This is a genomic window from Methylovirgula ligni, from assembly GCF_004135935.1.
Lineage (GTDB): Bacteria > Pseudomonadota > Alphaproteobacteria > Rhizobiales > Beijerinckiaceae > Methylovirgula > Methylovirgula ligni.
The window spans coordinates 3,024,307-3,081,595 of the sequence record NZ_CP025086.1 but is presented as its reverse complement, the minus strand read 5'-3'; the positions used below and the strand labels follow the sequence as shown (position 1 = coordinate 3,081,595).

Sequence of the window (57,289 nt, the reverse complement as noted above, 5' to 3'; positions counted from 1 at the left end):
GGACGAAGGCAAGTCACTCGCCCATATGACGCGCGAACAATGCGAAGCGTTGCACCGGCTCTGTCTCAGTGACGATCCGGAGGGCGCGCGGCTGTTAGAGGCTTATCTGGACCGCCGGTTTCCCGGATGGCGTGCGGCAGGAAACGAGGGTGCGGACACGCGGAGCCGTCGCGCGCAGGCGCGTTCCCGTCCGGGCGTAATGTCCGAGGATGAGGCTTATGAGGTCCTGGGCCTTCACAAGGGGGCGACGCGCGACGATGTCATGCGCTCGCACCGGTCCCTGATCAAGAAACTGCATCCCGACCACGGGGGGCCGACGGATCTGGCGGCTCGTGTCAACGAGGCCAAGGACGTTCTGATGCGCAGACACCACTAACTCCTACGCGGTACACACCGGTTTCCTCTAGACAAAGAGGATAAAACCGATCCCCTAATTCTTCATTGCAAAACAGCCGAAGCCGGATCTTTTCAAGCTGCGGCAGGCGGCCTCCGCGCCATCGGCATCGAGGCCGGCGAAACGTGCCCGGTAGAGCGTCGCGTCGCCTTTCTGCACTTTCTCGGTAAAAGCCTCGGCGTCGTCGAGGGCGCTGAGCTTGCGCGCCTTGACGCGGGCGAGCAGTGCGCCCGCCTTGGCTTCGTCATCGGTCGCGCCGATCTGGATGATCCAGCCGGGGTGCGCGGCGACCTCCGGGTCTGCGGCAGGCGCGTCAGTGCGCGATTGCGGCTTGACCGAGATGCCCGCTGCGGCAAGGGCGCTATCGCTGATGCCGGGCGACGTTTGCGCGGATTTCGCCGGGGCGGGACCAGTGACCCAATGCAAGGTTGAGGGCGTTGTCGTTGAAGCTTCCGGCCGCTCGGTCGAGCCGTCCAGCGCGGCGCGGTTGACGCTGCCGGTCGTCATATCGTTGTCGGTCGCGGCCGGCGTGCTGGCGATATAGGCAGGGCGCGGCCGTTCTACCGGCAAGGGTACGTCGGTGCCGTCTTGCGATGCTATGCCCAGCGCCTCGGCGCGCGCTGCCCAGGAGTCGTGGGAGGAGTCGCGCGCCCGCGTTTCTTGCACCGGCACTACGTCCTCGTGGCGGCTGGCGCGTTCGTCGGCGACTTCCGCGATCATTGGCGCGCTGCGGCGCGTCGAGGCCTCGCCGATCTCGCGGCCGATAAGCGCAGCCATGGCGCGGTCGCGGCTCGCCGCGGTTGCTCCGCCGAGCACGACGGCGACGATGGCATGGCCGCGGTAATGCACAGAGGTCAGGAGATTGAAACCGGAAGCGTTCGTATAGCCCGTCTTGATGCCGTCGAGGCCGGGAATTCGGCCGAGCAGGTGATTGTGGTTGCGGATCCGCTGACCGTGATAGGCGAACTCTTCCAGCGAAAAATAATGGAAATAGCGTGGAAAGCGCTCCTGGACGGCGCGGCCGAGGATGGCGAGATCGGCGGCGGTCGTGATCTGCGCGTCGTTGGGCAGGCCCGAGGCATCCGCATAATGCGTGTGCATCATGCCGAGCGCATGGGCTTCGCGCGTCATCATGGCGCAGAAATTTTCCTCGCTGCCGCCGATGTTCTCGGCGATGGCGACGGCGATGTCGTTGGCGGATTTGGTCACGATGGCCTTGATTGCGTCATCGACGGCGATCGTCTGACCCGGCCGCAACCCCAGCTTCGTCGGCGCCTGCGCGGCGGCGTGGCGGGAGATCGTCAGACGCGAGCTCAGATTCAGCCGGCCCCTGTCCAGCTCTTTGAACAGGAGATAGAGCGTCATCACCTTGGTAATCGAGGCCGGATGGCGCAACTCGTCCTCGTTTTGCGCATAGAGCACGCGGCCGGAATTTGAATCGACCACGATTTCGGCCAGCCGCGAGGGGGCAGCTCCATGCGCGGCGAAATGGCGCTCGTGCCGATGATGGGCGGCGAACCGGCTATGTTCCGAATGGCGCGAATGACGGGCGAGGTGCCGGTAATGATGGTGGTGGTGGGCCTGCGCCGGCGTGGCGAGCGCCGGTAGCAGCGAGGCCACGAAACCCGCGAGGATCAAGGAACGCCCACGTCCCGCCAAGTTACGCCCGAACATCACGCACCTATTCCCTCAATACGTCTATTCAAGGACTTAACCGCCACTCGCGGCGGCCCGCGGTGATTTTCCGCGTCTGGCCCAAAAGATAAAATGAGGCTAAAATACTTCGGTTACCCCGAGGTTAAGGAGAGTGTTTCAATCCCCGATCGGCGGGTCAGAACGGGATTTTTTGCTGCGCTGCAAAATTTTGTTGACTTCGATTGTGCGATGCACTATTTCAAAACGCGGGCCCGGGGCTTATTCGACGCAAAGCCTCTTTGGCATGCAATGCGCGTCAACCAAAGGAGCAGAAGAACATGGCCGCGAATTTTGAGGACTTCCAGAAGTTTGGCAAAGAGCAGCTCGAAGCTGCCAGTGCGGTAGCGTCGTCTCTTGCCAAAGGCCTGCAGACGATTGCTTCGGAAACCACCGATTATTCCAAGCGCTCGCTCGAGACAGGCTCGGCCTACCTGGAGAAGCTCGTCGGCGCGAAGTCGCTCGACACTGCGATCCAGATCCAGTCCGAATATGCCAAGGTTGCTTACGAAGGCTTTGTCGCTCAGTCGACCAAGATCGGCGAACTCTACGCCAGTCTCGCCAAGGAAGCTTTCAAGCCGGTAGAGACCGTCATCGCCAAGGTTCAGTCCGTGGCGAGCACCGTGGCGCCGAAGTAAAAGGCTCGCGCCATACATCTGGGCGGCTGGCGTTGCGCCGGCCGGCGGGTGCGTGAGTTGAGTATTGCGTACAGGCGTACGGAACACCCTACAGACCACAGAAGGCTCGACATTCGTCGAGCCTTTTTATTTGCGCGCAAGTCCGCGCAGGATGCGGCGGAAAATTGCCGAATCGATAGAAAAGCGAAATAAATTATCTTTGAGATGACACACTCGTTCTGGAAACTTCCCCGATTGTCTCTATCTTGCATAGGTCGGCAGGATTATTGCTCGCAGTGGTATTCATAGCGCAGTTTCGCCTAGGCGAGCGCCGAGAACCGGGGTTATGATTGTGTCGACCGGAGGCGCCGGTCGGAAAGGCTTCCGGCATCTCCGTGCTTTTGGCGCGACAGGAGGCTTGGGCATGCCGTTACGGGCGGCCAAAGATCAGCAAAAAAACGGTGACCCGGGACCGGGCAATGGCACCGCGGTTATCGCGCGCGCCAAACCGCAGACGCGACGTCCGAATATGTATCGCGTGCTGTTGCTTAACGACGATTACACGCCGATGGAATTCGTCGTTGTCGTTCTGCGCAAATATTTCAACAAAGGCGCCGAAGACGCGACGCGTATCATGCTCCATGTCCACCAGCATGGCGTCGGCGAATGCGGTATTTTCACTTACGAGGTTGCTGAAACGAAAGTCACCCAAGTGATGGACTATGCCAGGAAGCACCAGCATCCGCTGCAATGCATCATGGAAAAGAAATGAGAGGTTTGAGCCGCCATGCCGTCCTTCTCGCGTAATCTCGAACAGACTCTTCACCGTGCGCTGGCAGTCGCCAATGAGCGGCACCATGAATATGCGACGCTGGAGCACCTATTATTGAGTCTAACCGAGGACAGCGATGCCGCGGCGGTGCTGCGGGCGTGTTCGGTCGATCTCGATATTCTGCGCAAGAACCTGCGCGATTATATCGATCAGGAACTCGATAATCTCGTCAGCGACGGCCGCGAGGATGCCAAGCCCACGGCCGGGTTCCAGCGCGTCATCCAGCGCGCGGTGATCCATGTCCAATCGTCCGGGCGCGAGGAAGTGACCGGCGCCAATGTCCTGGTGGCGATTTTCGCCGAACGGGAAAGCCATGCCGCCTATTTCCTGCAAGAGCAGGATATGACCCGCTACGACGCGGTGAACTACATCAGCCACGGTATAGCGAAGAGGCCCGGTATGTCTGATTCCTCCAAGACACCGCGCGGAGCCGAAGATGATGACGGCCGCGACGGAAAAGACAAAGACAACGGCGAGTCGAAGAAGAAGGAAGGCGCGCTCGAGGCCTATTGCGTCAATCTCAATCGCAAGGCGAAGGAAGGGCGCATCGATCCGCTGATCGGCCGCGAGCCGGAGGTGCTTCGCACCATCCAGGTTCTCTGCCGCCGGCATAAGAACAATCCGCTGCTCGTCGGCGATCCGGGTGTCGGCAAGACGGCGATCGCCGAAGGCCTGGCGCGCAAGATCGTCAAGAACGAAGTGCCGGAAGTGCTCGCCGACGCGACCGTCTTTGCCCTCGATATGGGCACGCTGCTTGCCGGCACGCGCTATCGCGGCGATTTCGAAGAGCGGCTGAAACAGGTGATGAAGGAGATCGAGAACCACAAGAAGGCGATTCTCTTCATCGACGAGATTCACACGGTCATCGGCGCCGGCGCCACCTCCGGCGGGGCGATGGATGCGTCGAATCTACTCAAGCCCGCTCTGGCGCAGGGAACTCTGCGCTGCATCGGCTCGACGACCTACAAGGAATATCGCCAATATTTCGAGAAGGACCGCGCGCTCGTCCGCCGTTTCCAGAAGATCGACGTCAACGAGCCGTCGGTCGAGGATGCGATCGAGATCATGAAGGGGCTGAAGCCCTATTTCGAGGACTATCACAAGGTTCGCTATACCAACGAGGCGGTGAAGGCGGCGGTGGAGCTTTCCGCCCGTTACATCCATGACCGCAAGCTGCCGGACAAGGCGATCGACGTGATCGACGAGACCGGTGCGAGCCAGATGCTGGTGCCGGAGGCCAAGCGCAAGAAGACGATCGGCATCAAGGAGATCGAAACGACGATCGCGACGATGGCGCGGATTCCGCCCAAGACCGTGTCGAAGGACGATGCCGAAGTGCTCGAGCATCTGACGCAGACCCTGGAGCGGGTGGTCTATGGTCAGAACAAGGCCATCCAGGCGCTGACCTCGGCGATCAAGCTCGCCCGTGCCGGACTGCGCGACGGCGAGAAGCCGATTGGCTCCTACCTCTTCTCCGGCCCGACAGGCGTCGGTAAGACGGAGGTTGCGCGCCAGCTCGCGACTGCCCTTGGCGTGGAACTGATCCGCTTCGACATGTCCGAATATATGGAGCGGCACACGGTGTCGCGCCTGATCGGCGCACCTCCCGGCTATGTCGGCTTCGATCAGGGCGGCCTGCTGACCGATGCGATCGATCAACATCCGCATAGCGTGCTGCTGCTCGACGAGATCGAGAAAGCGCATCCGGATCTCTACAACATCCTGTTGCAGGTGATGGATCACGGCAAGCTCACCGATCACAACGGCAAGCAGATCGACTTCCGCAACGTGATCCTGATCATGACGACCAATGCCGGCGCCGCCGACATGCAGCGTGAGGCCTATGGCTTCACCCGCACCAAGCGGGAAGGCGAGGATACCGAGGCGATCAATCGCATGTTCGCGCCGGAATTCCGCAACCGGCTCGATGCGGTCGTCAACTTCGGCCATCTGCCGACCGAAGTCGTGGCCAAGGTCGTCGACAAGTTCATCATGCAGCTCGACGCCCAGCTCGCCGAGCGCAATGTGACGATCGAGCTGACCGACGAGGCGCGCAACTGGCTCGTGGAGCACGGCTATGACGAGCAGATGGGCGCGCGGCCGATGGCCCGCATCATCCAGCAGACGATCAAGACGCCGCTGGCTGATGAAGTGCTCTTCGGCCGGCTGAAGAACGGCGGTAATGTGCGCGTCGTTGTCATTGCGGCCGAGGACGGCAGCAAGACGCTTGGCTTCGTCTTCCCCGAAGGGCCGGTTCTGCCGCGCCCGGAGAAGGATATCGTCGAGGCCAGCAAGAAGCGCGTGCGGCCGGAGCCGGAAGTGCGCCGGGCCAAGGCGCGCAAGGCCAAGACGACCGACGATGACGACGACAACGGGCCGGAAGGTGAGCCCGACGAGGATCAGCCTGACGACGATGCCGCAATCGAAGGCGAGACCACGGACGAGACGAGCGCCGAGGACGAGGCCAAGCCGTCCGGCATCGTGCCCAATGTGCCGTTGCAGGGCTGAGGGCTCTTGAGGCCACGATATACAAGGGGCGGCTTCGGCCGCCCCTTTCTATTTCAGCTCTATTTTAGTGCCGCGGCGATTTTGGTTTGGATTTTCTGAAGCGCTTCGGGCGCTTCCATCTGGCTCCCCGCCGGTTTCAGCTCAACACCCTCCCAGCGCGGCAGGAGGTGAAAGTGCAGGTGAAAGATCACCTGGCCGCCGGCGCTTTCGTTCGATTGCAGCAGCGTCAAGCCTTCCGCGCCCAGACTGTTCTTCACCGCGCGGGCGACTTTCTGCACACGCTTGATGAGTTGGCCCAGCTTGTCGGCATCCGCATCGAGAAAGGTGCGCGCCGGAAATTTCGGGATGACAAGCGTATGGCCATCGATGCGCGGCATGATGTCGAGAAAGGCAAGGGCGATATCGTCCTCATAAACCTTGTAAGAGGGAATCTCGCCGCGCAGGATTTTCGCGAAGACGTTGTCGTTATCGTAGACGAGCGCCATGACCTTGATCCCTGTTACTGATGCCGCCACGATAATCACGGCGACGCGCGGCGAAAAGACTTCTCGAACGATTCGAAGCGTGATGACTTCCGCGTCAATAAAAGCCATCCGATGCTTACGCGAGCCCTGCGATGCATCGAATTTTGTTGAATAAATCGTCGTGCGACGTCGATCTTCAGCCCTTCTTGAAAGGCCCGAGGTCGGCATATTCGGCAATTTGCTCGTCAATGGCGAGCCGTTCGCGCGTTAGATAATCGTCGATTGCAGTCGCAAAACGCGGGTCAGCGATGTCATGCGCGGAATAGGTTGTAACGGCAGTATAACCACGGGCGAGCTTGTGCTCGCCTTGCGCGCCGGCTTCAACGCGCTTCAATTTGTGCGCGATGGCATAATCGATCGCCTGATAATAACAGGCCTCGAAATGCAGGAAGGGATGCTCTTCGATCGCGCCCCAATAGCGGCCATAGAGAGCATCCCGGCCGATCAGATTCAGCGCGCCGGCGATATAGCGCCCGCCGCGCTTGGCCAGGACAAGCAGGATATGCGGGCTCAATCTATTGCCGATCTCGCTGAAGAAGCGGCGGTTGAGATAGGGGTGGCCCCATTTGCGTGCGCCGGTGTCCGTGTAGAATTTGAAGAACGCATCCCAATGCGCTTCGCCGATATCGGTTCCAGTCAGCGTTTCGATGGTGATGCCATCCGCCAACGAGTCCTTGCGCTCGCGGCGGATCATCTTGCGCTTGCGTGAAGCAAGATCGGACAGAAAATTCTCGAAGCTCTCATAGCCCCGGTTGACGAAGTGGAATTGCTGGCCTGTCCGGAGCAGAAAGCCGGCCTCGCCAAGTGCGAGCCATTCGGCCTTTGTCGGAAAGGTGATGTGAATCGACGAGGCTTGCGCCTGCTCGCGCCATTTGCGCAGGCCGAGGATCAGCGCCGCTTGCGCTTCATCGCCTGCGCCGCGCGCGACAAGCAGCCGGCGTCCGGTGGCGGGCGTGAACGGCACAGCCACCTGAAGCTTGGGATAATAGTCGAGACCGGCCCGCTCATAGGCGTCGGCCCAGGCGTGGTCGAAGACATATTCGCCCATGGAATGGGACTTGAGGTAGGTCGGCGCTGCGGCGAGAAGACGCCCGGCGGAATCTTCGACCAGCACATGCGCCGGCAGCCAGCCGCTGCCGCGCCCAACCGAGCCGGATTCCTCCAGCGCTGCAAGAAAGGCGTGCGAGATAAAAGGGTTGAACCTCTCTTCTTGAGGCTCTGCTTCAGCTTGGTTGAGACTATCGGCGTCCGGATTGGCGCAGGCATCCCATTGCCGGGCGTCAATCTCCCGGATGGTCGGCGCGATGCGGATTTTGAATTGCGATGTCATTGAGTGCGGGTGTGGACTACGGGCGTGCGGCCCGTGGGTCCGGGCAGGCTTCTATTTTAGCGCGCTTCGCTTTTGCAGCAAGAAACGGCCAAAACCATGTTTTCGCGGGAGGTATCGCGCAACAGCGTCCCATTATCGTCACCTTTTGGCGCCATGCACAAAGGGTTCGGCGCGGCCAAACGCCGGAGGCGGCGTGCGGGGTTTTCAATGTTGGCCTTTTCGTGGGCACGTCGGTGCCGCACACCATTACTTTCTTTAGCCGGTTTGCTGCTCCTGAGCCTTCTCTCGGGCTGCGGTTCGACGAGCGCGATGACCAGCTTCATGGCCAACGCCGATACGCCGCGTTCGATTTTGACCTTTGTCGTTTCGACCCGCCAGGATGGTTCTGGCGGCGTCGATCATATGCGTAACGATGGTCCGGCCTATTCGCTGCAGATCTTGAGCGTGCCGCCGGATCATCACCCCGGCCAGATCGAGCGGCCTGCCTTCGGGTCCGCCGACCCGGCGCATCATTTCACTGTTGCGAGCGCGCAGGAGCTCAGCCGCGAAGATTTCCGCAATCAGCTCGCGACCAATATTTCCGGCCGCATCGGCTCCAACCGTGACGTGCTTCTCTACGTTCACGGCTTCAACACGGGCCTCGACGCCGCGCGCTTCCGTCTTGCCCAGATCGTCACGGACGGGCGCTTCGGCGGCATTCCGGTGCTCTTCACCTGGCCGGCAAGCGACAATCTCCTCGATTATGAGGCGGCGCGGGAAAGCGCCACGGCCTCGCGCGACGCACTTGCCGATCTCTTGAAAGATTTGAGCGACGTGCCCGACATCGGGCGCATTCATATCCTCGCCCATTCCATGGGGACCTGGCTGACGATGGAGGCGCTGCATGAGCGCGCCATCGCCGGCAGCCCGAGCCTCAATGGCAAGCTCGGCCTCGTCATGCTCGCGGCGCCGGATATCGATCTTTCGGTGTTCCGCTCGCAGCTCGCCGGTCTCGATGCCTCGCACTTCTCCGTGCTTGTATCCGCCGACGACCGCGCGCTGTCGCTGTCGCGGACCCTGGCAGGCGATCGCCCGCGTGTCGGTGCGCTCGACCCGCGCAAGCCCGCAGACCGCTCCGCGCTCGCGCGGCTGGGCGTGAAGGTCTACGATCTTTCCGGCAAGTCGGACGGCCTCATCGACCATGACGCCTATGCCGATATTCCGGACGTCGTCCGCTCCATCGGCATGCAGATCGGGCGTCGGCGTATCCAGGACGAGGATGTGACTGCCGTCCTCGGCGAGAGGCCTGTCAGCAATGACGTGACCGCCTCGCCCTTGCCGTCGGCTACGGCCGCGGCGCCCAGCAGCGCCAGTGCGCAAGTGCCCGCCGGCACGGTTCCCTCATCACCGTCCGCTTCGACGGCGCATTGAGGCGGTTTCGGACTTAGAGACTGTTTGAAAAGTCGGCTGGAAACAGTTCTAGCCGCCGAGATTCACTCGCATAGCTTTTATTAGTTGGCGAAAAGCTTCGGCTCTGTTCTCTCGTGGCACCTCGTTGGTATCCACGATTTTCTGAGCCCACTCAGAGACCGCCCTCGACCCAAATAGGTCGCATCGACTACCGGCGGCTGACCATCGACTACGAGCGGCTCACCCTTTCGAGTAGGGCCATGCTCCGGTTGGCGGCTATCAACATCATGCTGAACCGGATAGCGCCGAGGCCGAGTCTGCTCTAGTGAGAGAGGATTCTGGAAAATTGTAAATTATCAGCATCGCGAGCGAAATTAGGAGTAAGCGGTGCTGAGTAAGCGCGATGCAACGAAGAGATGGTCGTTTCAAATGCGGCAAATATGGAACTCTCTCAAATTTCTTTGGCAACGGACCGGCGACGTTTCATTGTTTGCGTGGCTTTTCCCTTGGCTCTGGGATTTTATTGTCAAAGCGTTTCCGTCGCTTTGGACCGGCGTTTTGACCGGTCTAGCAATTTTCGCCGCTTCGATAATTGGCATAGTTTCTCTCACACCCGTTGTGCTTTGGCTCCCTATTGCGCTGTGCTGCGGGATATTGGCGCTGGCGCTGGCTCATCTATGGCGATGGTGGCATCGCTCTGGAGTTGGAGTTCATGACAGGCCAATCGCAGAATTGAAAAATGAGGAATTACGGAATCGAGCAACGCAGTGGCTAAAGAGCAAGTTATCCAACAATGGCCTGCACGTTCGCGAAGCGAATTTATTCGGATCAATTCTCCACGACAACTATCCGACCAATGACGTCGATGTCGTGATCGAGTACAAACCTATCAGCGAGCGGCAGATAGCCGCCCATACCCGTCAGATCAGGGAGAGGGTCGCGGCAGAATTTGAGCGCACTTTTGGAAAAAGGTTACACGCGACATTCTTTTGTGCGAACGAAGGCGAGCGCCGTGAGCAGTTTTTTGCAAGGGCGGGGGAACATGAGGTCGTATTCAGCGAATCTTGAGCCGACCTTCGCTCTTCTCCCTTTTCTTCTCTCGTTCTTTCTCCTCAGGGCTCTTGTAGCTAGACATGTCGTTCAAGTTCAACGCTCCCATCAGCTTACCGATCTGCCCGATTGCAATGCCGTCCTTCTTCGCACGTTCAACTAGATCGCCATCGAACTTGCTTTCCGGCCGGGCAATGAGGATGAAATCGCCACTCCTAAGCTTCCGAGGTCTGCCGAGGTAGTCTGCTAGCCCGAAATCATAGGCGTCGCTCAGGAACACCCTTACAGTTGAGCGCCCCGCCGTTCGCTTGATCTGATAGATATATTCGTTCGCGACGTCCAATCGTGTGTACTCAGAGACACAATTGTGCTCACCCATGCGAGCTTCAAAGAAATCGATTATGGAATAATGCAATGTGCTCATAAACTGCCATCTGCTATTTCGGGCTGTGATCGGCGTAGACGATCATTTTCCACCGAACCGTCCCTTGAGACGGCGTGTGCTGATGATGGTTTTGTGGAGGAAGTGCTCTCTGCTCCTCCGCAACAACCTCGCGATGGCAGCCCATACAGCGATAAATCCCCGAATGAGGAGGAGCTGTGCCGGGGGAATATTCCTTGTCAAAAGCTGCGTCATCACTCTGCGTCAGATAGGCTCCGGATTTATAAAGTGCCATGCCGATCTCCAACCGGGCTAGGTTCAATGCTCCGCTCGCGGCAGCCATGTGGAGCGCGCATGGTAAATATGCAAGAGGCGATGATCTAAATAATCGTAAAAGTTGTACCTTATTGAAATCGCTTGTTAAGTTACCTTTTCAAACAGTCACTTAGTCCTCGCGCTCAGCCTGCCAGAGGCCGCCGCAGAACGCGGTCGGCGAGGACCAGAAGCCCTTTCCAGTGCCACCCTTCATCTTGCCGCCGACATTGGCGACCTGATCGTTTTTGCGCAGGGCGATCGAGACGGTGCCGTCGTCAAGGATGCCGCCTGCCGCGGTCGCTGCAGGGTCGCTCATCGCGATGACGCGAAAGTTCTGGACCTTGATCGTGCCGGTGTAGGAACGGGCACAGCTCCCGGTTCCATCCGTGGTCTTGATGTCGATGCGATAAGTGCCGTCGAATCCAGTCACAGCGGCTTGTTTGTGGGAGTGGCCATGATGGGCCGCCGCCACGCCGGTCAGCGGGGCGCAGAGCAGGGTGAAAACGCAGAAACGAAACCAAAAGCGGGAGATCATGTCGGCTTCCGTGGACTTTCGCGATGGGATCGGCACAAACCCGGTGCTTGCGACAGCGCCGCAAAACCGCCCTCGTACAGAGCCGTAGCTGGGTGGGTAAGCCAGAGCTTTCGCTGCGCCGCGGCGAAAATCAAGAGCGTTGCCGCACGCCAGCTATGCATCCACGGAAATCTGGGTCTGCATTAATCGTCGGTCGGGCCGCACCAGCCGGGCAGGAAGCTCGCCTCGGCGCTTTTGGCGAAGGCGAGGGCCTTTTCGATGGCGTGGGAAAAGTCCGTCTCGACGATCTTCCGCTTCAGCCGCCGTCGCAACGCATCTGCCCAGAGGAATTCGGCGAAGGGCGTCGTGTCCTTGGCGTAGCCGCCGGCCTGCCGCAATTCGCCAGCGAGCGAACGGAACGGGTCATCGACGAGATCGGTCAGCGCTTTGGGAATGTCGGCGTAGGTCTTGCGCTGCCCGTCCGCATCGAAGGGATGCATCCAGCCGCGATTGTCGAGAAAAACCCAGAAGGCTTCTTGCGGCAAGGTCCGCAGATCCGCGACGACATTGACCAGAATGTCCTTCACCTTCTCCTCGATCAATGCGAGGCCGAGATGGTGATGGTCGATGACGTAATGGCGTTCCTTCGGTCCGAGAATGACCGGGATCATATGCTTGCCGAGGAATTCCGAGCCCTTTTCGTCGGCGAGCTCTTTCCAGCGCTTGCGCTTTTCCTTTACCTCGCGATAGCCGACGGTGATCTGTGTCGGGCGCAAGTCGGTCAGGGGAACGGGTTTTAAAAGGGGTTCACGCACACTCATGATACGCCTCTCGCTGGCCCATAATGGCCGACCGCAAACTAGGCCGGAGAATGCGTGGCGTAAACCGCCCGGGCTGTGCGAAAACGCTCAGGGAATGGCGAGTCCGGCTTCAGCGCTGAGCTGGCGGAGCAGTTTTGCGCTCATCTCGCCATGTGCCGGCAGATGGTGGTCGCTTTCATACTGCACGATCGCCCGGTGGGTGGCCTCGCCGTCAATTCCGTCCGCGCGGAGCACATAGCCGAGTTTGACCAGGGCGCGCTGCACGGCAAGTACGGTGCGGTTCGGCTTTGGCGGTGCGCCGCCGTTCTGTTCCAGAATTTGCGAGATGCGGTCGGGCCGGGCCGGCGGCTCGGCCGTGGTCGCCGTGTGGTGGCGTGGCGCCGGTTGCTCATTTTTCCGGAGGAATTGCCCGAGTGGATCGGCGGGGACCGGAGCTGCGACCGGCTCTGGCGCTGGTGCAATTGCGACGGCAGGCGGCGCTGTCGGGGCCATGGTCTGCGGCGTGGGCTGCGGGGCCTCGGGAGCGGTCGCAGGTTGCTGCGGGAGTGTCGTGGCGTGGCCAAAGAATGGTGCCGGGTGGCGCGCCGTCTGCAGCTCAAGTGCGTTGACGGCTATGGCGGCGGCGATGCCGACCAGAAGAGCGCCAGCGATCCGGTTCGGATAATTGACGACATGTTTCGCGAACCGGGCGATGCGGGTCAACGTGCCGAAACGGCTGGGCTGCGGGGCGGCCTTCCTGCGGCGCGGTTCGGCGACGAGGAAATCGTTGTCGCTACGGGCGAGAGCTTCACGCAATTTTCTTCACCATCATTTCGTTGCTGAATTGGCGCGGTTCGTCGCTGCGCGAGCGGCGCGGCAAGGTCTCGATTCTGGCCGTCGCATTCTTGCTGGCCGGCAGGCGGCGGCAATCGAGCGGCAGGCGAACGCTGATGCAGGTACCCTGATCGAGTTCGCTTTCAATCGAAATCGTCCCGCCGTGCAGGCCGACGAGGCCGCGCACCACCGACAGCCCAAGACCCGTGCCTTCATAGCGACGGTCGTAGGAGGCCCCGGCCTGAAAGAACGGATTGCCGAGATTGGTAAGATCGTTGGGCGCGATGCCGATGCCGGTGTCGGCGACACTGACGACGACATTATTGCCATCGGGATGCAGCTTGACGGTGACCCGGCCGCCGCGCGGCGTGAATTTGATCGCGTTGGACAGCAGGTTGAGCAGAACCTGCTTGTAGGCCCGCTTGTCGCCGACGATCTCGTCGATCTCCTCGGGATAGGCACGGACGAGTTCGACGCCGCCTTCGCTCGCTTTGAGTTTCACCATGTCGCAGCACAGATCGATCAGCGGCGGCAGCGCGAAAGGCTCGGGCAGGATGTCGAACGCGCCGGACTGGATTTTCGACATGTCGAGGATCGAGTTGACGACCGAAAGCAGATGATGGCCGGATTTCTCGATGATCGCGGCATATTCGCGCTGCTTGGCGCTATCATCCGGCGTCAGCTCGGCATCCGCGAGAATCTCGGAGAAGCCGATGATCGCGTTAAGCGGCGTGCGCAGCTCGTGACTGACATTGGCGAGGAATTGATCCTTCCAGATACTGGCTTCATCGGCGGCGGCGCGCGCGGCGTCAAAGTCCATCTCGCGCTGCTTGGCTTGGCTCACATCGCGGAAGATCGAGATGACCCGCTCGGCATCCGCCCTGCCATCGGTCTCGAACGCAAAACGCCGCGCCCGCATTTCGATCCAGCGGAAGCTTGGCTCGTAGGCGCTTTTTCCGGAGACGCTCGCGGCCCGCAAGCGTAAGGAGGCGACGATCGTGCGCGACGACGCGGCGGCGTCGGAGATGGCCTTGAGGAAGGATGGCCGGTCGGCGACGTGAATGTGATCGAGCAGCCCGCGGCCCATCAGCTCGACGCTCGGCACGCCAAAAATCTCATAGCAATTCGTGCTGACAAATTCGGCGCCGCCATTGCGGTCCTGATGAATGATGAGATCGCCCAGCGTGTCGTAGACGGCGCGATAATGCTGGGAGCGCAAGTCCGCCGCCTGTTCGCAGCGCGTCTGCAAGGCGACGAGGCCGTGCGCCACGAGTGTCGCATAGAGAATGGCGGGCACCACCAGCAACGGGGCGTGGCCGATGGAAAAGCCGGTCGACAGCAAACCGATGTCGTCGGCGAAGGTCAGGCCGATCGCCGCCAGGACGGCGAGCCCTCCGGCCGCGAGCACGAGCTTGAGATTTTGCGAGAGAGCGCCTTCGAAGGGCGCGAGAACAAGCCAGATGAGAGCGGCTTCCCAGGGGCCGCCGCCGGCGGCGATGGTCGCCGCGGCACCGATGAAGCTGATGACGCAGATCGTCTGTGCAAGAAGCAGATTGCCGCTCCGCGAGAGCAAGAGCACGGTCGCGATCGGAACGATGCACCAGACGAAAACCAGCGCGTGCCAGATGGCGGGCGCGCCATAGACCGCCAGGAAAAGCGGTGCCAGGCACATGATCGCCAGCGAGCTTGCTAAGCGGCGGAGCAGGAAGGTCTCATGGCGCATCCGCTCGGCCTGATGAGGCAGGACTGAGAAATGAACCAGAGAGGCGATCTGCTTCTCGAGACTACCGGCGAAATTCAATCGCTGAACTCCAGCTTCCGCGCAATCAATGCGCGGTCGCTCGCGTGTTTCCATGCGGAGGCGCGATCTTCCTCAGGTCGCGAATCCTCCATGTTGCTGGAGCCAGAGTCGCAGGGGCGTCTTAAGTGAACGCTAAGCCGGGTCTCGAAATGCAATGGAAGGCCGTCGCGAGAGACACGCCGAAGGGGGCGGCAGCGCGAATTCTCCGGCTATGGTTTAGAAGCTGTTGCTGATCGGGCCGGGCGCGCCGCCGGAATAGTCAGCAAAGCGTAAACCCGGAGCCTCGAATTCTCCCGCGCATAATGGGACGATTTTTATGCGGCCGGGTTATCTTGCAGCATCGGCCGCCGGTTCTGGCAGGGGCGAATGAGACAAGCATGTTCTTCCTGATCCGTTGCGTCTTCTGGCTGTGGGTGGTGTTCAGCACCATCTTCGCGGAAGATTCGACTCACGGAACGTCAGTGCGGCAGCCAGCGCCGCCGCAAGCCAGCGCGTCGGTGCAATCGATTGCGCCTGTCGCCGAGAGCTGGTTGCGCGGAGCCGCGGCGCAGGTCGCTGATCGTTGCGCCGCCGCGCCCGCGACATGCCTCGCCGTCGCATCGCAGCTTTCGCGGCTCGCCGCGAGGCAAGAGCACGCACCGGCCTCCGCGGTCGCGCCGTCTGCTGCTCCGGTTCAGGTGGCCCGGCGCGTGGATGTCCCACTGCCGCCGCGCCGGCCGGACTTCACCGCCCTTGGCGACGGCCTTCAGCCCAAGCTGGAGAAGACAACCCGGCGTGCATATCTTATGAACCAATCCCGTGCCGAGGCGGATTTCTGATTCTCTGGCACGGATTGTGGTTGGCAACCCCGCCTGCCTGGATTGGATCATGAGTCTCGACGAAATCATCGAAAACTTCGGCTATCTCGACGATTGGGAAGATCGCTACCGCTATGTCATCGAGCTTGGTCGCACGCTCGAACCGCTTCCTCCGGAGGCGCATACGGAAGCCAACAGAGTTCTGGGCTGTGCCAGCCAGGTCTGGCTGGAGTCGACGGTCAACCGGACAGGGCAGGGCGAGCCGATCCTGACGTTCCGTGCCGACAGCGACGCGCATATCGTCCGCGGCCTCGTGGCGCTGATCGTGACGCTTTATTCGGGCAAGACACCGTCCGAGATCCTGAAGGCGGACGCCTCGGCTCTGTTCGATCAGCTCGGCCTCTCCGCGCATCTGACGCGCCAGCGCACCAATGGCACGCGCTCGATGGTCGAGCGGATCACACGCGATGCCCGCCGCGCAGCAGCGGAAGCCGTAGGTTAGGAAGAAGCCAGAAAAGGTTTAGCGCTGCTTGCGTCGGCGCTGCTGGCCGAGGCCCATCTGCTTGGCGAGGTTGGAGCGCGCCTTGGCGTAATTCGGCGCGACCATCGGATAGTCCGGAGGCAAGCCCCATTTCTCCCGATATTCATCGGGCGACATATTATACTGTGTCCGCAAGTGGCGCTTCAGCGACTTGAACTTCCTGCCGTCTTCCAGACAGATGATGAATTCGTTGGTGATCGACTTCTTGGCCGGAACGGCTGGCTTTGGCGCTTCGACCACGGCGATCGGATGGCCGGCGGTGACCCGTACAAGGGCCGAATGAACCTCATGGATCAGGCTGGGAAGATCACTCGCAGGAACAGAATTGTTGCTGACATAGGCCGAAACGATTTCGGCAGCCAATTCGATGTAATTTCCAGTCCCGGGAGTTTCAGTCATTTTCAGCCTTTTCTTCGCAATTTCCGCTAACACTGTGAAGTAGCGCGACTACAAAATCTGCTGAACGCAAATCCTTTGAACAAAAACTTGAATAACATGCCTATTGGATAAGATTTCCCTTATCGACTACGGTGATAAGATGAAATCTTCCCTTAGGCAAGTAGTGGAAGTCTTGGATTTCTAGACTTTCACAAAAAACTTTGCGATCCGCCAGTCGAGCTGCGGCTACACTGCTGTGTGTCAATATTGCCAACGTCGCCTAAGTCTAGGACTGGAAAGACGCTTTGAGATCGGCCATTGACTTGTAGCGGTGGGTACCCTGGGGGGACTGCGCTTCGATTGATCCATCCGAAAACATCACATAGAGAATGCCGGCCGCTTCATAACGTCCGATCGCTTTCGGCTCCGCAGCCGTCGCGGGCGGCGGCCCACCGGATTCGGGAGAGGCGGCCGATGCCTGGGGCGGGAGCGCCAGCTCCGCTTCGGGCTCTTCCTCCGCGGCATATTCCTCTGTTGCGTATTCTTCCGCCGCATATTCCTCGGCGGCGTATTCGCTCGACGCGCCCTCGGCGCCGGTGTGTGCGTAGTCCTCACCGAGATGATCGAAATGAAGCGGCGGCGGGCTGTCCAGGTCGACTGCTTCCTCGACCGGCTCCTCCGCGATCGGCGACGGCTCCCGCGTCGGTGAGAGCGGCGGCAAGTTGATGCCCGGCCAATCGAGGATCAGATCTTCCGCGACGCGGCGGCGCAGTTCGGCGATGGCCGGAGCGGGTTCCGCAGGGGTGGATTGTGGGGCGAACTCTCGAGTGAAACGCGGCCGCTCCCTGATCAAGGGGTTCGCAATATCGGCGGCGGTGGCCGGGCTCTCCGGCGCCGGAACCGGAACCTCGGCTTCGGTCGGCGGTGCCGCCTCCACGCCAGCGGGCGCGGGGCCGAGATTGGGCGCGATCAACATTTCGATGGCCGTTTCGAGCGTTGCCGGCTCTTCCGCAGCGATCCCAACGGCAGCCTCAGGCCGCGCGGCGTTGGCCAGAATCTGTTTCAAATCCTCGAGGCCCTTGACCACGCCGGCAAGCGCGAGCGTGATGATACCGCCCGTCAGAGCGGTCGTACCCGCGATAACGCTCGACCAGCCGCGCTCGGACGCGACGATGTGCGATCCGGTGAAAAGGAAATAACCGCCAACCACGATCAGCAGACCGCCGAGGATGAGGAGCGCATATTTCATGACTTATCCCTTTGCGCTTGTTGACGCCGATTGGACCCGATCCGCCGCACGTTCAATTATATTACCTCGCAAGCGTTGTGCTATAGATAACGCGCAACCGAGCGCCCCCGCGCTTCCTGGCCTCGCCTTTGCCAAGTATAAGGTTGCCGTGCTGCCTCGCCTTCCTAAGTGATACGGGCGGCCGCGACTGCTCCCCGTGGCGGGCTTACGCGGCTGCGCGCAAACTATTCTATCTGAAAGCCTATAAGGAGTAGATATGGCTCTCACGCTTCCGCCCCTGACCTATGCCTATGACGCGCTGCAGCCCTATATGTCGCGCGAAACCCTCGAATATCACCACGACAAGCACCACAAGGCCTATGTCGACACGGCCAACAATCTGCTGAAGGATAGTCCGCTTGCCGACAAACCTTTGGCGGAAATCGTCAAAGAATCGCACGGCAAGAATCCCGCGCTCTTCAACAATGCGGCGCAGGCCTATAACCACACGCTCTTCTGGCAATGGCTGAAGCCCAACGGCGGCGGCGCCATTCCCGGCAAACTCGAACGTGCGCTCATCGAATCCTTCGGCTCCGTCGAGGAGGCGAAGAAGCAGTTGATCCAGGGCGGCGTCACCCAATTCGGCTCCGGCTGGACCTGGTTCGCGCTGAAAGACGGCAAAATCGAAGTGCTGAAGACCCCGAATGGCGAAAATCCGCTGATCCACGGCGCGATACCGCTCCTCGGGATCGATGTCTGGGAACATTCCTATTACATCGATTACCGCAACCGCCGTCTCGATTACCTGCAGGCTGTTGTCGATCACCTCGTCAACTGGGAATACGTGGCCGAGCGCTTCGAGGCCGGGGTGGCGTAAGCCCCTCCGCGTTTCGAGCTATGCCATTGCGCCGCTCAATTGCGGCGATAAAAGGTCGGCCGGGTACTTGTCTAAGTGCCTGGCCGGCCTTTCCTTTCTGGGGTGAACGCCCCGAGATCCCTTGGCTTTTGACTTGGCGGCGAAATGCAAAGATCGTGGTCGCGCGCGATTCGCATCGATTCCAGAAATCTAGAGCGGGATTTGTGCGAAAAACCGCCCACACTTTTTCGCATCCCGCTCCGGGCGGACGCCTGAATGTATAAAAACCTTTTCTCTGTCGCGATGCTGACACTCCTGTCGCGCGCGACAGGATTCGTCCGCGACGTGATGCTCGCCGCCGTGCTCGGCGCGGGCCTCAACGCCGATGCCTTTGTCGTCGCCTTCCGCCTGCCGAACCACTTTCGCGCGATCTTCGGCGAGGGCGCGTTCAATGCCGCCTATGTGCCTTGCTATTCGCAGATCCTGTCCAAGCACGGGCCGGAGGCCGGACGGCAGTTCGCCAGCCAGATTTTCACGCTCCTGCTTGCCTCGCAGATCGTGCTGCTCGCGCTGGCGTTTCTGTTCATGCCGCAGCTCATCGATCTGCTCGCGCCGGGCTTTCGCGCCGATCCGCAGAAATTCGCGCTGGCGATCACGCTGACGCGGATCACCTTTCCCTATCTGCTCTTCATCACGCTCGTCACGTTGCAATCGGGCACGCTGAACGCGCTGGAGCATTTCAACGCCGCCGCCTTCGCGCCGGTCCTGCTCAATGTGGTGATGATCCTTTTCCTCGCGGTCGCCTTTCTGTTTCCGAGCGCGGGCGTCGCCGCGGCCGTCGGTGTTACGGTGTCGGGCGTCGCGCAATTTCTGGTGACGTTCTGGGCGCTGCATCGCATCGGCCTGCATGAGCGTTTGGTGCGGGATGTCTGGAATGCGGACGTCAAACATTTCTTCGTCGTGCTTGGCCCAGCAGTGATCGGCGCGGCCGGGGTACAACTCGCGCTCTTCGCCGACACGATCATCGGCTCGATGCTGCCGACCGGCGGTGTCTCGTCGATCTATTATGCCGATCGCATCTATCAATTGCCGATCGGCGTCGTTGGCATTGCCGCAGGCACCGTGCTGCTGCCGGAGATGAGCCGCCGTCTCGCGGCGGGCGATGAAGCGGGCGCCTATTATGCGCAGAACCGGACGTTGGCGCTTTCTGCCGCAATCGCCGCGCCATGCTTCGTCGCCTTCATCATGATCCCCGAGATCATCATGCGCGGCGTCTTCATGCATGGCGCGTTCACGGAGCATGATGCTCTGGCGGCGGCAGCGGTGCTCACCGCCTATGGTTTCGGCATGATTCCGATCGTGCTGATCCGTGGGGCGGTCGCAAGCTTTCAATCCGTCGGCGACACCAGGACGCCGATGCTGATTTCGCTCTTCGCGGTCGGCGTCAATGTCGCTTTGAAGGTGCTGTTGTTCCGTTCTTTCGGCGCGGTCGGCCTCGCGGCGGCGACGGCCACCGGAGCATGGATCAACCTGCTGCTATTAATGGGGCTCGGGAGCCAGCGCGGGCTGATGCGTCTCGATTGGGTCTTCGGCAAGAGCGCGGCGGCGACCTCGGTTGCTTCCTTCGCCCTCGCGCTGTTCGCACTCGCGGCGACATGGCCGGTGGCGGAATTTTGCGCCCGCCTGCCGCGCTTCCAAACTGAGGCGGAACTCGTCCTGTTGCTTGTATCCGGGGCAATCGTCTACGGCGTCGTGCTGGGCGCCGGGCTGTTCGCAACCGGCGTGCAGTTGCGGCGAAAAGGCGGAGTCATCGCGAGCCAAAGGCGAAACAATCCAGAATTACTTTGATATCTGGATTGCTTCGGCGCTGGCGCGCCTCGCAATGACGCTTATTAGAACAGTCCCTCGATCTGGCCCTTGTCATCGAGCTTGATGTTCACCGCCGCCGGCACTTTCGGCAGGCCGGGCATGGTCATGATCTCGCCGGTGATCATCACGACGAAGCCGGCGCCGGCCGAGAGGCGCACTTCGCGCACTGGAACGGTAAAGTCTGTCGGCGCGCCGAGCTTGGTCGGGTCGGTCGAGAAGGAATATTGCGTCTTGGCCACACAGACGGGCAGGTGGCCGAAGCCGAGCGCCTCGATGTCGGCGATCTGCTTCTTGGCGGCCGGCTCGATCGAAATGTCCTTCGCGCCGTAAATCTCCTGCGCGATCTTGCGCATCTTCTCGGTCAGCGACAGCTCGTCCGGATAGAGCACATGGAAATTGGCCTTGCCGGACTCGGCAAGCTCGACGACCTTTTCGGCGAGCTTGGCCGCGCCCTTGCCGCCCTCAGCCCAGTGCTTGCAGACGATCGCCTCGGCGCCGAATTCGTCGCGCGAGGTCTTGGCGATGATCTCGAGTTCGCTCTCGTTGTCGCCGCCGAAATGGTTGATGGCGACGACGACCGGCAGGCCGAACTTGCGCACATTGGAGACGTGGCGGCCGAGATTGGCGAGGCCCGCCTTCACCGCCGCATGGTTTTCCTTGCCGAGATCGGCCTTGGCGACACCGCCTTGGGCTTTCAGCGCGCGCAGGGTGGCAACGATCACCGCCGCGGACGGCGCGAGGCCCGCCTTGCGGCACTTGATGTCGAGGAATTTCTCCGCGCCGAGATCGGCGCCGAAGCCTGCTTCGGTCACGGTGTAATCGGAGAGCGCCAGGCCCGCGGTCGTTGCGATCACCGAATTGCAGCCATGCGCGATATTGGCGAAGGGGCCGCCGTGGATGAAAGCGGGGGTGCCTTCGAGCGTCTGGACGAGGTTCGGCATCAAGGCGTCCTTGAGCAGGACGGTCATCGCGCCGGCGGCCTTCAGGTCTTCCGCCGTGATCGGCTTCTTGTCCGGCCCGTAGGCGATGACGATCTTGCCGAGCCGCTCCTGCAAATCCTGAAGGTTGCGGGCGAGGCAGAAGATCGCCATGACTTCCGAGGCGACAGTGATGTCGAAACCGTTCTCGCGCGGGTAGCCGTTGGCGACGCCGCCCAGCGAGACGACGATCTGGCGCAAAGCACGGTCGTTCATGTCGACGACACGGCGGAGCGCGACACGGCGCGAGTCGATCGCCGGCGCGTTGCCCCAATAGATGTGATTGTCGATCATCGCCGCGAGCAGATTATGCGCGGCGGAAATGGCGTGGAAGTCGCCGGTGAAATGCAGGTTGATCGCCTCCATCGGCACGACCTGCGCATAGCCGCCGCCGGCGGCACCGCCCTTCATGCCGAAGCAGGGGCCGAGCGAGGGCTCGCGCAGCGCAACGACGCTTTTTTTGCCGATGACGCGCAGCGCGTCGGCGAGGCCGACCGACGTTGTCGTCTTGCCTTCGCCCGCAGCGGTCGGGTTGATGGCAGTGACGAGGATGAGCTTCGACTTCGGCCGGCTCTTGGCACTCTCCTGCGCCCGCGCGAGGAAGTCGAGATCGACCTTGGCGATCTTGGTGCCATAAGGTTCGAGCGCATCGGCCGGAATGCCGATCTTCTCGGCAATCTTCAGAATTGGCTCAAGTTTGGCGGCGCGGGCGATCTCGATGTCGGTCGGCATGGGAGTCCCTCGGGTTTGCCTCGCGCTGGTTCAATCCGCGCAAGTTGCTGAAGGGTTGGGAAGCTTGGGTCTTCCTCGGCGAAGCGTGGTCCTGCCGTCAAGCCGCCAAAAGGTCAATGTCCAACTTGCCGCAGATCGCTCTGCGGCAGCGCACTATTGCCGGTGGCGGCGCAGCATAAGTTGCTCTCACGCCGCGCCGAGCGCCGTCAGGATGCGAACCCAGCTTCGCGCGCCTTTGTGGAACGAGGACAATTCGTATTTCTCGTTCGGCGAGTGAATGCGGTCGTCCTCGAGGCCAAAGCCGATCATCAGGCTTTCCATGCCAAGGTCGCGGCGGAAGGCGCCGACGATGGGAATCGAACCGCCGCTGCCGATCAGCACCGGCTCTTTGCCCCATTCGTCATTCAAGGCCGCACGGGCGCGGGTCAGCGCCTGCGACTCCAGCGGCAATTGCAGCGCCTCCGAGCCGCCATGCGCGACAAATTCGACGCGGCAGTCGGCCGGCAGGCGGGCTTTGACGAAGGCGCGGAAACTCGCGTCGATCTGCTGCGGGTCTTGGGCACCGACGAGACGGAAGGAGATTTTGGCGCTCGCCTGTGCCGGCAGTACGGTCTTGAAGCCCTTGCCGGTATAGCCGCCGGTGATGCCGTTAACGTCGCAGGTCGGCCGCGACCAGAGCATTTCGAGCACGCTGCGGTCTTTTTCGCCGGCCGGGACGGACAGCCCGACGTCCTTCAGGAATTGCGCGCCGTCGAAACCGATGTCGCGCCATTGCGCGGCGATCTCTTCCGGCAATTCGGCAACGCCGTCGTAGAAGCCCGGCAGCGTCACACGCCCATCGGCATCATGCAGATCGGCGATGATCCTGGCCAGCACATGGATCGGATTGACTGCCGCGCCGCCGAACAGACCGGAATGAAGGTCGCGGTCCGCGCTCTTGATGACGAGTTCTTCCGTCACGATGCCGCGCAGCATGGTGGTGACGGCGGGTGTCGTGCGGTCGAGCATGCCCGTATCGCAGATCAGCGCGACATCAGCGTGGAGTTCGGCCTTGTTCGCGGCGAGGAAGGCGGGCAGGGAGCGCGACCCCGATTCCTCCTCGCCCTCGAAGAGAATGGTGATGTCACAGGGCAGCGGCCCGGTTGCGCGGAGCGCGCGGCAGGCCTCGACGAAGGTCATCAACTGGCCCTTGTCGTCGGAAGTGCCGCGGCCGACGAGCTGCGGACCGGTCGGCGCTTCGGCGAGCCGCGGCTCGAAGGGCGGCGTCTGCCAGAGGTCGAGCGGGTCCGGCGGCTGGACGTCATAATGGCCGTAGAAGAGAACATGCGGCGCCCCTGGCCGTCCGGCTTTAGCATGGGCGACAACCATCGGATGGCCTGCGGTCGGCCGCACTTCGGCTTCGAAGCCGATGCCGGCAAGCTCGCCCTTGAGCCATTCCGCCGCCGTCAGGCAGGCGCCCGCATAGGCGGGGTCGGTTGAAACCGACGGGATCGCAACGAGAGCGAAAAGGCGCTTCAGCGCCGCGTCCTGATCGGCGTCGATCCGCGCCAGCGCAGCGTCGAGCTGTGCCATTCAGCCTCCTCAAACAGGGAATTGCGGGGGAATCTATTCCCTTGAGGGCGGCTTAGTCGTTTGGCGGCCGGGCGGCAAGAGCGGGCGTGTCCGCGTCAAGTAAGCGGCAAATAAAAAAGCCGGCCCTGGGGGCAGGGCCGGCTTTACGGTTCAAAATGTTTTTGGTGCTTAGAAAATGTGGCGGAAGATCCAGTAGAGCGACGCCGACAGCGCGATCGCGCAGGGCAGGGTCAGGACCCAGGCCATCACGATATTGCGCAGCGTCGCAAGCTGCAGGCCCGAACCGTTCGCCGCCATCGTGCCGGCGATGCCGGACGAGAGGACGTGCGTGGTCGAAACCGGCAGGCCGAAGTTGTCAGCGGCAAAGATCGTTCCCATCGCGACGAGTTCGGCGGCGGCGCCCTGACCGTAGTTCAGATGCTCCTTGCCGATCTTCTCGCCGACGGTGACGACAATCCGCTTCCAGCCGATCATCGTACCAAGGCCGAGCGCCAGCGCGACGCAGATCTTCACCCAGATGGGAATGAACTTGGTCGAAAGATCGAGTTCTTTCTTGTAGGCCGTCAGCGTCTTGACATCGCTGGCCGAGAGATCGCTTGCCTTGTCCTTGCTGAGGACGCGGATCGCTTCAGAGGCCAGATACATATCATTTCGGGTGTTCGACACCTGGTCCGCCGGCACTTTGGACAGCGAGCCATAGGTCTTGACCTGCTTGGAGATGTCCTGGATCAGCGCCGCGAGCGACGGATAGGTGCCTTCGTTCAGCTCATGCTGCGCGATATAGGCTGTCACCGCGGGGCGGGGATTGCCGATAACATCGTAGCCGCTCGCCTTGGCGTCGACGACTTTCGCCGCGGCGTTGGAGGTCGTAATAAACGTCTCGACGTGATGGGCCGGCACGGCGCGGTTCAGCGCATAGGCCGTCGGCACGGTGCCGATCAGGATGAGCATGATGAGACCCATGCCCTTCTGACCATCGTTCGAGCCATGCGCGAAGGAGACGCCGGTGCAGGTGAGCACCAGCAGGCCGCGAATCCACGGGGGCGGCGGCTGGTCGTTCTTCGGCTCCTTGAACAGATCCTTGTTCTTGATCAGCGCCTTGAAGGCGAGGAGCAGGAGCGCCGAGCAGACGAAGCCGACAAGCGGCGACAGCAGCAGCGCATAGCCGATTTCCGTGGCCTTGCCCCAATCGACGCCGGAGGTGCCGTCGCGGCCGCGCATGAGAGCGTTGGCGATGCCGACGCCGATGATCGAGCCGATCAGCGTATGCGAGCTCGAAGCCGGCAGGCCAAGCCACCAGGTCCCGAGGTTCCAGATGATCGCCGCGATCAGCATGGCGAAGACCATGGCGAAGCCGGCGTCAGAGCCGACCTGCAGGATCAGTTCGACCGGCAACAGCGAAACGATGCCGAAGGCGACGGCGCCGGTGGAGGTCAGAACGCCGAGGAAGTTGAAGAAGCCCGACCAGACCACGGCGAGTTGCGCCGGCAGCGAGCGGGTATAGATGACGGTCGCGACCGCGTTGGCCGTGTCATGGAAACCGTTGACGAATTCGAAGCCGAGGGCGATCACCAGCGCGACGCCGAGGAGAAGGAAGGGCGCGGCGCTTTTAACGATTGTGCCGGTCGTCTCGACGTCGTTGTGAACGTTGTAGGCGGCGAACAGCAGGCCGCAGCCAATAATGGTAAGAAAAACAATCACGGCCTTCATATCGATCGGGTGATCGAGCTTTGGGGCCGGACCTCGGGTGTGTTGCGGGGCGGTATCAACGGATGAAAGGGAAGTCATGGCGCGCATCCTCCTAACGGCGGCGCTAACCAAACCGAACTGCATAACAGTTATGTGACAAAGCCCGAGGTAAACGACCGATGTGGAAACTTTGATGCGATTGCGAAGCGATCTGTGGGTATCGGCCTATTTGCGGCGTTGCGGCGTGGAAGGTGCGGCGGCTTATCTGCGGCGGCGCGGCGCGGCGGAGGCGGGCACGGTTTTCGTCAAGATCGATCGCCTCGACGGGCAGGCGGCTCTGTTCGGCCCGGCGCCGCAAAGCGCGTTCAGCGAGGGCGATCGGCTCTTCGTCCCGCTTTACAAAGAGGCGTGGCTCGATCCGGCCAAGATTGAAGCGCGGTTGAAGCGCGAACTCGAATTCGATGTCGATCTCTGGATTGTGGAAGTCGAGGATCGGCTTGGCCGCAATTTTCTCGATCTCGCGCCAAACGCGTGAGCTATTGTAGCGGCCGCGCAACGCCGGCCCTTTTTTCCAGATCCGCCAAGCCGCGTTGAGAAAGCGTTAACCATGCCCCGGTGAGGCTGACCTATGCGCTCGGGCGCGGATGCGGAGATCGATGACGGACGCCCGGCCGCAGGAGGTCGAACCTATGGGCGAGCTGTTGGCTTTCAGGGTGCAGCCCCGCGTATCGCGCCGCGATGTGTCCCGTACTGAAGGGGCGGAAATTCTATTCTTTACCGGCGTGCGCTACGTGCGGATGGAAGATTATGTCGACGACCGGACCGCGCGTAACCACAGGCCCGACGATAAACGCCAGCCGGTCCGCCGCGAACTGGCGCCGCACTGATCAATCCTGTGCGAGGGTCTCCGGCGCGCAGGAAACGGATTTGACCTCGGCCTCCGCATCGGCGCGCTCGCTCGGATAGGTCGACAGGGCATTGACGAGCACGAAACCTTTTGCATCCGGGGCAACGAGGCGCAATTCCTTCAACGGCTGATCGTTGTCGTCGCCGTCATTCTCTTGCTCTGCATCGAGCTGCGCCTGCGTCATGATCCGCACATCGATCGTCCCGTGCAGCGAGGCGCGATCGGTCATCGAATAGAAAACCTGACCCGTCCGCGTTCGGAACGAAACCGTCAGCAGCCGGTTGCCGGGCAGATCGGCGTGCAGGTGCAGCGGCCCGTTGGCGAGATCGTAAAGGCAGACCGCCTGCGCCACGGCAGGGTCTGCGAAGGGCGTCAACTGATGCCCGGGCAGCGTGCGGGGCAGGAGCGTCATCTGGCCGGGTTTGGCAAGGGCGACCAGCCGCGTATAGGCGTCACGCGGCGCGACCTGCGGCATGACGAGAATGGCGACGATATGCACCAGCCCGGCGACGAAGACCGCGCCGGTCACATAAAGAAGCAGGCCGAAGAAGCGGTCGCTGAAAGTCATGCGCACCCGCCACGCTGGATTTTTGGCAGCGCCCCGGCACTGACCTTCGTCGTCCCGAAATCGAGCAAAGTGTCATAGAGGCGCAGCATCAACGCATAGTGTTTCGCCTCGCCGACTGGCAGCCAATTGCCGGGCCGCGCGGTGCGGGCAACGGCGATCGTGAATGTTCCATCCGCGGCGCGGACGACTTCCGCCGAGGTGAAGCCGAATCTTTTCGCGCTGTTGTCGATCAAAAAGCCTTTCGGCGACACGAGGGTCAGCGTCCAATAGCGCGTCGGCGGGACGGTACCGCTGACCGTGTACTCGCATTCCGGCCGCAAGGACGCGCCGTCGCTGTCCGTCCGGGCGATGAAAGTCAGCCCCTCGGCGCTGCCGAGCGGCAATTCCGCCGTACGGGCGATAATGGCATTGGCATAGGGATCGATATCCATCGTTCCGCTCTTCGGCTGACCGAGCCAGGGGCCGGCACGGGCGGTGTCGAAGCCGATGCCGTGATCGAGCACGCGCGCGGTGACGAAAAACCCCAGCACAATTCCCGCAAGCGCGGTGAGAAGGAATTTGATGAGGGTCAACGCGCCGGGCCTCCAGAGCAGACCGCCGAAGCAGCTATCGATTTTCGCATAAATCCCGCGCTCATGGGAATCGGTTACATTGTATGGGATTTATTGCGGCTGCGGCGCGTTCTCCCGGTTGCCGGCGATGGTGCGCGCCACAGTATCGATGCCAGCCAGAACGTCGGCCGAGCGATGCGACAGCGCCGCGGGATGGCGCGGCGGCGTCGGACCCGAATTGTCCGCTGCGGCCACCGTGGCCTTTTGCGCGACCGCGGGCGGGGGGCCGCCCGGCAGCGGTTTAAGCTCTACGCCCTGATGGGCATAGGCCATGATCAGATGCCAGGTCATCGCCGGCAGCGAGCCGCCAGTCATGTTGTTGGTGGGCGTATCGTCGTCATTGCCAAACCAGATCGTGCCGACGAAGTTGCCGGAATAACCGTTGAACCAGGCGTCCTTGAAGCCGTTGGTCGTGCCGGTTTTGCCGGCGATATCGACATTGTCCAGCTTGGCCCGCTGCGCGGTGCCGTCCTGCACGACATTGCGCATCATCGTCACCATGTCGATGATCTTCGCCTTATCGAACACCTGCTTCGGCGCCGGCGCATCGCGGTCGTGGCTGTAGATGAGGTCGCCTTTGCTGTTATAGATTTCGACCGCCGCATAGGGCGTGACCCGCTTGCCGCCGTTGGCGAAGGTCGCGTAGGCGCTGGACATTTCGATCACGTTGACGTCGTCGGCGCCGATCGGCAGCGAGACCGTATCAGGCAGCGGCGTATAAATTCCCATCTTGCGGGCGGTCTCGATGATCTTGGCGCGGCCGCGCTTGGCTTCCTCAAAGACGTTGTTGTGCCCCGGCATCGAGTCCGCTGCGCCGATGGCGATCGACAGCCGCACCGCAACCGTATTGAGCGAATGCGTCAGCGCGGTGATAAGCGGGACCCTGCCGTAATATTTGTTGCCGAAATTGTGCGGACACCAATTGCCGATACAAACCGGCTCGTCGACCACGATCGTGTCCGGATGGAAGTTGCCGGTGAGCAAAGCCGTCAGATAGACGATCGGCTTGAACGAGGAGCCGGGCTGACGCATGGCGTCGACGGCGCGGTTGAACTGGCTCTCGCCATAATCCTGGCCGCCGACGATGGTGCGCACGGCGCCGGTCGAGGGGTCGAGGATGACCATCGCCGATTGTTTGACATGATAGCTCGGGCCGTATTCGCGGAGCTGGTCGGCGATCGTGTCGTCGGCGTATTTCTGCAGGTTGGAATCAAGCGCCGTGCGCACGGTCAGCACGCGATTGTTGCCGAGCTTGCCCGCCTCGGCGAGCTGGCGCACCTCGTTATAGGCCCAGTCCATATACCAGTCGGGCGAATAGGTCTGGCCGCGCGGCACCGGGGTCGCCGGATTGCGGACCGCCGCATAGATCTGACCTTCCGTCAGATAGCCGGCGTCGACCAGATTGTTGAGCACCTCGTTGGCGCGGGCACGCGCGGCGGGCAGGTTGATGTGCGGGGCATATTTGGTCGGCGCCTTGAACAATCCGGCAAGCATCGCCGCTTCCGCCAGGCTCACGTCGCGCACCGATTTGCCGAAATAGAATTGCGAGGCGGCCTGAATCCCGAACGTGCCGCCGCCCATATAGACGCGGTCGAGGTAGAGCTGGAGGATTTGGCGCTTGGTCAGATGGCCTTCGAGCCAGAGCGCGAGATAGGCCTCCTTGACCTTGCGGGTGAGCGTGCGCTCATTGGAGAGGAAGATATTCTTGGCAAGCTGCTGGGTCAGCGAGGAGCCGCCCTGGACGACGCCATTGGCCTTGGCATCGACCATGAGAGCGCGGAAGACGCCGACGAAATCAATGCCGATATGCTCGAAAAACCTCCGGTCTTCTGTGGCGATCACCGCGTCGATCAGATATTTAGGCATCTGCTCGATCGGTACGGAATCGTCATGCTTGATGCCGCGCCGCCCGACCACTTGGCCGTAGCTGTCGAGGAAGGTGACGGCGAGATCTTCCTTTTTCAGCCAGTCCGCGCCGGAGGTGTCCTCGAAGGCGGGGATGGCGAAAAAGAGCGCGACGATCCCGATGCCGAGGGCGATGTTCGAGCCTTCGCAGGCCATTTCGACCAGCAGCCGGCGCCAGCCGGAGACGTGCAGCCGGTCCATGACGGTGATGAATGCGGAATAGGCGTTGCGCGACCTCTCGCCGGATTCGAAAAGCGAGGAATCGAAAAAGGCGTCGAGTTCAAGGAAGGCGCGGGAGGCCCTCTTGTAAAGGCTCGATGAGCGCAGCCGGTCGAACAGGTTCATACCGCTTTGGCCTTCGTGCGAATTCAGACCGGAATAGTTGCAATTTCCGGCGCCGTCCAGCAATCGTGTGAGGCGCCCCAGCAAAGGCTTTGATCATGAGTCATGAACCACGCCGTCGCGGCAACAGCATGGCGGAGACGCCCTATTGGGACGAGAAGCCGCTTGAGGCGCTGACACCGGCGGAATGGGAGAGCCTGTGCGATGGCTGCGGGCGCTGCTGCCTCGTCAAGCTCGAGGACGAGGACACCGGCCGCATCTACTTCACCGAGATCGCCTGCCGCTTGCTCGACGTCACGACGTGCCGCTGTTCCGACTATGCCCACCGCCGGCGGAAAGTCCGCGATTGCCTGAAGCTCACGCCCGATCTCGCCACGTCTCTCGCCTGGCTGCCGCCGACCTGCGCCTACCGGCTGCGGGCGGAGGGGCGGCGTCTGGCGTGGTGGCATCCGCTCGTCTCCGGCTCGCCGGAGACGGTGCATGAGGCGGGGATTTCGGTGCGCGGCCGCGTCAGCCTGACCGAGACCGATCTCAAGATCGACGACTATGCCGGGCACATCGTCAGTTGGCCGGGAAAATCGCCGCGCGGGGCGCGGGCGCGGCCGGTTCCGGGGACGGCGGCCAAGTCCGCCCCTGGTAAATCCACGCGCAAAGCCCCGGGCCGCCCGCAGATTCAAGAATCCCGGTAGCTCTTTGTTCACTAGAATATCGACTGGACTTCGATGGGCCAAAAAGACCTTGGATGGAAAGCACACGAGGTTATTCGCACAAGACTTTGATTTACAATATAAATTTTACGACGCGGCATTGCCGGGCGCGGTCGCCGGCGCCGATCCTCTGGAACTCTACTATTAACTAGCGGAAGTTTTTACCAATCGTCACTTACGTAAGCGGGCAGTTTGTTTTCAGGGATCTCTGCCCGTGACCAAACATTTTGATACGAACCCGATTTTGCGGGCCGGCCGCACGCTTGCCGGCGCTTTCATCTGGCATGTGCGGGGGCATCTGCCGCGTTTCACCGCCGACCGGCGCGGCAATGTGGCGATGATTTTCGCCATTTGCTCCATCCCCATCATGTTCGCCGTCGGCATGGCGATCGATTATACGTCGGCGACGCGACGCAAGGCCAAGCTGGACGCGATTGCCGATGCCGTCGCGCTTTCCACGGTTACGCAGTCCGGCAATCCGCCCTCATTTTCGGCGATACCTGGTCTGGGGCTGAACCAGACCCAGGCTCAGGCCAGGGCGCAGACGATGTTCAACTCGCTCGCCGCGACGGTTCCGGGCATCAGCAACTTCAACGGCACTGTGACCGTCGTTGATAATACGACGGCGCAGACGAGCCCGCGAAAGACGCAAGTTGTCTATACGGCGGATTCGAACAATGCGTTCGGCAATATCCTGAACCTGAAAACGATCGGGATCGGCACGCCCGCTGGAGGCGTCGTGGCCGAGGTCGCTATGGCGCCGAACATCAATTTTTACATCCTCGCGGATTCATCGCCTTCGATGGCCATTCCGGCCACGTCGGCCGGAATCAGTTCGATGTACACCGCAACTTCGTCTGGCTCGGGAACCGGCGGTGACAACGAGAGCGGCTGCGCCTTCGCCTGCCATGAATCCGATTATAGCAAGTGGGTGCTGCCGGGCACTTCCTCGTGCATCGGAATGGTCTCGAAGACCGCCTCGATAAAAAGCGGAAACAAAACGACCACACTTACGTACTACACGGCAGGAACCGCCAAGAATCCGGGATATGTCGACGACTACACCTATGCAGAATGTGTGCTTGGCCTGACGCTTCGTATCGACAACCTACGCAACGCCATCACGCAATTGGGGCCTTATGCACTCCAGGTCGCTGCGAAGAACGCGGCGACCTACAACATGTCGGTCGCCACGTTCGATACGGATTGGACGGGCTCCCCATGCAAGTCGGGAAATTCGCCGCTGCATTATATCTCGGGGGGCTCTTCCATGACGCCACAGGACATGTCCACCGCTTCGACCGCCGCGGGGAACATCCAGATGCTGCAGATGTTCGATAACGGCTATCTGACGGGGACCAACCAGACCTCATCGACAACCTCACAATACGCGCAGACCTGCAGCAATAACGACGGCAGCACGGCTCTCAACACGGCCATGACCAGCATCAACTCGCTCATGCCGACGCCTGGCAGCGGAACCAACGCGGGCACGGACACGCCGCAGGAGGTTTTGATGCTCATCACCGACGGCGTGAATGACACGCAAGCCAGCTCGCGCAATATTTCGGTCATCGATACGACGAAATGCACCGCCATCAAAAATAGGGTGAGCGCCAGCGGTCTGCCGATCCGGATCGCCGTGCTGTATCTCGACTACTCGGCGCTTCCCAGCAATAGCTTCTATACCTCCAATGTTGCGCCGATAGATAACAACACCAGTCCGGCGCCAAGTCCCAATATCCAGACCGCGTTGCAGGCTTGCGCCTCCTCGCCGGACCTTTTCGCCAAAGTCACGACGGACCAGGACATCGGCGCCGCGCTGCAGCAGCTTTTTCTCGCGGCAACAGCGAATGTCTATCTGGCGCAATAGTTTATTGACGCAATCGGTCGGGCGGCGCGCTAAAACTGGCGCGAGCGCAAGATTTTGAAGCCTTGAATATAAGCACTGACGCGCGGTAGCCGCGGTGGAGGCAGAGGCGCAACGTCCTGCCGCCTCGCGTTGTCCGCCCGCAGTATCTAGCGATCAGGTAGCGGGGCAGGTCGGGTAGGTATTGGTCGTACCCGCGTAGGTGACGCGTTCGCTCATACGCGGGTAGAGGTAAATACTGTCTTTGAGGGTGATAGGGCCGATGACCTTATAGCCCAGAACGGGCGTATAGCCGTAGCTGACCTGGCCGTAGATGACCGTGATGCAATCGCCTGCGAGGGAACTCGGCAGCGTGAAGGGCGCCCCTTGCGTCAAAGCGTTGCTGTTGTTCGGCCACGCGCCGCTCCAGTCCACTGTCGCATTGCCGTTTGAATCGGTTGAGACCTCCGAGACAATAATGCTCAGCGTGCTCGAGGGATAGGGAGCGATAACCGCCGTCGATGCCTGAAGAATCGAGTTGAGACTGGATGTCGTGAGTGACTGAGTTCTTGTTGCCAGATCGGTGACGGTACGCGCGGTCATCGTCACCTTGCGGCTGATCGATACGGCCTGGCCAACCTGTGTCACACCGACGAATACGAAGAGCAGGACCGGGAGCGTCAGTGCGAATTCGACCGCTGCCACTCCCCGCTCGTGGGAGGCCAGACGCCTCAGTCCATTGTATCGAAAGCGCTGGAACATCATTGTTGCGCGGGCTCGTTCATAAATACCGACGTCGCCATCAAAAGGCGTTTGCCGTTCGCCAGATTGGCGAGATTGAAGCCAAGAAAGTTGCCGAAAACCGGCCATTCGTACATGACTTGAAGAACGACGATATCGGTGTTGGCCTGGGTATGGCTTCCGGTCTGGTAGGTCCAGGTATTGGTTTGAAGCGTCGCGTAGCTGGGCGCCGCGGTATTCGCCGTGGTCCACGAACTGGCTGTCTGCATGTTGACCATTACGTTCGAGCAGTTGAACAGCGCGACGAGAAAGCTGCAGACCTGCTTCGTGAATTGAGCCTGACTCTGATAGATGGAAGCACCACTCGCGTTCGTCGCGCCGACGGTGCTCGACACCTGATTGGTCATGACGAGCCGGCCGGCTTGTTCGGCGGCGGTTTCCAGTTCCTGTTCCGCCATCAGGACGATCGCGGCTTGCAGCGCCGCGAAGATGATGGCGAAGAGCGGCAGCGCGACCAAACCGAATTCGACCGCGGTTGCGGCGCGCTTGTCGCGCGCGAACCGTACCGGCAATTTCAGCCAGCGAAAGCGCGGTTGCGGGTTTTGATCGGAGCGAGGGAGCATCGCCAGGGATCCGTCAGCGTCGTTCAGGATGTTTTGTCTCCTGACGGAAAGTATCGGACGGACATTGCCTAATGGTTACGTAGATGCCGGGTTAGGGGTAAACGAACCGTTACGGAGGCGTATTTTCTTTGCCCGCGAAAGGTTATTCGCTATTGCCGTGAGGCGCTGGCTGGGCGGCAGGCTTGCAAAGTCAAAGCCCGAATGTATAGCTTCCCGCGAGCACCAGATGTTCATCGCGCATTCACCGCGTTGAAGCGAGTCTCGACCCGATGCGGCACGCCGGCCCTGCACTCGCTGTCTTCTTGCTCGCCGGCTTCCCAGCGATGGCGGCCGGGAGTGCGCATTCCGTTGGCGCCGCACACGCCGCCAGCACGCGGATCGCCGCCGCGACTCATCCTCCACAGTCGGAACATCGTCCCCCACAGTCGGAACACGAGTGCTATTCGGCGGCTCAGACACGGCGCGAGATCGCCGCACGCAAGCTGGCCGAGCCATTCGGGCTGCTGATCGGCGCGGCGAACCGCTTTCAAGCCGAGGCGCTGGGCGTTAGGCTATGCCGCCATAAAGAGCAATATATCTATGAAATTAGCCTCTTACGCCCTACAGGGCGGGTGATCCATGTGTTCACCAATGCCGTGACGGGACAGATTCTCAGCGTCAAGAACGCGAAGTGAACAAATATATGAATTAAATGCGCGCTAGGTGACCGGTGCTTAAGGAGCGGAATTTTGCGGCTTCTCGTTGTCGAAGATGACAAGGATCTCAATCGCCAGATCGCCACGGCGCTGGTGCAGGCCGGCTATGCCGTCGACCGCGCCTACGATGGCGAGGAGGGCTGGTTTCTCGGGGACACCGAGTCCTACGACGCCATCGTGCTCGATCTCGGATTGCCGAAGAAGGACGGCATTGCGGTGCTCAAGGACTGGCGGGCGGCGGGCCGGACAACGCCGGTGCTCATTCTCACTGCGCGCGACCGTTGGAGCGACAAGGTTCAGGGCTTCGACGTCGGAGCCGATGATTATGTCGCCAAGCCCTTTCACATTGAAGAGGTCCTGGCGCGCCTGCGGGCTTTGCTGCGGCGCGCAACCGGCCATGCCTCAAGCGAATTGACCTGCGGGCCGGTGCGGCTCGATACACGCTCCGGCCGCGTGCTGGTCGATGGCAATCAAATCAAGCTCACCTCGCACGAGTACCGGCTCCTGTCCTATTTGATGCATCATGCCGGCCGCGTCGTTTCACGCACAGAACTGGTCGAGCATCTTTACGATCAGGACTTCGACCGCGATTCCAACACCATCGAGGTTTTCGTCGGGCGGCTGCGCAAGAAGCTCGGGATCGACATTATCCAGACCATGCGCGGCCTCGGCTATGTCGTCGCGGCGCCGGAAAACGGACAGTCCCCCGGCAAGACCGGCAAGCCGGATGCGGGCGCTCTGAAAAACTCCTGATGCGCGTCAACCTCAATCCGCGAACCTGGTCGATCGCCACGCGGCTTTTCGTTTCCGCGGCCGTGCTCAGCTCGATTATTCTGCTCATCGCCGGCATCGGCCTTTCGGCGCTTTATCGCAAATCGGCGGAGACGCGGTTCGACGAGCGGCTCGGCTTCTATCTGCGCGCGCTCGTCGCCGACATCGCCTCGCCGAGCGAGGAGAACCGGTCCCAGCCGTTCGAGCTTGGTGAACCGCAATTCGAAATTCCGCTCTCTGGCTGGTATTGGCAGATCACGCGGCTCGATGGTGCCGAGCCGAACATCCAGAGCTCGCGTTCGCTCTTTGCCGCGCGGCTGCCGCAGCTCGCGGCGACCGGCGTGCCCGCCGGAGTTGGCGGCGCGCGCAGCGGCTATGTGAAGGGTCCGGACGACAAGCTCCTGCGCATCGTCGAGCGCACCATCGATACCGGCGACGAGGGCATCTATCTCGTCCAGGTCGCGGCGACCACCGCGCCGATGGAGGCGGAGGTCGCCGGTTTCGAGCTTGCGCTGATCGTCACCTTCACGCTGCTGGCTGCGGCTCTCGTCGGCTCCGCGGCGCTGCAGATGCGCTACAGCCTTGAACCGCTCTGGCGCTTGCGCGAAGGCGTGGCGGCCATCCGGCGCGGGCAGGGCGAAAGGATTGGCGGCGAATTTCCGCAGGATATCGCGCCGCTTGCCGGCGAGCTTAATCTTCTGCTCGATGCCAACCGGGAGGTGGTCGAGCGCGCCCGCACGCAGGTCGGCAACCTCGCCCACGCGCTGAAAACGCCGCTCAGCGTCATCATCAACGAGGCGGACACCGAAAAGAGCCTGTTGTCCGACAAGGTGCGCGAGCAGGCGGCGATCATGCGCGATCAGGTGACTTATTATCTCGACCGCGCCCGCGCCGCCGTGCGGGTCGGCGCCATCGGCAACATGGCGGAGGTTGCGCCCGTGGCGGCGGGTCTCGTGCGCACCTTCGAGAAAATCTACCGCGACCGCGGCATTGTCTTTTCCGCCGATGTCGCGCCGCAAATCCGCTTCCGCGGCGAGCAGCAGGATCTTGAGGAAATGATCGGCAACCTTGTCGACAACGCCGGCAAATGGGCGCGCCATCAGGTGACGATCACTGCCGTGCCGATCCCCACTGCAAATATAGGCGGCAAGCAATTCTTTCGTGTCACAATCGATGACGATGGCGTCGGTCTCGCGCCGGAATTGCGCGAGGCGGCGATGCGGCGCGGCCGCCGTCTTGACGAGACGCGTCCGGGCTCCGGCCTCGGTCTTTCAATCGTTGTCGATCTCGCGGCGCTCTATGGCGGCGCGCTCCGCCTCGACGCCAGCCCGGCGGGTGGCTTGCGCGCCGAGCTGGAATTGCCCGCCGCAGCCTGACTGTTCCTGAGAGAGAAGCCTTAACTCCCTCATTTACATAACGAAATATCAGCTTTTGGCGGCGAGGCTTTCACGGCTTTGTCAGATGGAAATCACGGCGAAAATAGCGTAGTGAGCCTCAACAATCGTCTGGGCATGTTTTGACCGGAAAAGTCGGGCAACTTTTCCGGAACATGCTCCGGAGCGGGATGCGAAAAAGTGCGAGCGGTTTTTTGCGCAAATCCCGCTCTAATTTATTGAAATCGATCGCGTTCATGCTTTTAGGCTGATTCAGCCTAAAAGCATCGATCTAGCGGAGGATTTGCAAGGAATATGATGCTCTGGAGCCTATTCGCGCTTTTGACCGGCGGCGCGGTCTTCGCCATCCTCTGGCCGTTGGCGCGGCCGGCGCGGCGCGAGGCGACGGCACCGGACGTCGCCTTCTATCAGGCCAAGCTTGAGGAGATTGCGCGCGATCAGGCGCGGGCCAATCTCGCGCCGGAAGAGGCTGCGCTGGCGAAGACGGAGGCGGCGCGTCAGCTTCTCGCCGTCAGCGGCAAGGACCCGCAGATGACGGAGGGCGCGGCCGCAAGCCCCCTTTGGCACCGCCGACTCGCGGCCGTGGCGGCGCTCGTCTTCGTGCCGGCCGTCGCGATCGGCTTTTACGCCACGCTCGGCCATCCCGATTGGCCGGATGCGCCGCTTGAAGCCCGGCTCAACGCGCCGATCGGTAGGACCGACATCAACGCCGCCATCGCCCGCGTCGAACAGCATCTGGCGAAGAATCCGAAGGACGGTCTCGGCTATCAGGTTCTCGCTCAGGCCTATCTGCTCGTCCGGCGGCCCGCAGATGCGGTCAGCGCCGCGCAAATGGCGGCGCAACTTCGCCCCAACAATGCCGATACCTTGACCGTTTACGGAGAAACCCTCGCTGTCGCCGCGGGCGGCATCGTCACCGCCGATTCGCGCAAGCAATTCGAGAAGGCTCTCGCCGTCGACCCAGGCGCGCCCAAGGCTTTGTTCTTCCTCGGCCTCGCCGCGCAGCAGGAGAATGACCGTGCGACCGCGCGCAGCTATTGGCAAAAGCTTCTGGCGGAAGCGCCCGCGAATGCGCCCTGGCGTGCCGATCTCCTCGCGCGGCTGGCGCAACTCGGCGACGGCAGGGGCGTGCCAGCCTCGGATCAGGCGGCGCGCATCGCCGGCATGGCTCCGGCGCAGCAGCAGGCGATGATCCAGTCGATGGTCGATGGCCTCGCCGCGCGGCTAGCGCAGAACGGGAACGATATCGAGGGCTGGGTGCGTCTCGTCCGCGCCTACAAGGTTTTGAACGAGGTCGATAAAGCGCGCGCCGCACTCGCGACGGCGCGCCACGACTTCACCGGCAATGCCGCGGCGACGGCGCGGATCGACGCGCTGGCGCATGAGCTTGGATTGGAATCATGACGCGCAAAAAGAAGCGCCTGACGCTCATCGCCGCCGCCATGGTCGTGCTCGGCACCGCCGCAGGGCTCGTACTTTACGCGTTGCGCGACAATATCGTTTTCTTCTACGGGCCGAGCGAGATCGTGGCCAAGGATTTGCCGCCGGGCACGCATGTGCGGATCGGCGGCCTCGTCAAACAAGGCTCGCTCAAGCGCGATGCCCAGACCGCGCGCTTTGAGGTGACCGACGGCAAGCATGAGATCGCCGTCACCTATGGCGGCGCCTTGCCGGACCTCTTTCGCGAAGGGCAGGGAGTCGTCGCGGAAGGCGTGCTGAGCGCCGCGGGGCTCGAAGCCACGCAAGTGCTTGCCAAGCATGACGAACGCTATATGCCCAAGGAAGTGGTGGATGCTTTGAAGAAATCCGGCCGCTGGCAAGAGAATGCGGATGTGGGAGGCGTGGCGCAATGATCGTCGAGACAGGACATTTCGCGCTGATCCTCGCTTTGGCCTTGGCTTGTTTCAATGCCGTGGTGCCGTTGTGGGGCGTCGCCACGCGCGATTCCCGCCTGATGGGAACGGCGCCGTCAATCGCGCTCGCCGGCTTTGGCTTCGTCGCTCTATCCTATGCGGCGCTGACCTATGCGCATATCACCTCCGACTTCTCGCTGCTCAACGTCTACGAGAATTCGGCCTCGGCGAAGCCGCTGATCTATAAAATCACCGGCGTCTGGGGCAATCACGAAGGCTCGATGCTGCTCTGGGTGCTGATCCTCGCCGTCTTCGCGGCGGCGGTGGCGCTCTCGGCCCGCGCCATGCCGCAGGACCTTCATGCCGCCGTGCTCGCGGTGCAGTCCTGGATCAGCGCCGCCTTTCTGCTCTTTATCCTGCTCACATCCGATCCATTCGCGCGCATCGCCAATCCGCCGATCGAGGGGCAGGATCTCAATCCGCTTCTGCAAGACCCTGGTCTCGCGATCCACCCGCCGCTACTCTATCTCGGCTATGTCGGGCTTTCGATCACGTTTGCCTTCGCCGCGGGCGCGCTCATCTGCGGCCGCATCGATGCGGTCTGGGCGCGTTTGGTGCGGCCGTGGACGCTGATCGCCTGGGTATTTTTGACGCTCGGCATCGCGATGGGCTCCTATTGGGCCTATTACACGCTCGGCTGGGGCGGGTTCTGGTTCTGGGACCCGGTTGAGAACGCCTCGCTGATGCCCTGGCTCGCCGCCACCGCGCTGCTTCATTCGGCGGCGGTGATGGAAAAGCGCGACGCGCTGAAAGTCTGGACGATCTTCCTCGCCATCCTTGCTTTCTCATTGTCGCTGATCGGCACGTTCATCGTCCGCTCCGGCGTGCTGACCTCGGTCCATTCCTTCGCCAATGATCCGCAGCGCGGCGAATTCATCCTCGCCATCCTCGTCTTCTTCATCGGCGGCGCGCTGCTGCTCTTCGCCCTGCGCGCCAATACGCTGAAGCCGGGCGGCTTCTTCGCGCCGATCTCGCGCGAGGGCGCGCTGGTCCTCAACAATCTGGTGCTGACGACCTGCTGCGCCACGGTTTTCGTCGGCACGCTCTATCCGCTAGCGCTGGAATCTTTCACCGGCGAGAAAATCTCCGTCGGCGCGCCCTTCTTCAACGCGACCGTGGTGCCGCTGTTTCTGCCGCTCGTCCTGCTGATGCCGATTGGCCAGAATCTTTCCTGGAAGCGCGGCGACTTCTTCGGTGCGGCGCAGCGGCTCTATTTCGCTTTGCTGTGCGGCCTTGCGATGCTGCTCGTTCTCGCCTCCTGGCATCACAATGGCCCGCTCACTTCAATTCTCGTCAGCGGGCTTGGCGTCTATGTGATCGTCGGCGCCTTCGCCGAGATCGCCAACCGGCTTTTTGGCCGCGTCGCGCTGGTCAAGGGTGGCTTGGCGCAGGTCTGGCAGCACGCTGTCGGCGTGCCGCTCTCGACCTATGGGACGGCGCTGGCCCATGCCGGCATCGGCGTCTCGCTGCTCGGCCTCGCCGCCACGGGCTGGGGCGCGGAGAAAATCCTCACCATGAAGCCGGGCGACAGCGCCAATGTCGGGCCGTACCAACTGACGCTCACACGCATCGGCACGGCGATGGGCCCCAATTATACGGCGAAGATCGGCCACGTCGTGATCCGCGAGGGCGCGCGCGAGATCGGCGCCCTCGATCCCGCCGTGCGCTTTTATCCGACGCGTCAGATGAGCCGCGCCGAGGCAGGGATCAAGACGCTCAACTTCGGCCAGATTTACGTCGGCGTTAGCGACGGTGTGAAGCCCGGCACGGTCGATGCGCGGATTTACTGGAAGCCGCTCGTCGCCTTCATCTGGATCGGCGGCCTTATCATGGGCTTCGGCGGCCTTGTCTCGCTGAGCGACCGGCGCCTGCGCATCGGCGTCGCGCATCGCGTCCGCAAACTCGCGGCGGCGCCGCAGGCGGCGGAATGAAGCGCGCGCTGCAAATCCTCGTGCTTGTTGCGCTCGTGGTGGCGCCGCTGCTCGCCCGCGCGGTCGAGCCCGCGGAAATGCTGCCCGATCCGCATCTCGAGGCGCGGGCGCGGGCGATCTCGGCCGGGCTGCGCTGCCTCGTCTGCCAGAACGAATCGATCGATGAATCCAACGCCACTCTGGCGCATGATATCCGCGTGCTCGTGCGCGAACGCCTGCTTGCCGGGGACAGCGATCAGCAGATCCGCGATTTTCTCGTCTCGCGCTACGGCAATTTCATCCTGCTGAAGCCGCCTTTCGAGCCGGGCACGTATTTCCTGTGGCTAACGCCATTGCTGCTGCTGCTCGCCGGCGGCGTCGTGATCTATTTCAATACGCGCCGCAAGGCGGCGCCTGTCGCGCCGAAAGAACTGACGCCGGCCGAGAAAACCCGCCTCGCGTCCATCGTCACCCCATCCGAGGGCGAGTGACGGCGCGGCCGGGCAGGCGATGCCGGCCGCCCAACCTTACAAAAGTTTCATCCGCTCGAAATGGCCGCGTAAGCCGGTCTCCTGCATCTTGGCAATCGAAGCTGGCCTTCCGACTCGAGAAGGGGCCCGCGGGGGATCTCGCCTTCCCATTCAATTGCGATGCCGAAATGGCACAGGAGATTGAGAATATGACTGACGTTTCCGGAAAAGGCTCATCGACTTTGGGGGCCTGGGCGCGCTCCAAGCGTCTTGTTTTGCTGGGCACGACCGCTGCCCTGGTCCTCGGCGGCGCCGCCGTCGGCAACAACGGCGGTGTGCAGGGCCTATGGACGACGCCCGCGCGGGCCGAGACGGGTTCCGTCGCGCCTTTGCCGGCCAATGCCTTTTCCTTTGCCGATGTTGTCGATCATGTTCGCGGCGCCGTTGTCTCGATCAAGGTCAAGATCGCCGAGACGGCGGACGCCAGCGATTCCGATGATGGCCCGCAGCAGCTTTCGCCGGATGATCCGCTCGAGCGCTTCTTCCGCCGCTTTGGCGGCGAGGAGGGCACGCCCTTCGTGTTCCGTCACAACCATCCGCATGTCGAGATGGCGCAAGGCTCCGGCTTCATCATTTCGTCCGACGGTTATCTCGTGACCAACAATCACGTGGTCGATCACGCGACCGAAGTCACGATCACCATGGATGACGGCACGACGCATCCGGCCAAGGTCATCGGCACCGACAAGCGCACCGACCTCGCGCTCTTGAAGATCAAGAGCGGCGGCCCCTTCAAATATGTCGGCTTCGCATCGAAGCCGCCGCGTGTCGGCGATTGGGTGATCGCGGTCGGCAATCCGTTCGGCCTTGGCGGTACGGTGACGGCGGGCATCGTGTCCGCGCGTGGCCGCGACATCAATTCCGGGCCCTATGATGATTACCTGCAGATCGATGCGCCGGTGAACCGCGGCAATTCCGGCGGCCCGACCTTCAACACGCAGGGCGAAGTGGTCGGCATCAACACCGCCATTTATTCGCCATCGGGCGGCAGCGTCGGCATCGGCTTCGATATTCCCGCTGACGAGGCGCACGGCGTCATCGCGGCGCTCGAAAGCAAGGGCACCGTGACACGTGGCTGGATCGGCGTCCAAATTCAGCCGGTGACGTCCGACATCGCCGACAGTCTCGGCTTGAAGGGCGAAACGGGTGCGCTGGTCGCCGACACCGAGAAGGATTCGCCGGCGTCGAAAGCCGGCATCAAGACCGGTGACGTGATCCTTGGCGTCAATGGCGATCCGGTCGACGGCCCGCGTGAGCTGGCCCGCAAGATTGCGGCGCTCGGCCCCAACGTCGATGCCTCGCTTCTGGTTTGGCATGACGGCGCGCAGAAAACCTTTGACGTGAAGCTCGGCACCCTGCCGAACGATCAGGTCGCCTCCGCCGATGCGGACAGCGGCACCGGCACGGATAACAGCGCGAGTGCGCTCGCTAGTTTCGGCCTGACTTTGGCGCCCTCGGATTCGGTTCCGGGCGCGGTGGCGGCCGGCGTTGTGGTCACCAATGTGGATCCCGATGGCACCGCAGCGCAAAAGGGTCTGAAGGTCGGCGATGTGATCCTTCAGGCTGGCGGCAAGCAGGTTGCGACACCCGGTCAGGTCGCGGACGTCCTGGGCGATGCCAAGAAGGCCGGCCGCAAGGCGATCCTGCTGCGGATCAAGAGCGGCGACGAGACCCATTTCGTGGCATTGGAGCTGGGCAAAGCCTCCTGATGCGAGACCGCTTTCAGGAAAAGTGGAAACCGGTTTTCCGTCTGAAAGCGGTCTAATTATTTGAATTGGAGCGTTTTCATAACGCGAACCGGTATCCACTTCGCGGAAAACGCTCCGCGCGCGGCGGCCACCTCGCTGCCGCGCGGAAATTTCCTCTCCCCGCCAGGTGTCGCATTTGCCCCCCGTCTGCGGCGCCGGTTCTCGGAGGCGGCAGGTCTGGAGTCACCCTCCGGCCTGCCGTTTTTTTACGGAATTGACTATATGTCTTCCATCATGCGCATCCTCATCATTGAAGACGATTCCGAAGCGGCGAACTATCTCGTCAAGGCGTTGCGCGAGTCCGGGCATGTCGCCGATCACGCCGCTGACGGGCTGGAGGGCTATGAGAAGGCCCGCGATAGCACTTATGACGTTCTGATCGTCGACCGGATGCTGCCCAAGCTCGATGGCCTTTCGCTCATCGGCGGCCTGCGTGCGCAAAAGGTCGAGACGCCGGTGCTGATCCTGTCCGCGCTCGGCCAGGTGGACGACCGGGTGAAGGGCCTGCGCGCCGGGGGCGACGATTATCTGACGAAGCCCTATGCCTTTTCGGAATTGCTGGCGCGGATCGAGGTTCTCTCCCGGCGCAAATTGTCCGGCGCGAGCGAGGAAACGATTTACCGCGTCGGCGGGCTTGAGCTTGACCGTCTGTCACACAAGCTCACGCGCAACGGCAAGGAGATCGTCCTGCAGCCGCGCGAGTTCCGGCTGCTCGAATATCTCATGAAGCACGCCGGCCAGGTCGTCACCCGCACCATGCTGCTCGAAAATGTCTGGGACTATCATTTCGATCCGCAGACCAATGTGATCGACGTGCATATCTCGCGGCTGCGCGCCAAGATCGACAAGGGCTTCGAGCCGCAGCTTTTGCAAACGATCCGCGGCGCGGGATATATGATCCGTGACGGCCATCGGTAAACTTCTCCGCTCGACGGCGTTCAAGATATCGCTCGTCTATCTGCTGATGACGGCGGTCGGCACCGGCCTCGTGCTCGGCCGGGTCGGTTGGAATGTCACCCACCTGATCGATGCGCAGATCCGCCAGACGGTGGATGCCGACATCACCGGGCTCGCGGAGCAATATTCCGAGGGTGGCATCGCCCAGCTCGTTTCGGTGATCGAGCGGCGCTCGCGCCAGCCGGGCGCCGAACTCTATCTTGTCACGACGAATGCCGGCGAGCCGATCGTCGGCAATGTCGCCAGCCTGCCGGAAGGCGTTCTCTCGAAGCCGGGTCTGGTCATCACCGATTATCTGCGCGCCGGCGAAACCACCGCGCATAATCGCGCGGTCGCGCGCATCTTCCTGCTGCCGGGCGGCTTTCGCCTCCTCGTAGGGCACGACATCGAGGAGGGCATGCGGCTGCGCCGCATCTTCGTCGGCGCGCTGATCACGTCGTTGATCTGGCTCGTCATCATCGGCTCGATCGGCGGCCTCTGGATCGCCCGCCGTGTCTTGCATCGCGTCGATACGATCAACGACAAGGCGCGCGCCATCGTCGGCGGCGATCTTTCGGCGCGGCTGCCGCTCGCCGGCACCGGCGACGAACTCGACCGCCTGGTCGAGAACCTGAACTCGATGCTCGACCGAATCTCGTTCCTTGTCGTCGGCCTGCGCGAAGTCTCCGACAATATCGCACATGATCTCAAGACGCCGCTGACGCGCCTGCGCAGCCACGCCGAGCAGGCGTTGCAATTCGCAAAATCGCCCGAGGAATATCGCGTCGCGCTCGAAAAGGTCATCGAGGAATCCGATTCCCTCATCCGCATCTTCAACGCGCTGCTGATGATTGCCCGTGCGGAAGCTGGGGCAGGGCCGGAGAATCTCATCGATTTCGACGCCGCCGATGTCGCCCGCGATGTCGGAGAACTGTATGAACCGGCGGCGGAAGATCGCGGCCTTACTCTGGAGGTCAGCACCGAACCGGGCCTGATGCTGCACGGTAGCAGAGAGTTGATCGGTCAGGCCCTCGCCAATCTCGTCGATAACGCCTTGAAGTACGGGGCTCCCCTTGGCGCCGCTCCCGCGCAGGCCAAAGTCGGCATCGTCGCGAAGCGGCAGGGCGGCCTGATCGAGATGAGTGTCGGCGATCATGGTCCGGGAATTGCCCCGGCGGATCGCGAGCGGGTGCAGGAACGTTTCGTGCGGCTGGAAAATTCGCGCTCGCGGCCGGGGTCGGGCCTCGGTCTGTCGCTCGCGGCGGCAGTGGCGCGATTGCACAAGGGGACGTTGCGGTTTGAGGATAATGCGCCCGGACTCAAGGCGGTGCTGTCACTGCCGGCGGCGGCCTCGCTACCGCCGAAACTGGCGCCGCCCGCGCCGCGTGGCGAGGCGGCCTGAGAAAGCGTTCTGATATGCAGGCCGCGGCGCTCCCCCTCTACGAACGGCTGGTGAAGGCGCCCGAGGTCAGCGATCCCGCACTGGCGCAGGCGCGGCTCGCGGATTTTGCGACTGGCGGGCGTGACGCAGCGTCGCTTGCCCGTGCGCCGGCCGTCGCTGCTTTGCTGCGCGGCATCGCCGATCATTCGCCCTATCTCTGGAAACTGATCGCCTCCGACCCGGCGCGGCTGGTGCGATTGCTCGGGGAGGAAGCGGAAGTCAGCCTCGTGGCCTGCCTCACTACGCTCGATGCGGCGGTCCGCGGTGCGGAGTCGGAAGCGGCGGCCATGCGCGCCTTGCGCAAGGCCAAGCAGGAAGTGGCGCTTCTCATCGCTCTTGCCGATCTCGGCGGCGCCTGGACGCTGCAGGAGGTCATGGCGGCGCTGACCGAAGCCGCCGATGTCTTCGTCGCCAGCGCCCTGAGGTTCATCCTGCAGGACGAACACAAGGCCGGTCGGCTCGTTCTGCCCGATGCCAGCCGCCCGGACGAAGGTTGCGGCGTCGTCATTCTGGCGCTCGGCAAGCATGGCGCCGCCGAACTCAACTATTCGAGCGATACGGACCTTATCATCCTCTTCGAGCCCGCCAGTCCTGCGGCGGCGCAAATGGGCGAGCCCGCCGCGGCCTTCGTGCGCATTGCCCGTCGCCTCGTCAAACTCCTGCAAGAGCGGACGGCGGACGGCTATGTTCTGCGCGTCGATCTGCGGCTGCGGCCCGATCCCGGCTCGACCGCCATCGCGATTTCGACGCCCGCAGCTTTCTTCTATTACGAATCCTTCGGCCAGAATTGGGAACGCGCGGCGATGATCAAGGCGCGCCCGATCGCCGGCGACCGCAAGCTCGGGGAAACTTTTCTCGAGCAGCTCACGCCGTTCATCTGGCGCCGTTATTTCGATTATGCCGCGATCGCCGACATCCATGCGATGAAGCGCCAGATCCATGCTGTGCGCGGCCATGCGGAGATCGCGGTGGCGGGCCACGACCTCAAATTGGGGCGCGGTGGCATTCGCGAGATCGAGTTCTTCGTCCAGACGCAACAGCTCATTTATGGCGGGCGGCGCCCGCAATTGCGTGGCAGCGCGACTCTGCCGATGCTCGACGAATTGCATCGGCAGGGCCTCGTCAGCCAGGCGGCGCGGGACGAGTTGCACGAAGCCTATCTTTATCTGCGCGAGCTGGAGCACCGGCTGCAGATGATCGCCGATGAGCAGACCCAGCGTCTGCCGGCGGAGGCCCAGGACCTCACGCGCTTCGCAAATTTCTGCGGCTACGCGACGCTCGCCGACTTTTCTGCGGCACTGACCCATCATCTGGAACGTGTCGCGGAACATTATGCGATGCTGTTCGAGGCCGCGCCGGGTCTGTCGGCGGCGACGGGCAATCTCGTCTTCACCGGCGTCAGCGACGATCCCGAAACTTTGGAGACGTTGGCGCGGCTCGGCTTCCAGCGCCCGGCTCTCGCGGCGGAGACGATCCGCGGCTGGCATTTCGGCCGCCGCGCGGGCGTCAGCTCCGAGCGGGCGCGCGAGGTCTTGACCGAACTCGTCCCGGCGCTGCTCGAAGCCTTCGCCGAATCCGCCGATCCTGACGCGGCTCTCGCCGCGCTCGATCACGCGCTGGCGCAGCGCAGCGCGGCTGTCGAATTGCTGTCGATCCTCAAGTCCAATGCGGGCCTGCGCAAATTGTTCGCCGATCTGCTCGGCAGCGCGCCGCGGCTGGCGGAGATGGTCGTCCGCCGCCCGCATGTGCTCGATTCGATGATCGATCGAGATCTCCTGACGGCGCCGCTCGGAGATGCGGATTTCGATGCGCGCCTGCGGCGGGTGCTCGCGCCGCATACGGCGATCGAGGATGTGCTCGATGCGCTGCGTGATTTCCGGCAGGAGGAGTCCTTTCTCATCGGTCTGCGGCTCTTGACGGAGAACCTCGCGCCGGACGTTGCGGGCGCGGCCTATGCGGCGCTGGCGGGCGCCGTGGTGCGGGCCTGTCTCTTCCATGTCGAACAGGATTTCGCCGCGCGTTTCGGCAAGGTTCCGCAAGGCCGCTGCGTCGTTCTCGGCATGGGCAAGCTCGGCTCGCGCGAGATGACGGCTGCCTCGGACCTCGATCTGATCCTGATCTACGATTTCGACGCGGACAGTCCGGAGGCGAATGGTGCCGAGCGGCTGCATGCGACGCATTATTATACGCGGCTTTCGCAGCGGCTCATCTCGGGCCTCACCGTGGCGACGCGGCGCGGCCGGCTCTACGACGTCGATATGCGGCTCCGCCCCTCGGGCCGGAAAGGTCCTGTGGCGACGCAATTATCGAGCTTCGTCGCCTATCAGGCAGAGGAGGCAGAGACCTGGGAGCATATGGCGCTGACGCGCGCCCGCATCGTCGCCGGCGACGTCGCGCTGGCCGCTGAAGTCACAGCGGCGCGGGAGAGAATTCTGCGCCGACCGCCGACACCGCAATTGCGCAAGGATGTTCTCGACATGCGCCGTCTCGTCGCCAAGGAGAAGGGCGAGTCCGACCCGCTCGATCTGAAATATGCGGCGGGCGGTCAAATCGATCTCGATTTTCTCGCCCAATATCTCAGTCTGCGTTCCGCGCATGAAGCGCCGGCCCTGCTCGCAACGGCGCCCGCCGACATCATCGCCCGCGCCGGCGCGCTCGGCTTTCTGCCGCCCGGCGATAGCGAATGTCTGTTGGCCGCCTATCGGCTCTACACCCAGACCGCGCAGGTCCTGCACACGATTCTCGAGGCCGGCGTGCCGCTGGCGGGGGCGAGCGCGCCGGTGAAGCAAAGGCTGGCCGCCGCCGCGGGCCTGCCGAGCTTCGCGCAACTCGAAGTGGAGCTTTTCGAGACCGAAGCGCGCGTCAGGGCGATTTTCAAAGAAATTATCGGCTGACGTGAATGTCCGGTCGCTTCAGTCCCTGCCGCGCGGCGAGTTGGTAATGCGCCGTCGCCCGCGGCATGCGCCGTGCCGTGACGGCGGGGTTGACCAAAGGGAGTGCGTTGCCGAGGGGCAGACGCACCAGAACGGTCGTGCCGGTGCCCGGTGTCGAACGGATGCGGATCGTGCCTTCATGCAAGGCCACCAGTGAATGGGCGATGGCGAGGCCGAGGCCGGAGCCTTTCATCCCGTTGGCGAGTGGCGCGTTCCATTGCTCGAAGGGCTTGCCGAGCCGTAGCAAAGCTTCGGGCGTGATACCGGCGCCGGTGTCCTCGACATAGATATTCAGGGCATCGCGGACGCGGCGCGAGCGGATGTTAACGCTGCCATGTTCGGGCGTGAACTTCACCGCATTGTGCAACAGCGCCGCAAATACGCGATACAGAGCCGGACGATCGGCGAGCAATTTCGCCTCGGCCGCGATCTGGCTGGTGATGGTGATCGACTTTTGCCGTGCCGCAACCTCGACCGTCTCCAGGGCATCTGCAATGAGCGTATCGATCCCGACTTCGGACTTTTCGAGCGTCACGCGGCCGGCTTCAAGGTGCGACATGTCCAGCACGTCGGTTATGACGCGCAGCAATTGCTGGCCGCTGTCCTTGATGTCCTTGCTGTAGCCGAGATAGCGCGGCGCCAGCGCGCCAAAGGTCTGCTCGATCATCATGTCGGAGAAGCCGATGATCGCATTGAGCGGGGTGCGCAGCTCGTGGCTCATGTTGGCGAGGAATTGGGACTTGGCGCGGCTCGCGGACTCGGCCTCGGCCTTCTGTTCGAGGTATTTCTCGGCGAGCTCGGCGAGCTGCTGCGCCTGCAATTCGAGCTTCTGGCGCGAGGTGCGCAGATCGGCCACCGTTGCGGTCAGCCGGCGCTCGGATTCCAGCAATTGCTCTTGGTGTTGCTTCAGCGCCGTGATGTCGGTGCCGACAGAGACATAGCCGCCGTCCTTGGTGCGGCGCTCGTTGATCTGCAGCCAGCGGCCATCGCCGAGCTGGGCTTCATAGGTCTGTGCGCCGGTCGCGGGGCGCTCGCCAAGCGCGATCTGCGACTGGACGAGCGGCGGTGTGCCCTGCGTCATCACTTCCGGATAGCCGAGGCCGGATTCGATGGCCGTGTCGGGCAGATTGTGGAGGCGCTGGAACTTGGAATTGCACATCACCAGCCGATTGTCCTTGTCCCAGAGAACGAAGGCCTCGGATACGGCTTCGAGCGCGTCGCGCAGGCGCATGTCGGCGGTTGCGGTGCGTTCGGCGAGGATTTTCTGCTCGGACGTGTCGACGGCGATGCCGACGAGATGGGCCGGTGCGTCGGGCGTCTCGTAGACGAGTTCTGCGCGGGCGCGCAGCCACACCCAATGGCCTTTCGCATGGCGCATACGGAACGTGTGGTCGATGGTCTTCGTGCGTGACGCGGCGAGCACTTCGGCGATTTGGCTGAGGTCGCCGTCGTGCGGATGGACGAGGGCGTTGATCTCGCCGAAGGAGAGGAAGGCGCGCCCGGCGTCGATGCCGAGCAGGTCGTACATCGAATCCGACCAATAGACGCGCCCCCGCGCGAGGTCCCAATCCCAGAGGCCGCAGCGGCCGCGGTTGAGCGCCGTATCGATGCGGCCGCGAATGCGTTCGCACGCAAGGTCGGCCTTTCGCGCCCGCGCGGACTGCAGGAAATAGGCCGCCGCGACCGAGCAGAGCACAACGATGGTCGCAAGCAGCGCCGCAGCGAGGCGCAAGGCGCCGTTGCGCCAATCGGCAAGCACGGCGCCGATCGGATGGATAAAGGCGATTTGGCCGAACGGCGCCTTCAACGTCCGCACGATGGCCAGGGCGTCCGTCCCGTCAGCGAGATTGATGCGCAGCACGCCGGCTTTTTCGGCCAGCGCCGTCAGCGGTTGACTCTGTCCAAGACTGTCGGAGAGCGCGCCGCCGAGGTGCAATTGGCGCGGGAAGGCCGCGACGACGAGCCCCTTGCCGTTGCTGACCAGCACGCGCTGCCCGTGCGCGAGGGCATGCGCGGGCAGGGAGCGCAGCAGCGTTTTGCCGGGGTCACGGTCGCCGCTTTTGTCGAGCGACGCGACCATGTCGCCGGAGGTCGCCGTCGCGATGAGTTCGAGATCGTCAACCGCCGCCGCAATGGCGCGGTCGTGCGTGTCGATCAGGAACATGCCGATTGTCGCCGTGAGGGCCGCGATGAAGATGCCTATGAAGCACGGAACCGTGAGCCGCAACATGGGCTCAAGCTTGAGATAGGATGGCCGCTCTGTGTCGGGAGAGGACGCGCGGTCCCGCCACTGGTGGAAGAGATCGGCGCGCGCGAACAGTTCCGCCGCATCTGCACGGATCATGATGGCCCCCTCAAGAATGATCCGAAGCGATGTGCCGCATCTCCTCGAATCGAGCCCATGAGAATCCGAGCTGGGTGATTTGTCCAGAGATTAATGAAATCTGAAAAGAAAATTGATTAGGTGAGATTAATTCAGCGAGCGCTCGACGATGTCTTTGACGTCGGGCGACAAGCGGTTCTGGGCAATGACGCGGCGCAGCGCCGCCTCGGCCAGACCGCGCCGGTGCGGCTCCAGCGCGCGCCAGCTTTTGAAGGCGCCCAAAAGCCGCGCCGCGACCTGCGGGTTCTTCTCGTCGAGCTGTAGCACGATGGCCGCGACGAAATCATAACCGCTACCGTCCGGCGCGTTGAACTGGGTCTGGTTGCCAGCCGCGAAAGCACCGATCAAGGCGCGGGCGCGGTTGGGGTTCGAGAGCGAGAAGGCGGGGTGAGTCATAAGCGCGCGAATGCGCTCGAGCGCGCCCGCTTCCGGGATCGCCGCCTGAAGCGCGAACCATTTGTCGATCGCCAAAGGTTCGTTCTTATAAAACTCGTAATAGGCTTCGAAGGCGCGTTCGCGCTCCGCACCCGCGTGCAGCGCAAGAATTCCGAGCCCGGCGATCTTGTCTGTCATAAAGGGCGCATGCGTGAACTGTGCTTCGGCCAGCGTCCGCCCGTCGGGGTTTGCCGCGGTGTAAAGATCGAGCGCCGCGTTGCGCAGCGCGCGCCGCCCGGCGGCGGCGGCATCGGGTGAATAGGCGCCATCCTCGGCGAGCGAGGCATAGAGTGCGCGCAGCTCGTCGGCGAGGCCGCTGCCGATCGCCTCGCGCAGGGCCTTGCGGGCGGCGAAGATCGCGTCCGGATCGACATTGGCGCCGATCTCGCGGGCGATATCGGCTTCGCCGGGAAGCGCGAGAACCTGCGCCGCGAAGGCCGGATCGGCGGGGCTCGCCTTCAGCACATGGCGCAAGGCGTCGATGAAGCGCGGGTCGGACTCGGCCGCGCCGCCGGCGCGGATGCGCTCGACCGACCGCAACAGCAGCCGGGTCGCGTAGGTCTGTGAAGCCTGCCAGCGGTTGAAGCTGTCGCTGTCATGCGCCGTCTGGGCGATGAGGTCGTCCTCGCTCGCCGCGTAGCACAGGCTGATCGGCGCGGAGAAGCCACGCAGCAGCGAGACGACAGGCCGCTCCGGCAGAGCATGAAACGTCAGACGCCGCCGCGGTTCGGTCAATTCGATCACCCCCGTCGCGAGTTCATGCGCGCTCGCGCCGTCCTGCGGCCCGGTGACGAGATCGAAAATCTTGCCGTCATGGCTGAGCAGGCCCAGTTCGATCGGGATGACGAAGGGCAGCTTTTCGTCCTGGCCCGGCGTCTTTTTGCAGCTTTGCCTGAAATCGAGCGTGAGCGCTTGCGCGGCGGCGTCATAATGCGCTTCGACTTCGACGAGCGGCGTGCCGGATTGGCTGTACCAGCGGGAGAATTGCGTGAGATCGCGGCCCGAGACTTCCGCAAAACAGGCGATGAATTGCTCGACCGTCGCGGCGGTGCCGTCATAGCGGGCGAAATAAAGGTCCATGCCGGCACGGAACGCCTTCGCGCCGATCAGCACCTTTAGCATGCGGATCAGCTCGGCGCCTTTCTCGTAGACGGTCGCCGTATAGAAATTGTTGATCTCGTAATAGGAATCCGGCCGCACGTTATGCGCGAGCGGGCCCGCGTCCTCGGGGAATTGCTGCGCCCGCAAGGTGCGCACGTCGGCGATGCGGCGCACCGCGCGCGAACGCATGTCGGCGGAGAATTCATGGTCGCGGAAGACAGTCAGGCCCTCCTTGAGGCAAAGCTGGAACCAGTCGCGGCAGGTGATCCTATTGCCCGTCCAGTTGTGAAAATATTCATGCGCGATCACCGCCTCGATCTGCGCATAATCGGTGTCGGTCGCAGTCTCGGGCGAGGCGAGAATATATTTGTCGTTGAAGACGTTGAGGCCCTTGTTCTCCATCGCGCCCATGTTGAAGTCGGAGACGGCGACGATGTTGAACACGTCGAGATCATATTCGCGGCCGAACACCTCTTCATCCCAGCGCATGGCGCGCTTCAGCGCGTCCATGGCATAGGCAGCGCTCGGCTCCTTGCCGTGCTCGACATAGATGCCAAGCTGCACCTCGCGGCCGGAAGCGGTCGTGAATGTGTCGTGGATCGCGCCCAGATCGCCGCCGACCAATGCGAAGAGATAGCAGGGCTTCGGAAACGGATCGTGCCAGACGGCGAAGTGGCGGCTCGTTCCCTCGATCGCGGCGGTAGCGGTCCGGTTGCCGTTCGAGAGCAGGATCGGCGCGTCGGTCTGCTCGGCCTCGAGGCGAACGGAATAGACGCTCAGGACGTCCGGCCGGTCGAGGAAATAGGTGATGCGGCGGAAGCCCTCCGCCTCGCATTGCGTGCAATAAGCCGAGCCCGAGCGATAAAGCCCCATGAGCTGTGTATTGGCGGCGGGGTTCAGCTCGGTTTCGATCTCAAGCGAGAAGGGTTCGTGCGGCGGGCTCGCAATCGTCAGCCGGTCGGGGGTGACGAAATTGGCATGGATGTCGAGCGGCGCACCGTCAAGCAGCAGGCGCTTGAGCCTCAGCCCGTCGCCGTCGAGCACCAGATCGGCGCCGGTTTTGCCCTGCGGATTGGGCCGCAGTTTCAGCCGCGCGATGACCCGCGTTGCCTGCCGATCGAGCCGGATATCGAGGTCGACGCGGTCGATGAGGTAATCCGGCGGCCGGTAATCCGCGAGGCGGATAGGTTGGGCAACGTCGGTACGCATCGGGGGGCCTCGCGGAGGAAAAGCGGTAGACGTCAGAGGATCATAAGGATTCCCGGCCGGGGCGCAAACCGCGGGAAATCAGAGAGTTTTTGCTTCGCGGCGGACAATGGCGCGCTCGATCCAGGCCGCCGCGCCAACATTGCCAAGGCCGAGTAGCGCCAGCAGAATGGGCTCGGAGAAGCCGAAGAAGCGGCTCTGCAGCAGCGATGTCGCGAGCGAGCCGGCGACCATGAACAGAGCGTTCTGAATGTTCACGGCCGCGATTGTGCGGGCGCGCATGTCGGGCGCCGCGCGGGCTTGGATCGCCGCGAAGAGCGGCACGACGAAAAGACCGCCGCAAACCGCCAGGCCGAAGATTCCGGCGCCGATCGCGATGCCGCGCCCGCTCGTGAGGAATTCGGCCAGTGTCGTCGCCTGGCTATGCGGCGCGGCGATGCCGTAGGTGGAGACCGCCAGCGCGCCGAGAAAAAACGCCATGCCGAACGCCGCCTGCGGGGCGCGGACGAGCGTGATGCGGCCATGCGCCAGCTCCGCCGCCAGCAGCGAGCCGGCACCGATGCCGAGCGCGAAGAAGCCGCTGATCGCCGCCTCTACCTCGATACCGCCTCCCGTTGCCGTGCGGACGGCGACCGGCACCAGCGACAGCGCGACGGCACCGGTCGCCCAGAACCACGAGACGGCGAGGCCCGGCCGCCAGAGTTTCATCTCGTCGTGAAGCTCGCGCAGCAGTTCGCCGGTCGAGACGAGGATGTTCCGATGGATGCGCAAGCCGGGCGCCGCCGCGGCCTTGCCGGGGATATAGAGGCTTGCCGCATAGGCAGCGACGGCGATGACCATGAGCTGGACGACGACAGCGCCGGGCGGAAGGCTCTTGTTCGCCGCGAGCGCGCCGGCGACGAGGCCGAAGAGGATGGCAAGAAAGGTCGCGGCCTCGACCAGTGCATTGCCCGCGGGCAATTCATCGGTCTTCAGATGATCGGGCAGGAAGCCGTATTTCACCGGGCCGAACAAAGCCGCGATCGTGCCGAGGCCGAAGAGCGCGACATAGAGCAGGGGCAGGGAATTGAACCATACGCCCGCCGCGGCGATGGCCTGGACGAAAATCTCGCCCGTCTTCAGCCAGCGCGCGACGCGGGCCTTGTCATGCGCGTCGGCAAGCTCGCCCGCGAGGCCGGAGAGAAACACCGACGGCAGGATGAAAATGCCGATGGCGAGCGTGATCAACGCGCCCGCATTGGCCGCGCCGAGACGGAAGAGGACAAGCGTCGCCAGCAAATTGCGGACGAAATTGTCGTTGAAGGCGGAAAGGAACTGGCACCAGAAGAGCCCCGCGAAACGCCCGCTGCGCAGAAGCGAAAAAAACATAGAATATTCCTCGAACCGAAATGTCTTGCGCGGCGCGCCAAGCCAACAGGATTGCCAGCAGCCTCAGTCACCATCGCCGACATGCCGCATGGATTCGGCCAATTTGCTGTTGAGACGTGTGAGAGCACGCTGGTCTTCGTCGGTCCAGCCCGTCAGCACGCGCTGAAACAGTCGGTCGCGCGCCGCGGCGAGCGTCCGCGCGACGTTTCTGCCCTGAGGCGTGATGGATGCAGCGCGCACGCGCTGATCGGCAATGCGCGTTTCTCGCGCGACCAATTCCAGCGTCTGAAGCTTGGCGACTTGCCGGCTGACCGTGGAGTGATCGCGCCCGACCTGATCGGCGAGTTCGGCAATACTGATCGGGCCCAGAGAGTCGATCCGCACCAGAAGCGGGAACAGAGCCCGGTCCAGCGATATGCCGGCCTCGTCGAGGAGAATATCGTCATAGCGCGGGCTGTTGAGCATCCCGACGATATCCATGAGCGCGGTGTAGAGCTTGCGGTTCATAAACGTGTACCATACATGCTTTACAAGACTGCCGCCAGAGCCCATATTGCGTGTAAGATACACGTAAAAGGAGTTCGCGATCGTGCCCAAGATTCAGGTGATCTGCGGGAGCGTCCGCCCGATGCGGATTTGTCTCGACACTGCGCGCTGGGTGGTAAAAGTTCTGCCCCGGGAAGCCGATATCGAGCTTGAACTCGTCGACCTGGCCGATTGGCCGCTGCCGATGGACGATGAACCCGGCATTCCTGCCAGAGATCCCTATGTGCACGAGCACACGCGGGCCTGGAGCCGAAAGGTCGCCGAAGCCGCCGCCTATATATTCGTCACGCCTCAGTACAACTGGGGCTATCCGGCGGCGCTGAAGAACGCGCTCGATCATCTTTACAGGGAATGGGCGACGAAGCCGGCCATGATCGTCAGTTATGGCTTCCACGGCGGCGGCAAATGCGCCGCGCAATTGCGGGAGGTTCTGGAGGGTTTGCACATGCGCCCGGTCGCGACGATGCCGGCACTTACTTTGCCCTCCGAGCTGAAACATGGTGCGCCGGCAGATGTCGCGTTCGAGGCTTTCACGTCAGCGATACCGTCTGTGGAACAGGCGTTCGCGGAATTGATATTGATGCTCGGCGCCGATCACAGCCCGGCGCTCTAGACGCCGGCAATGTCTTCCGACAGGCGCAGCGGCTCGGCATGACCGACGAGGCGCGAAATCGCGGAAAATTGCTGGCGCACCTCATGCTCCATCTTATCGACGGCGCGATGGACCTCGGCGACGCTCGTGCGCGGATTGGCGCGGCAATGGTAGTTGACCACCAGCCCCGCCGCTGTCTCGCGCACGCGAACGTCATGTACATCGCGGATGCCATCGGTAGCCGCCCCGGAAAGGGCGTTGGCGATGGCGGCGCGGACGTCCTCCGGTGCGTCCTGCCCGGCAAGTTCGCGCGGCTCCAGCGGCTCGATATGGGTGTCGATCTCGGTCTCCGGGCCGAATTCCTTGCGCGCCTCGGCTTCGAGCCCTGAGGCGATGCTGTGCGCCTGACCGAGCGGCATGGCGCCATCGACCTCGATATCGCAGGAAAGCGCGATCTTGCCGCAGACCTGCTGGACGATGACGTGATGGATGGCGATATGCCGCCGCGCCGCAATGAGCAGCAGCCGTTCGATCACCGTCTCGTCATTGAGCGCGACCGGGATCGTCTCCACCGTCAGTTCGGTTTCGGGCTGCGCCGTCGCGATGGCCGCGCCGACATTGCCCTTGATCGCCGTCACCTCGTCTTGCGAGAGCGTGCGCGGCACGCTGATCGCGATATCGCCGAGCACCTGGGCGCCGACCGGGCGCAGCCGCAAGTTCTCGACCGCGATCACCCCGGGAACCCCAAGCGCCGCGGTGCGCACGCGCGCGGCGGCCCCTTGCGGCGCGGCATCCATGAGCGTGTCGATCGTGCGGCGGGCGAGGCGATAGCCGGCGATCGCGATGTAGATGGCGACGGCGATGGCGGCGATGGCATCGCCCTGCATGAAGCCGAAGCGCGCGGCGACGAGGCCGAGGAGAGCGATCGACGAGCCGACGATGTCGGAAACGAAATTGACGACTTCAGCCGCGAGGGCCTCGCTCTTCGTCTCGCGGGCGATGCGCGAGAGCAGATAGACGCGCGCCGTATCCACGACAAGCGAGACGATCAGCACGCCAAAGGCCAGCGCGTTGGCATCGATCTTGACGCTGCGATGGGTCAGCCGCAGCGCGGCCTCGACGACGACAAACGCCGCGAGCGCGAAGAGAAACGCGGTCTCGATGAGCGCCGCGAGCGCTTCGACCTTGCCGTGGCCGTAATTATGCTCCGCGTCCGCCGGCTTGCCGGCGACACGCACCGCCTGGAAGGCGATGAAGCTCATCCCCGTGTCGACCAGGTTATTGCCGGCTTCAGAAAGCAGCGCCAGCGAGCCCGAGAACAGCGCCGCGGTGAATTTGGCGAGCGTGAGCAGGGCGCTCGCGGCGATGGAGGCGAGGGCGGCTCTTTCCTTGATGCGTTGGGACTGGTCCATGGGGCGTCCGGCGCATGATGAGAGATTGAGCTTGCCGCAGCGGAGGCTGGGGTTTTATCAGTCTTGGCCGGCAAGCGGCAAGGCCTGAAGCAGGATTGGGA

Annotated in this window: 50 protein-coding genes and 1 pseudogene (1 of these 51 cut by a window edge); 26 read left to right on the top strand and 25 right to left on the bottom strand. The window is 62.6% G+C overall.

The annotated features are described in order from the left end of the window. On the top strand, positions 1–376 hold the 3' portion of the coding sequence (locus CWB41_RS14895) for a DnaJ domain-containing protein (RefSeq protein ID WP_115836198.1). 350 nt of this gene lie to the left of the window's left edge; 376 of the gene's 726 nt are visible here — the last part of the coding sequence; its start codon lies off the left edge, out of view; the stop codon is at positions 374–376. 54 nt (positions 377–430) lie between these two features. Here the strand turns inward: CWB41_RS14895 and CWB41_RS14890 are convergent, their stop codons facing one another. Continuing rightward, positions 431–2,014: an SPOR domain-containing protein gene (locus CWB41_RS14890; RefSeq protein ID WP_245441056.1), complete on the bottom strand. Its 1,584-nt coding sequence runs from the start codon at positions 2,012–2,014 to the stop codon at positions 431–433. 353 nt (positions 2,015–2,367) lie between these two features. Between CWB41_RS14890 and CWB41_RS14885 the strand changes: the two genes are divergently transcribed. The 3 genes from CWB41_RS14885 to clpA all read left to right on the top strand — a co-directional run bounded on the left by CWB41_RS14885 (position 2,368) and on the right by clpA (position 6,043). Next, on the top strand, positions 2,368–2,724 hold the full coding sequence (locus tag CWB41_RS14885) for a phasin family protein (protein WP_115836200.1): 357 nt from the start codon (positions 2,368–2,370) through the stop codon (positions 2,722–2,724). A gap of 403 nt (positions 2,725–3,127) precedes the next feature. Next, on the top strand, positions 3,128–3,475 hold the full coding sequence (gene clpS / locus CWB41_RS14880; protein ID WP_245411227.1) for an ATP-dependent Clp protease adapter ClpS: 348 nt from the start codon (positions 3,128–3,130) through the stop codon (positions 3,473–3,475). Positions 3,476–3,490: 15 nt separating this feature from the next. After that, positions 3,491–6,043 (top strand): ATP-dependent Clp protease ATP-binding subunit ClpA, encoded by a 2,553-nt coding sequence (gene clpA / locus CWB41_RS14875; RefSeq protein WP_245411228.1) that lies wholly within the window; start codon positions 3,491–3,493, stop codon positions 6,041–6,043. Between the two features lie 59 nt (positions 6,044–6,102). Here the strand turns inward: clpA and CWB41_RS14870 are convergent, their stop codons facing one another. The 3 genes from CWB41_RS14870 to CWB41_RS16235 form a co-directional block, all read right to left on the bottom strand. Then, positions 6,103–6,636 (bottom strand): HIT family protein, encoded by a 534-nt coding sequence (locus CWB41_RS14870; protein ID WP_342633305.1) that lies wholly within the window; start codon positions 6,634–6,636, stop codon positions 6,103–6,105. 67 nt (positions 6,637–6,703) lie between these two features. Then, positions 6,704–7,897 (bottom strand): GNAT family N-acetyltransferase, encoded by a 1,194-nt coding sequence (locus CWB41_RS14865; RefSeq protein ID WP_115836202.1) that lies wholly within the window; start codon positions 7,895–7,897, stop codon positions 6,704–6,706. Between the two features lie 56 nt (positions 7,898–7,953). Further along, positions 7,954–8,220, bottom strand: a complete 267-nt coding sequence (locus CWB41_RS16235) for a hypothetical protein (RefSeq protein WP_165203874.1) — start codon at positions 8,218–8,220, stop codon at positions 7,954–7,956. Between CWB41_RS16235 and CWB41_RS14860 the strand changes: the two genes are divergently transcribed. Next, positions 8,207–9,307, top strand: a complete 1,101-nt coding sequence (locus CWB41_RS14860) for an alpha/beta hydrolase (protein ID WP_245411229.1) — start codon at positions 8,207–8,209, stop codon at positions 9,305–9,307. The two genes, CWB41_RS16235 and CWB41_RS14860, sit on opposite strands and share 14 nt — an antisense overlap. Positions 9,308–9,673: 366 nt before the next feature. After that, the gene (locus CWB41_RS14855) at positions 9,674–10,354 is read left to right on the top strand and encodes a hypothetical protein (protein ID WP_129396520.1); all 681 of its coding nucleotides are present in this window, start codon (positions 9,674–9,676) and stop codon (positions 10,352–10,354) included. Here the strand turns inward: CWB41_RS14855 and CWB41_RS14850 are convergent. The 6 genes from CWB41_RS14850 to CWB41_RS14825 form a co-directional block, all read right to left on the bottom strand. Next, entirely contained in the window at positions 10,341–10,760 is a 420-nt protein-coding gene (locus CWB41_RS14850) for a hypothetical protein (protein ID WP_129396519.1), read from the bottom strand. The two genes, CWB41_RS14855 and CWB41_RS14850, sit on opposite strands and share 14 nt — an antisense overlap. 13 nt (positions 10,761–10,773) lie before the next feature. Further along, positions 10,774–11,013, bottom strand: a complete 240-nt coding sequence (locus CWB41_RS14845; protein WP_181902956.1) for a hypothetical protein — start codon at positions 11,011–11,013, stop codon at positions 10,774–10,776. A gap of 150 nt (positions 11,014–11,163) precedes the next feature. Then, positions 11,164–11,568, bottom strand: a complete 405-nt coding sequence (locus tag CWB41_RS14840) for a hypothetical protein (protein WP_115836206.1) — start codon at positions 11,566–11,568, stop codon at positions 11,164–11,166. A gap of 182 nt (positions 11,569–11,750) precedes the next feature. Next, positions 11,751–12,368, bottom strand: a complete 618-nt coding sequence (locus tag CWB41_RS14835) for a ParB-like protein (RefSeq protein ID WP_115836207.1) — start codon at positions 12,366–12,368, stop codon at positions 11,751–11,753. A gap of 87 nt (positions 12,369–12,455) precedes the next feature. Then, positions 12,456–13,163 carry a peptidoglycan-binding domain-containing protein gene (locus tag CWB41_RS14830; protein WP_115836208.1) on the bottom strand — a complete coding sequence of 236 codons (708 nt, stop codon included), beginning with the start codon at positions 13,161–13,163 and terminating at the stop codon, positions 12,456–12,458. Beyond that, positions 13,156–14,982: a PAS domain-containing sensor histidine kinase gene (locus CWB41_RS14825; protein WP_165204390.1), complete on the bottom strand. Its 1,827-nt coding sequence runs from the start codon at positions 14,980–14,982 to the stop codon at positions 13,156–13,158. Before CWB41_RS14825 ends, CWB41_RS14830 begins: the two co-directional genes overlap by 8 nt. 377 nt (positions 14,983–15,359) lie before the next feature. On the opposite strand from CWB41_RS14825, the gene CWB41_RS14820 reads away from it, so the two are divergent. Beyond that, positions 15,360–15,800, top strand: a complete 441-nt coding sequence (locus tag CWB41_RS14820; RefSeq protein WP_129396518.1) for a hypothetical protein — start codon at positions 15,360–15,362, stop codon at positions 15,798–15,800. Between the two features lie 49 nt (positions 15,801–15,849). Continuing rightward, a complete protein-coding gene (locus CWB41_RS14815; protein WP_115836404.1) occupies positions 15,850–16,281 on the top strand; it encodes a SufE family protein in 432 nt (143 codons plus the stop codon). Positions 16,282–16,299: 18 nt separating this feature from the next. On the opposite strand, the gene CWB41_RS14810 is transcribed toward CWB41_RS14815, so the two are convergent. Together CWB41_RS14810 and CWB41_RS14805 are read right to left on the bottom strand one after the other, a co-directional pair. Then, positions 16,300–16,719 carry a Ros/MucR family transcriptional regulator gene (locus CWB41_RS14810; protein ID WP_115836405.1) on the bottom strand — a complete coding sequence of 140 codons (420 nt, stop codon included), beginning with the start codon at positions 16,717–16,719 and terminating at the stop codon, positions 16,300–16,302. 265 nt (positions 16,720–16,984) lie between these two features. Next, positions 16,985–17,947, bottom strand: coding sequence for a hypothetical protein (locus CWB41_RS14805; RefSeq protein WP_115836211.1), 963 nt, complete (start codon positions 17,945–17,947; stop codon positions 16,985–16,987). 256 nt (positions 17,948–18,203) lie between these two features. Between CWB41_RS14805 and CWB41_RS14800 the strand changes: the two genes are divergently transcribed. Both CWB41_RS14800 and murJ read left to right on the top strand, forming a co-directional pair. Next, positions 18,204–18,803: a superoxide dismutase gene (locus CWB41_RS14800; RefSeq protein ID WP_115836212.1), complete on the top strand. Its 600-nt coding sequence runs from the start codon at positions 18,204–18,206 to the stop codon at positions 18,801–18,803. Between the two features lie 255 nt (positions 18,804–19,058). Further along, on the top strand, positions 19,059–20,630 hold the full coding sequence (gene murJ / locus CWB41_RS14795; RefSeq protein WP_115836213.1) for a murein biosynthesis integral membrane protein MurJ: 1,572 nt from the start codon (positions 19,059–19,061) through the stop codon (positions 20,628–20,630). Between the two features lie 44 nt (positions 20,631–20,674). Here the strand turns inward: murJ and CWB41_RS14790 are convergent, their stop codons facing one another. From CWB41_RS14790 to CWB41_RS14780, 3 genes are all read right to left on the bottom strand, one after another. Continuing rightward, a complete protein-coding gene (locus CWB41_RS14790) occupies positions 20,675–22,360 on the bottom strand; it encodes a formate--tetrahydrofolate ligase (RefSeq protein WP_115836214.1) in 1,686 nt (561 codons plus the stop codon). Positions 22,361–22,546: 186 nt separating this feature from the next. Then, positions 22,547–23,932 carry a M20/M25/M40 family metallo-hydrolase gene (locus CWB41_RS14785; RefSeq protein WP_115836215.1) on the bottom strand — a complete coding sequence of 462 codons (1,386 nt, stop codon included), beginning with the start codon at positions 23,930–23,932 and terminating at the stop codon, positions 22,547–22,549. A gap of 168 nt (positions 23,933–24,100) precedes the next feature. Then, positions 24,101–25,720 (bottom strand): inorganic phosphate transporter, encoded by a 1,620-nt coding sequence (locus CWB41_RS14780; protein WP_115836406.1) that lies wholly within the window; start codon positions 25,718–25,720, stop codon positions 24,101–24,103. Between the two features lie 94 nt (positions 25,721–25,814). On the opposite strand from CWB41_RS14780, the gene CWB41_RS14775 reads away from it, so the two are divergent. Together CWB41_RS14775 and CWB41_RS14770 are read left to right on the top strand one after the other, a co-directional pair. Beyond that, entirely contained in the window at positions 25,815–26,156 is a 342-nt protein-coding gene (locus tag CWB41_RS14775) for a DUF1491 family protein (RefSeq protein WP_115836216.1), read from the top strand. Between the two features lie 154 nt (positions 26,157–26,310). After that, a complete protein-coding gene (locus CWB41_RS14770) occupies positions 26,311–26,508 on the top strand; it encodes a hypothetical protein (RefSeq protein ID WP_129396517.1) in 198 nt (65 codons plus the stop codon). On the opposite strand, the gene CWB41_RS14765 is transcribed toward CWB41_RS14770, so the two are convergent. From CWB41_RS14765 to CWB41_RS14755, 3 genes are all read right to left on the bottom strand, one after another. Then, entirely contained in the window at positions 26,509–27,096 is a 588-nt protein-coding gene (locus CWB41_RS14765) for a DUF1254 domain-containing protein (protein WP_115836218.1), read from the bottom strand. Beyond that, complete coding sequence (locus CWB41_RS14760) at positions 27,093–27,668, bottom strand: DUF1214 domain-containing protein (protein ID WP_115836219.1); 576 nt, start codon at positions 27,666–27,668, stop codon at positions 27,093–27,095. Before CWB41_RS14760 ends, CWB41_RS14765 begins: the two co-directional genes overlap by 4 nt. A 90-nt stretch (positions 27,669–27,758) precedes the next feature. Next, a complete protein-coding gene (locus CWB41_RS14755) occupies positions 27,759–29,957 on the bottom strand; it encodes a transglycosylase domain-containing protein (protein ID WP_245411230.1) in 2,199 nt (732 codons plus the stop codon). A 95-nt stretch (positions 29,958–30,052) separates the two neighbouring features. On the opposite strand from CWB41_RS14755, the pseudogene CWB41_RS14750 reads away from it, so the two are divergent. Then, positions 30,053–30,565, top strand: a pseudogene (locus tag CWB41_RS14750) (YcgN family cysteine cluster protein); the annotation flags it as partial. A 310-nt stretch (positions 30,566–30,875) separates the two neighbouring features. Further along, positions 30,876–32,534, top strand: coding sequence for a TadE/TadG family type IV pilus assembly protein (locus CWB41_RS14745; protein ID WP_115836221.1), 1,659 nt, complete (start codon positions 30,876–30,878; stop codon positions 32,532–32,534). A 153-nt stretch (positions 32,535–32,687) separates the two neighbouring features. Here the strand turns inward: CWB41_RS14745 and CWB41_RS14740 are convergent, their stop codons facing one another. Then, a complete protein-coding gene (locus tag CWB41_RS14740; RefSeq protein ID WP_165204387.1) occupies positions 32,688–33,215 on the bottom strand; it encodes a TadE/TadG family type IV pilus assembly protein in 528 nt (175 codons plus the stop codon). Between the two features lie 56 nt (positions 33,216–33,271). Then, complete coding sequence (locus CWB41_RS14735) at positions 33,272–33,874, bottom strand: TadE/TadG family type IV pilus assembly protein (protein WP_115836223.1); 603 nt, start codon at positions 33,872–33,874, stop codon at positions 33,272–33,274. A 302-nt stretch (positions 33,875–34,176) separates the two neighbouring features. Here CWB41_RS14735 and CWB41_RS14730 point away from each other — a divergent pair, with 302 nt between their 5' ends. The 11 genes from CWB41_RS14730 to CWB41_RS14680 all read left to right on the top strand — a co-directional run bounded on the left by CWB41_RS14730 (position 34,177) and on the right by CWB41_RS14680 (position 48,106). Beyond that, the gene (locus CWB41_RS14730; RefSeq protein ID WP_165204384.1) at positions 34,177–34,548 is read left to right on the top strand and encodes a PepSY domain-containing protein; all 372 of its coding nucleotides are present in this window, start codon (positions 34,177–34,179) and stop codon (positions 34,546–34,548) included. A gap of 54 nt (positions 34,549–34,602) precedes the next feature. Further along, positions 34,603–35,322, top strand: a complete 720-nt coding sequence (locus CWB41_RS14725) for a response regulator transcription factor (RefSeq protein WP_115836225.1) — start codon at positions 34,603–34,605, stop codon at positions 35,320–35,322. After that, complete coding sequence (locus CWB41_RS14720) at positions 35,322–36,716, top strand: ATP-binding protein (protein WP_115836226.1); 1,395 nt, start codon at positions 35,322–35,324, stop codon at positions 36,714–36,716. The genes CWB41_RS14725 and CWB41_RS14720 overlap by 1 nt, the downstream gene beginning before the upstream one ends. A gap of 312 nt (positions 36,717–37,028) precedes the next feature. Then, complete coding sequence (gene ccmI / locus CWB41_RS14715) at positions 37,029–38,138, top strand: c-type cytochrome biogenesis protein CcmI (RefSeq protein ID WP_245441055.1); 1,110 nt, start codon at positions 37,029–37,031, stop codon at positions 38,136–38,138. Continuing rightward, positions 38,135–38,587 (top strand): cytochrome c maturation protein CcmE, encoded by a 453-nt coding sequence (gene ccmE / locus CWB41_RS14710; RefSeq protein ID WP_115836227.1) that lies wholly within the window; start codon positions 38,135–38,137, stop codon positions 38,585–38,587. The genes ccmI and ccmE overlap by 4 nt, the downstream gene beginning before the upstream one ends. Further along, on the top strand, positions 38,584–40,578 hold the full coding sequence (locus CWB41_RS14705) for a heme lyase CcmF/NrfE family subunit (protein WP_115836228.1): 1,995 nt from the start codon (positions 38,584–38,586) through the stop codon (positions 40,576–40,578). Before ccmE ends, CWB41_RS14705 begins: the two co-directional genes overlap by 4 nt. Then, complete coding sequence (locus CWB41_RS14700; RefSeq protein ID WP_115836229.1) at positions 40,575–41,048, top strand: cytochrome c-type biogenesis protein; 474 nt, start codon at positions 40,575–40,577, stop codon at positions 41,046–41,048. The genes CWB41_RS14705 and CWB41_RS14700 overlap by 4 nt, the downstream gene beginning before the upstream one ends. A gap of 188 nt (positions 41,049–41,236) precedes the next feature. Continuing rightward, entirely contained in the window at positions 41,237–42,796 is a 1,560-nt protein-coding gene (locus CWB41_RS14695) for a Do family serine endopeptidase (protein WP_115836409.1), read from the top strand. A gap of 273 nt (positions 42,797–43,069) precedes the next feature. Beyond that, entirely contained in the window at positions 43,070–43,753 is a 684-nt protein-coding gene (locus CWB41_RS14690; protein WP_115836410.1) for a response regulator transcription factor, read from the top strand. Continuing rightward, positions 43,737–45,173: a sensor histidine kinase gene (locus tag CWB41_RS14685; RefSeq protein ID WP_115836230.1), complete on the top strand. Its 1,437-nt coding sequence runs from the start codon at positions 43,737–43,739 to the stop codon at positions 45,171–45,173. Before CWB41_RS14690 ends, CWB41_RS14685 begins: the two co-directional genes overlap by 17 nt. A gap of 14 nt (positions 45,174–45,187) precedes the next feature. Then, on the top strand, positions 45,188–48,106 hold the full coding sequence (locus CWB41_RS14680; RefSeq protein ID WP_115836231.1) for a bifunctional [glutamine synthetase] adenylyltransferase/[glutamine synthetase]-adenylyl-L-tyrosine phosphorylase: 2,919 nt from the start codon (positions 45,188–45,190) through the stop codon (positions 48,104–48,106). On the opposite strand, the gene CWB41_RS14675 is transcribed toward CWB41_RS14680, so the two are convergent. The 4 genes from CWB41_RS14675 to CWB41_RS14660 all read right to left on the bottom strand — a co-directional run bounded on the left by CWB41_RS14675 (position 48,096) and on the right by CWB41_RS14660 (position 55,235). Then, a complete protein-coding gene (locus CWB41_RS14675) occupies positions 48,096–50,489 on the bottom strand; it encodes a sensor histidine kinase (RefSeq protein ID WP_115836232.1) in 2,394 nt (797 codons plus the stop codon). The genes CWB41_RS14680 and CWB41_RS14675 overlap by 11 nt on opposite strands. A 126-nt stretch (positions 50,490–50,615) precedes the next feature. Next, a complete protein-coding gene (gene pepN, locus CWB41_RS14670; RefSeq protein WP_115836233.1) occupies positions 50,616–53,273 on the bottom strand; it encodes an aminopeptidase N in 2,658 nt (885 codons plus the stop codon). 78 nt (positions 53,274–53,351) lie between these two features. Further along, the gene (locus tag CWB41_RS14665; protein ID WP_115836234.1) at positions 53,352–54,638 is read right to left on the bottom strand and encodes an MFS transporter; all 1,287 of its coding nucleotides are present in this window, start codon (positions 54,636–54,638) and stop codon (positions 53,352–53,354) included. A 63-nt stretch (positions 54,639–54,701) separates the two neighbouring features. Continuing rightward, on the bottom strand, positions 54,702–55,235 hold the full coding sequence (locus CWB41_RS14660; protein ID WP_207206616.1) for a MarR family winged helix-turn-helix transcriptional regulator: 534 nt from the start codon (positions 55,233–55,235) through the stop codon (positions 54,702–54,704). Between CWB41_RS14660 and CWB41_RS14655 the strand changes: the two genes are divergently transcribed. Then, on the top strand, positions 55,228–55,797 hold the full coding sequence (locus CWB41_RS14655) for an NADPH-dependent FMN reductase (RefSeq protein WP_207206615.1): 570 nt from the start codon (positions 55,228–55,230) through the stop codon (positions 55,795–55,797). The genes CWB41_RS14660 and CWB41_RS14655 overlap by 8 nt on opposite strands. On the opposite strand, the gene CWB41_RS14650 is transcribed toward CWB41_RS14655, so the two are convergent. After that, positions 55,794–57,188 carry a cation diffusion facilitator family transporter gene (locus CWB41_RS14650; RefSeq protein ID WP_115836237.1) on the bottom strand — a complete coding sequence of 465 codons (1,395 nt, stop codon included), beginning with the start codon at positions 57,186–57,188 and terminating at the stop codon, positions 55,794–55,796. The two genes, CWB41_RS14655 and CWB41_RS14650, sit on opposite strands and share 4 nt — an antisense overlap. Positions 57,189–57,289: the final 101 nt, after the last annotated feature.

Excerpts from the sequence above, each read along its gene's own strand:
- CWB41_RS14885 (WP_115836200.1), top strand. The coding sequence starts at position 2,368 with ATGGCCGCGAATTTTGAGGACTTCCAGAAGTTTGGCAAAGAGCAGCTC.
- clpS (WP_245411227.1), top strand. The coding sequence starts at position 3,128 with ATGCCGTTACGGGCGGCCAAAGATCAGCAAAAAAACGGTGACCCGGGA.
- clpA (WP_245411228.1), top strand. The coding sequence starts at position 3,491 with ATGCCGTCCTTCTCGCGTAATCTCGAACAGACTCTTCACCGTGCGCTG.
- CWB41_RS14870 (WP_342633305.1), bottom strand. The coding sequence starts at position 6,636 with ATGGCTTTTATTGACGCGGAAGTCATCACGCTTCGAATCGTTCGAGAA.
- CWB41_RS14865 (WP_115836202.1), bottom strand. The coding sequence starts at position 7,897 with ATGACATCGCAATTCAAAATCCGCATCGCGCCGACCATCCGGGAGATT.
- CWB41_RS14860 (WP_245411229.1), top strand. The coding sequence starts at position 8,207 with ATGACCAGCTTCATGGCCAACGCCGATACGCCGCGTTCGATTTTGACC.
- CWB41_RS16235 (WP_165203874.1), bottom strand. The coding sequence starts at position 8,220 with ATGAAGCTGGTCATCGCGCTCGTCGAACCGCAGCCCGAGAGAAGGCTC.
- CWB41_RS14850 (WP_129396519.1), bottom strand. The coding sequence starts at position 10,760 with ATGAGCACATTGCATTATTCCATAATCGATTTCTTTGAAGCTCGCATG.
- CWB41_RS14845 (WP_181902956.1), bottom strand. The coding sequence starts at position 11,013 with ATGGCACTTTATAAATCCGGAGCCTATCTGACGCAGAGTGATGACGCA.
- CWB41_RS14840 (WP_115836206.1), bottom strand. The coding sequence starts at position 11,568 with ATGATCTCCCGCTTTTGGTTTCGTTTCTGCGTTTTCACCCTGCTCTGC.
- CWB41_RS14835 (WP_115836207.1), bottom strand. The coding sequence starts at position 12,368 with ATGAGTGTGCGTGAACCCCTTTTAAAACCCGTTCCCCTGACCGACTTG.
- CWB41_RS14820 (WP_129396518.1), top strand. The coding sequence starts at position 15,360 with ATGTTCTTCCTGATCCGTTGCGTCTTCTGGCTGTGGGTGGTGTTCAGC.
- CWB41_RS14815 (WP_115836404.1), top strand. The coding sequence starts at position 15,850 with ATGAGTCTCGACGAAATCATCGAAAACTTCGGCTATCTCGACGATTGG.
- CWB41_RS14810 (WP_115836405.1), bottom strand. The coding sequence starts at position 16,719 with ATGACTGAAACTCCCGGGACTGGAAATTACATCGAATTGGCTGCCGAA.
- CWB41_RS14805 (WP_115836211.1), bottom strand. The coding sequence starts at position 17,947 with ATGAAATATGCGCTCCTCATCCTCGGCGGTCTGCTGATCGTGGTTGGC.
- CWB41_RS14800 (WP_115836212.1), top strand. The coding sequence starts at position 18,204 with ATGGCTCTCACGCTTCCGCCCCTGACCTATGCCTATGACGCGCTGCAG.
- murJ (WP_115836213.1), top strand. The coding sequence starts at position 19,059 with ATGTATAAAAACCTTTTCTCTGTCGCGATGCTGACACTCCTGTCGCGC.
- CWB41_RS14790 (WP_115836214.1), bottom strand. The coding sequence starts at position 22,360 with ATGCCGACCGACATCGAGATCGCCCGCGCCGCCAAACTTGAGCCAATT.
- CWB41_RS14785 (WP_115836215.1), bottom strand. The coding sequence starts at position 23,932 with ATGGCACAGCTCGACGCTGCGCTGGCGCGGATCGACGCCGATCAGGAC.
- CWB41_RS14780 (WP_115836406.1), bottom strand. The coding sequence starts at position 25,720 with ATGACTTCCCTTTCATCCGTTGATACCGCCCCGCAACACACCCGAGGT.
- CWB41_RS14775 (WP_115836216.1), top strand. The coding sequence starts at position 25,815 with ATGCGATTGCGAAGCGATCTGTGGGTATCGGCCTATTTGCGGCGTTGC.
- CWB41_RS14770 (WP_129396517.1), top strand. The coding sequence starts at position 26,311 with ATGGGCGAGCTGTTGGCTTTCAGGGTGCAGCCCCGCGTATCGCGCCGC.
- CWB41_RS14765 (WP_115836218.1), bottom strand. The coding sequence starts at position 27,096 with ATGACTTTCAGCGACCGCTTCTTCGGCCTGCTTCTTTATGTGACCGGC.
- CWB41_RS14755 (WP_245411230.1), bottom strand. The coding sequence starts at position 29,957 with ATGAACCTGTTCGACCGGCTGCGCTCATCGAGCCTTTACAAGAGGGCC.
- CWB41_RS14735 (WP_115836223.1), bottom strand. The coding sequence starts at position 33,874 with ATGCTCCCTCGCTCCGATCAAAACCCGCAACCGCGCTTTCGCTGGCTG.
- CWB41_RS14720 (WP_115836226.1), top strand. The coding sequence starts at position 35,322 with ATGCGCGTCAACCTCAATCCGCGAACCTGGTCGATCGCCACGCGGCTT.
- ccmI (WP_245441055.1), top strand. The coding sequence starts at position 37,029 with ATGATGCTCTGGAGCCTATTCGCGCTTTTGACCGGCGGCGCGGTCTTC.
- ccmE (WP_115836227.1), top strand. The coding sequence starts at position 38,135 with ATGACGCGCAAAAAGAAGCGCCTGACGCTCATCGCCGCCGCCATGGTC.
- CWB41_RS14705 (WP_115836228.1), top strand. The coding sequence starts at position 38,584 with ATGATCGTCGAGACAGGACATTTCGCGCTGATCCTCGCTTTGGCCTTG.
- CWB41_RS14700 (WP_115836229.1), top strand. The coding sequence starts at position 40,575 with ATGAAGCGCGCGCTGCAAATCCTCGTGCTTGTTGCGCTCGTGGTGGCG.
- CWB41_RS14695 (WP_115836409.1), top strand. The coding sequence starts at position 41,237 with ATGACTGACGTTTCCGGAAAAGGCTCATCGACTTTGGGGGCCTGGGCG.
- CWB41_RS14690 (WP_115836410.1), top strand. The coding sequence starts at position 43,070 with ATGCGCATCCTCATCATTGAAGACGATTCCGAAGCGGCGAACTATCTC.
- CWB41_RS14680 (WP_115836231.1), top strand. The coding sequence starts at position 45,188 with ATGCAGGCCGCGGCGCTCCCCCTCTACGAACGGCTGGTGAAGGCGCCC.
- CWB41_RS14675 (WP_115836232.1), bottom strand. The coding sequence starts at position 50,489 with ATGATCCGTGCAGATGCGGCGGAACTGTTCGCGCGCGCCGATCTCTTC.
- pepN (WP_115836233.1), bottom strand. The coding sequence starts at position 53,273 with ATGCGTACCGACGTTGCCCAACCTATCCGCCTCGCGGATTACCGGCCG.
- CWB41_RS14665 (WP_115836234.1), bottom strand. The coding sequence starts at position 54,638 with ATGTTTTTTTCGCTTCTGCGCAGCGGGCGTTTCGCGGGGCTCTTCTGG.
- CWB41_RS14650 (WP_115836237.1), bottom strand. The coding sequence starts at position 57,188 with ATGGACCAGTCCCAACGCATCAAGGAAAGAGCCGCCCTCGCCTCCATC.